We start from the raw sequence: 57,671 nt of genomic DNA on the forward strand, positions 1-57,671 counted from the left end.
GTCCAACAACACCAATTGTCTCACCTTTTCTAATCACTAGATTAATATCTTCTAATGTATAACGTTCATCTAATGGATATTTAAAAGCCACATTCTTGAATTCAATCTTTTTAAAGTCAATAATTGGTTCAGGAATATCTTCATTTTTAACTTTTGGGTCCACCTTCATAATTTCATCAAAACGGTCAATGGCAACAGTGGCATTGTTGATATGTTGAAATACACCTGATATAGATATAATCGGACCATATAAAATACCAATATATGAAATAAAGATGATTAACTCACCAAGAGTCATCTTTTGATAAATAATGAAAAGTGCACCAAATACAAAGGCTAAGATATAGGCAATTGCATATACAGATTCAAATAAAGGTGCTAGTCTATTTTCATAATTAATTATATAGCGCCATGATTTAATATCTTCATCAATCGTTTTATGTTGTTGTTTTAAATCGTTTGCTTCTTGGACATAAGCACGAATAGTTTTTTGACCTTCTACAGACTCTAAAATCTTTTCAGTCATATTTGCATAGATTTCTCTATGTATTTTAATATACCCTCTTTTTCTCACGCGGATCATATTTAGTATAGTAATACCAATTGGCATGACAGTGACTGAAATAAGGGTTAATTCCCAGGAGATTGTAAAGGTCATAACACCAATAGCAAACATAATGATACCGATATTAAAAATAATACCTTCAAGCACTGATGTTGCAGCCATGGTAATCATATCTAAATCAGCTGTTGCTCTAGATATTAAGTCACCTTTTTGAAATCTTTCATAAAACTCTGCATCCATCTCAAAGAGTTTTTTTAGATATATTTTTCTAAATTCAAAAGCTAACTTTTGAGCTGTTTTAGCAGATGTATAGTTATAGATAAATGATATTAAATATCTAAAAATAGGTATTAATATGAGTGCACCAACAATAAAAGATAGACTCATCCAAGTCAACCCTTTTGATACAATCACATCAATTGCAATACCCAATACATATGCTGGAGTTAATGCTAGAACCGCGATGATGATGAGGTAAATAAACATCATCGTATAACTTTTCCACTCTTTTTTTAAGAACCAACCGGTTTTTCTAATTATGTTTATCATACAAGCCCACCTAAAACTTTTCTCTATATCTATTATAAAATAATAAAACAAAAAGTGGTGATAGTTTCACCACTTTGTTCAATATAATTCTATTTTGTGTAAATTATTCTATTTTGTTAATTTAAAATGCGTTCTAACCTTTTTTTCTAACTCGTTTAGAAGTTCTGGTTTATCTTCTAAATATTGTTTTGCATTGTCACGACCTTGGCCAAGTTTTTCTTCACCAATGTTATACCATGCACCACTTTTATTAACTAAATTAAGTTCTACTGAAAGGTCAAGTACTTCACCACTTCTAGAAATACCAGTACCATACATAATATCAATAGATGCTGTTTTTAGTGGTGGTGCCACTTTAGATTTAACAACTTTCACATTTGATTTAATACCTATCATCTCACTACCTTGTTTAATCGCTTCAGCACGTCTAATTTCTAATCTCACTGATGAGAAGAATTTAAGTGCACGACCACCCGGGGTTGTTTCTGGGTTACCAAACATCACGCCAACTTTTTCTCTAATTTGATTGATGAAAATTGCTACAACATTTGATTTTGAGATAACGCCTGACATTTTGCGCATAGCCTGTGACATCATTCTTGCTTGTAAGCCTACATGGTTTGCAGACATATCACCAGCAATTTCAGCTTCTGGTACTAAAGCCGCTACAGAGTCTATGACGATCATATCAATAGATCCACTCTTAATTAGAGCCTCAGCTATATCAAGTGCTTGTTCACCTGTATCTGGTTGAGATAACACTAAATTATCTATATCCACACCTAGTGCTTTTGCATAATTTGGATCAAGTGCGTGCTCAGCATCGATAAACGCTACTGTACCACCTTGCTTTTGTGCACTTGCCATAGCATGTAAAGTAAGTGTTGTCTTACCACTTGACTCAGGTCCATAAACTTCAATAATTCTTCCTCTAGGATAACCACCAATACCTAATGCTATATCTAATGCTATAGAACCAGATGGAATTGCTTCTATTGAATGGTCAGCACCATCACCTAATTTCATAATCGACCCTTTACCAAATTGTTTTTCAATTTGTTTAAGGGCTAATTCTAGTGCTTGTTGTTTTTTATTATCGCTCATAAACTAATCATTCCTCCTATAGTATAGTAGTGTAAAAATGTCTGTTTGACTTTTATTTTATACACTTTCTAATATGATCTCTCTATTTTTATATAAATAATCAAATCCAGACCAAACCGTGAAGAATATTGCTATATAATAAACAATATTGGTCACCCACACTAAATTAGGATGGATAAGTGTTAAACCAAAATCATTAAATAAAAACATAATGATTGCTAACATTGTGGTTAAAGTCTTATATTTGCCTAAGTGACTTGCTGCAATCACTTTGCCATGTTCTACCGCAATGAGTCGAACACCTGTAACTAAAAATTCTCTTACGATGATAACCATTACACCCCATATAGCTACTCTATCAGGCATTTGAACCATTAAATAAAGCAGTGCTGTAAAGACTAAAACTTTATCTGCAATCGGGTCTAAAAACTTGCCGAACGTCGTAATTTGGTTATACTTTCGCGCTATATAGCCATCAAGGAAGTCTGTTAGACTCGCTAGAATGAATAGCCCAGCAAAAATAATTTGCTGTACTGTCATGTTTAAAAATGCAGTATCGATCACAAGTGCATCAATGTATAATACTGTAATCATGACTGGTATTAATAATATTCTTAAGATTGTTAATTTATTTGCTGTTGTCATATTTTCCCTCATCTCATTTATTTTATCATAAATATGATTTCTTATTGCATTTATTAGATTGTTTTGGTAAAATGATATGTGCTTATTTAGGAGGTGAATTTGTGGCTAATATTAAATCCCAAATCAAACGTAACTTAACGAACGAAAAACGTCATCAAGCAAACGTTTCATTTAAATCATCATACAAAACTGCTGTTAAAGCTGTTGAAAAAGCTGTAGAAGCTAAAGATAAAGATCTTGCACTAGCTAAATTGTCATTTGCACATAAAAAGTTAGATAAAGGGCAAGCTAAAGGAATTTTCCACAAGAACTTTGTTGCGCGTAATAAATCTGCGTTAGCAAGACTCGTAAACTCCTTATAATAGACACCTAAATGGTGTTTTTTATTACCCTTTTTTCGATTTCGCGGTAACCATTAAAGCCTTGTGCTACTAATTCAATATGTTTTTTAAAATACGTTCTATCTGGTAGACCGTATTTTTTATTATAGCCTAACACATTCACATATAGTTTTAAATTGTTTTCTTCACTTGCTAAGCAATCTAAAACTTTAAATGTAGCTTTAGCATCCTCACTCGCTCTATGCGCTTGGTTATTTGATAATTCAAATCTTGCTACTGCATTTTCAAGTTTATGTGGGTATGGATATCTATCTTTATACACTGCCATACAGTCTAAGATATCATTTTGTATTTTATAGTTATGTGCCACATACGTTTGATAGAGTGCACTTAAAAAACCAATGTCAAATGCTAGGTTATATGCTACTAATAGTGTATCTTCATCGATTAGATTATCCAGTTGTCTGAATGCATACTCTTCTTCAACACCATCACGCGCTAACATCTCATTAGTTATGCCTGTAAGATTAGAAATAAAATCTGTAATTGGTGTTTGTTGTTTAATGAGATAATCAATTTCTTGAACAATCTCATAGGTATCACCTATTTTTTCGAGTAATACCGCACCAACTTCTATGACTTTATCTCTTTTTGGTGTAAGTCCTGTTGTTTCAAAGTCAAACACGAGTATTTTTTTATATTCTAGTTTCATGCCAACCTCCTTAGTAATAGTAATTCAAAACCTAATTTTTCATCTTTTATACCACTTTTAATTTCTACATCTAGTTTAGCTAATCCATGAATAAGAGTCTCTAAATCTTTTTTACTTTGTAACTTTGCTTCTTTCATGAGGTGATATGCTCTACCACTAGATACACCTAATTGTTCAGCTAGTGTTTTTTGATTTAAGCCTTGTTCCATTAAATCTTTAGTTTGCATTATTAAGTGCATCGTATTAAATAAATGATTAAAGATTGTGATTGTAGGCATTTTATTTGTGACTAAATCATCATAAATTTGCATATAAGACTTAATATTACCTTTTAAGTATGCAGTAGAAAAAGAAAAAATATTGTCTTCTAGGTTTCTAGTCACTAAAAGATCTACATCTTCTACAAAAACAATTTTTTCATCATATGCATACATTTTAATTTTACTAATTTCTTGGTGAATACTAAAAAGATCATTTTGTGTACGTTCAATAATAAGTTGTATACTCTTATCTTCTATTTGATATCCTTCCTTATGAAATGACTCTCTAATATAAGAAATTAGGGTTTCACCTTCTAAGGATTGTATTGTTTCAATAAATGTATACTTTTCAAGATAACTACCTAAATTATGATCCTTTGGTAGTTCTGTAATTGTTAAGATTAAAACAATATCACTACTTGGTGATTCTAAATATTTGTAGAAAGTAGATAGCACCTTGTCATCATATCTTGTTAAACCATCTAAGTGTTCAATGACAACCATTTTTAAATCACTAAAAAAAGAAACGGTTTGAAGTTCTTGATTAATGACTTCAATTTCAGTTTCTAATGCATCTAATTTAACAATGTTAAACTGGTCAAGTTTAAATTTATCTTGATATGTTTTTATCTGTTCATTTATTAAAAAAGCTGATTGACCAACTAATAAATATGTGGATTCCATAGATTACCTCACTTACATCATATTATACAATTTTTTGGTAGTTTTTGAAACTCTAAACGGAAAATTAAGGTGGAAAGTTTATTAAATTTTTCTTTTTAATTATTAAACTTCCAGAATCTTTAGTTTGATGTAAGTAAAGCCCATAATCTCTATAGATTTGAATAATTTCATTGTTCGGTAAATTATATACGTTTCGCTTACTTACACTTACTACTGCAATCGAAGGATCGACATGATACAAGAAATCCATTGAACTTGAGGTATTAGAACCGTGATGAGGTACTTTTAAAACATCACTTTTTAAGAATCTACCATACATATGTACTAAATCTTTTTCTGTTTGAATACCAATATCACCTGCAAACAAATAATTTAAGCCATCAACATGTATCTTAAAGACCACCGAATTATCATTTATATTTAGATAGTCTTTTGTAGGACCTAATAACTTGATACCTAATGAATTAGGAAGTTTAAGCTTACCTTCACGAACACGGTATATATTGGGGTGTTTCACCGGATAATCCATATAACCACTTACTACGATAGTTTTTATATTAAAGTTTAATAGTAAGTCATCGACTTCCTTCATATGATCAAAATCAGCATGCGTAATAATTAAGTAATCTATCGTATATACATAATGATATTTCAAATAGCTTGTAACATTAGCAAATGCATCGACGACTATCACTTGATTATCTTTAAATATAACAGCACTATCACCTTGACCTACATCCAGAAAAATAACACTATCTTCAAGCGGTTTAAACGTGAGTAGAAAAGAGATAACCACTATACCCAAAAGAACTGAAAAACGTCTATAAAAGGCTCTTTTGTGTGGTGCAGCACATAAAAATAAGATGAACCCAAAATAAATAATCCACATAATGCCAGAAAGTTGCATAAGATAGAAACGCACATCGTAGATAGCAATAAACGCCTCCAATTTTTGAATAAATAAGGCTATGCTATCTATGAGTGAAATAAAGGGTAATATTGACCCAATAATTAAACTAGGTACCCATACATATTTAATGAGTAAACTCATAATCGGAATAAAAAATAAACTGATGATACTAATTTCTTTTTGCCATAAAAGTAGAAAAGGTGCTATCAAAAAAGGTATGATGTAGCCCATACGTTTTTTTGCAACACTTGAACTAAGTGCGATATAAAAAACGAATACATACACTACAATAAAGGTATGATTATAGATGATATAAGGGTTAAATATGAGTATCATCAAACAGGTTATTACTTCTATATTAAAATTATCCATATCTAAATTATGTTGATTATTTAAGTACTTAATGGTGTACTTAATACACATCCTTAAGATAATCACACTAAAACCGATGAGATAAGATATACCCATAAGTAATGCTGTTATAAGGTATTTTGACGTATCCTTGATATCCAGATAATAAAATAGTTTAAAGATCAAGGTGATTAGAAAAGCAAGATGGATGGATGATAGTTTAAACAGGTGTGACATATACTGTGTTTCAATGAGTGCATCATCATAAAATAAATCAAGAATGGGGATTGGTTTTAACATGAAACTTCTAAAAGGGGAAGGTGATTTTAGGCTTATCGTATCCATTCTTATGATACCCTTAATCCCCTTACCCAGTTGATACCTAAAACTGTTAAAACCGCCAGGTACTGTTTGTTTTCTATAGTTTTCAGTCTTTCCTTTAATGAATATGATATCACCAAATTCATACTTCACCTGGCTACTAAAGTGATATGAGTTTAATCCAGATGTAACTGTATACTGATAATAGTTTTCCTTATTTTCAACGTGACTTATAATAAAGTCTTGACTCACATCTTTTTCTTTTGGTTGAAGTGTAAAAAAACCTAGTAAATAGATTAAAGCTATAGATATCAAAATCACCCAAGATATATGTTTTCTAATCTGATATATATAAAATAAAAGTACAATAACTAAATAAGGATAATGTATCGTAAGTATTAAAATAACGAGTAAAATCAGATATACATATGCATACTTAAATAAAGAAGTAAACTTTAATTTTATCAAACGTCTGTACTCCAATACCCTTTACATTAAGTAGTTCTTCTACAGTTTTAAAATTACCATTTTCTTTTTTATAAAGTAGTATTTCAAGTGCCCTATTTTCGGTAATAGAAGGTATTAAAATGAGATCACTATAAGTAGCCGTATTTAAATTAATCCTTTTAATGATTTCTTCTTCAATGAGCTGATAGTGCGGAATATGATATGAAGCATTTGTTATAATACTACCTAATTGGATATTAGATATATCTGCATGTTCTTTAAGACCGCCAGATAGATCAATTAAATAAGCTAAGGTCATACCTCTAATAATCTGATATGTACCAGGCTTTTTAACAGCACCGGTAATGTCTACTTGAATCATATCTGGTTCATGTTTAAAATAAGGTAAATCTTTACTATCAGGCTTAAACACCATCCACATGAATATAAGTAAAAAGGCTATTGCCCATATGACATTTTTCTTCATAAAAAAACCTCCTTCAACTATATAGTATAGCTAATGGAGGTTTTTGACTTTTATTTATATAGATTATATTTTCTTTTTTAATTCCATGAAGCGTTTGTCAAATCCGTAAAATTCTCTATCTTTTTCACCAAACAAGTGAACTACGATATCTCCAAGGTCAATTAATAACCAACCTGTTTGTCCTTTACCTTCTACTTGTTTAATACTTGATTTTAAAGTTTCGTTAAAATAACCGACTGCACTTTGGGATGCACGTTCATTGACTGTAGCGACTACAAAATAGTCATAAAATGGACTCTTTTCTAAGAATTCATATACTGTAATGTCTTGTGCGTTAATTTTTTCTAATATTTCTATGGTTTGTTGTAATAGTTGCAAAATCTATTCTCCTATACTTTTTATTATTTCTAATATGTCTTTTTTATTTGTAACGTATCCTAATTCAGGATTTGTTACTAAATCATTTAAATATACTTTAATGGTTTCATCTAAACTTTCAAGTGATAACTTCCTTAAAACGTGAACCAGTGGATAATCTCTTGTTGGTTCAATTTTATCAGCAATCAGTATAATTTTATCCAATATTGTCATACCTACTCTACCATATACATGATATTTTATGGCATTTAAGATCATTTCATCTTGTACGTTGTAGGTATTTTTTAAAATTGCTGCTGCACTTAGTGCATGATACATCACAGGTACATCTTTATAAGTTTTAATTTCATTTATGTCTAATACAGATGTTTGAGTACTTATGTCATCATACTTCGTGTAATCATGAAAGATTGCTGCGATATAGGCTTGATTAGAATCAACCCCATACCTTAACGAAAGACTTACAGCAGTTTTTACAACACCTAGGATATGTTCATATCGTTTGGGATTGTCTTTATACTTTAGCCTGACATCTTCTGTTATTTTATCGATCATTTGAAGAAACTTTCTGCAAGTGTAATATGTAATTTTGGATGTGTTGATATTTGGATAGTAACAGGTCCTAGGATATGAACAATTCCAAAATCTGCAAGTGTGAATTGATATTTTTTGTCTTCAACTAGTTTGTAATCTTTTGTCACATAATTATCAAATTTAAGTTTAAAGATATTTTCAGTTTTTAAAATATTTTCTACATTATCTGAACTTGTTATATGGTGTTTCACATAATCAGATACATATAAGGTAGATTTTGTTTCACCTTTAAGAACACTAATATTTACTAAACCACCAATCATGAGTGATTGTCCGCTTTTAAGCGTACCATTTCTCGGATTAAACTGCTTTTGTGGAAGTAAATCTTTATAATCTTTATATTCAAAGAATTCATGTAGGTATCCACCTTGGTATAAACCAGGTGTATCATAGATATTTAAATTATCAAATTTAGCATGTAACATGGTTTGAGTTAAAGCAGCCTTTGGTAAACTTAGTGCTTCTTTATTACCCGTTAATGCCTTAAATATAGTTGTTTTACCACTGTTTTGTAGGCCAATTAAATAGATATTCGGTACGTTAAATGATTTAAGGTATCCTTTTAAATGATCGATATCATATGGGTTTAGCGCACTCATTAAAACGATATCTTCATAACTCACTCTATTTAATCTAAAACTTTTTTGAATTTTTCCTAATAAAAAATTCTTAGAAGTTGCATCGGGTAATAGGTCAATCTGGTTAATTAAGTAGACAACCTTGTAGTTATCTCCTAGACGTTTAACCTCAGAGTTTAACATACTGTCTAAATAAAGTAGAGATGTGACTACAACAATTAAAGATTTCTTTTCAAAATTAGGCAAATTATCTGGATGACTATGACCTTCTGCTTTTCCATAATGCATCAGTTGGTAACAACTTTTACAAAAGATGTGGTCATGATTTGGAATATAACCTAATTTTGTTGGATCTTCAGTTTGTAGTACAACTCCACAACCTATACATTTAGTAGTGTTTGATGGCATAAACGTTCAATCCTTTCCCAAATTCATCTGGATATTTTCTCTCAATTTTCTTTAGAAAATACTTTTCTAGTTGTCTATTAATTCTTGTGGGTAATCTATCTGTTTTTTTAGCAATCGGATCCACTAGGATATTATACATACCTAGACGATTAGCACCGTGAATATCCGTTAGGAGTTGATCACCTATCATGGCTGTTTCACTCACTTTTGAACCTAACATTTTTAAGGCTTTTTTGAAACCCATTTTAAGTGGTTTTTTAGCAAAAGAAACATATTTAAATTGATGTCCTACTGCAAAACTTACGCGTTTATTATGAGAGTTAGAGATAATTAGTACTTTAAATTCTTTTTCTAAACGTGCTAGGAATTCTATCGATTCGCTTGTTAGTTTGGTTTGATTGTAATCAATAATTGTATTATCTAAGTCAAAAAACAGAGTCGTTATCCCCTGCTTTTTAAGCATGTCATAATCAATTGTTGCTATAGATTCCTGATATAGGCTAGGAATTAAATTTCTTGCTTTAATCATTAACTAATTGCTTTAATCTCTACGTTTGATTGTTTATTTGTTGCAGATTTGATTTGTACTAAATCTCCAACTTCTTTACCCTTGATAGCACGTCCTAATGGAGATTCGATAGAAATCTTGAAATTCTTAGGGTCTGCTTCAATGGTTCCAACAACATGGTACTCAACATCTTTGTTCTTTTCTACAAAGTGAAGTAATACTTTTTTACCAATATTTACAGTTGTTGAATCATCATTAGTTCTAATTATTTTTACATTTTTTAAGATGCTTTCAATTTCAAGAATTCGTGCTTCAATTCTAGCTTGTTCATTACGAGCTGCATCATAGTCAGCATTTTCTGATAAGTCACCTTGTTCACGAGCTTCTTTTAAAGCCTCTAAGTTTTCAACACGTTTAACATCTTTTAAATGTGTTAATTCATCTTTTAGTTGATCTAAACCCGATTGGGTAAGTTCATATACTTTTTTACTTGCCATTTAATGTATATCTCCTTAATTTCTTGTTATATTATATCATAAATTGACTATCTAAAATGTAATAACATATTTTCTTAAATCCTTTTGAACAACTTTATGGGTTTCCATTAGTACATCAAGCAATTTATAAAACGCACTTGAGTGATTAGCTTCTATTAAATGACAGTACTCATGTAAGAGTACATAATATAAATAGATAGGATCTAGTTTCGCTAAAAATGCATTAATTGTTATTTCTTTTCTTACAATTTGGCATGAACCAAATTTTGATTTTAATAACTTAACCTTGGTAGATTTAAGTGTTAAATTCAGTTTAGATAGGTCGTTTATTAGTTGTGATTCAAATATTTCTATTTGACTAACTGTTTTGTCAATCAGTATTTTTTCATAGTTTTTTTGGGTGTTTTCTAACCCATCAAAGAATTCAGCTTCACTGAGTTTAGTACCCCATAACTGAAACTTTTCAGTTGTCTGGCGTCTTTTCTTCGTTTGAAAACTCACTAATTTATGAAAATGACTGTCTAATATACTTAGTACTTGTTTTTTATTCATCCTGCGATTGGCTGATATCAAAAAATAATCATCTTTTTTTCTAAAATATACATGCTTAATCGTTTTAAAAACAATCTTATATTGAATTGTTTGATTATTTTTAGTATATTGTTCAATCATTATTTCAATTTGGACACTGTAAGCCCATCTCCGATATCTAAAAATGTTGTTTCAAAAGTATCATTTTCTCTTAAAAATGTTTTAAATTTTTCTAACTTTTTAAGTAACCCTTTTGTACTTCGATTTTTAACTGTTTCAATTTTTAAATTATGAAAGTTAATATTATCACAGATAATACTACCGCCTGGATTTAATAATGCACTATACTTTTTAAATAGTGTTTCATATTGAGATTTAGCTGCATCTATAAAGATGAGATCATATGTTGAATCTAATCCATCAAATGTTAATGCATCTTCTGCATAGAGTGTGACATTGGCATCCAGTAGACTAATCCATTCAAGTGCTTCTTCATAACGAACTGCATCTCTTTCGATGGTATCTACATGTGTAGTCTCACTTGAGAAAGAAACTGCACTATATCCATAGGCAGTTCCAATTTCTAATATAGATGTGATGTTGTTATTTTGAATATAGTTTTTGATAAAGTTTAATGCATCATCTTGAATAATTGGAATATTTTTTGACAGTGCATAGGACTTTAAATCACTAATCTTCCAGTTCTTCATCTTCTAAATCTTTTTCATATTGGTTAAACACGTTTTCAACTAAATCCCATTCAGCTTCGGTTTCAATATCCATTAATTGACCAATGCCTTCACCTTGTGTTGGTTCAAAACGAGCAGCTGAAACTTCTTCAGTTTCATCAAACTCAAATACTACGTAGTTTTTACCTTCTTCTTCGAAAGTAAATAAAATCGTTGCTTTTTCTTCTTTGTCACCAGTAATGATGATTAATTCGTTATCTTTTTTCATAATGTATTCCCCCTGGAATTTAAGTAGTTTTGTAAGATCACTTGTGCTGCGACCTCGTCTTTTAAGTTACGTTGCTTATCATACTTCTTATTACTATCTGATAAGATTCTTAATGCTGTTTTTGTGGATAGACGTTCATCCCATAAGATGACTTGAACGTTACTTTTTGATGCTAATAATGTTTTAAAATCAATCGCCATTTGACCTTTTAAACCAATATCATTGTTCATGTGTTTAGGTAAACCTAATACAACACAGTCAATTTTATATTGATTAAGAAGTTTAAGAAGTTGTTCGACAGCATCTTCATAATCTTCGCTTTTAAATCGAATAGTGGTTAAATTACTTGCGATAATACCTGATTCAGATATCGCTACGCCAAGTGATTTTTCACCTAAGTCGAGTCCGAAATATTTCAAATTAATTTTTACCTTTCAAAAACATTTGTACCTTGTCTAGTGCCTGTGTACCACCTTGAGCAAAATCAGGTTTACCACCACCACGACCATCAAGTACTTTGTTTAACTCATTAATGACGTTTCTTGCTTCATTTACTGATGATTTTACTAAGTAACTTGCCTTGTCTTCAGAGATGTTTAATAAGACAACAGTATCTGCCTTTATTTTATCATATAAGACATCAATGAGTGGTTTTAATGATGACTGTGGTAAGTTATCACTATAAATATAGGTAGTTGGTTCAATTGTTTTAGGTATAAATGTATCTGCTTGTAAAATAATTTGATCAATTAATTTAGCTTCAAGTTGTTTTTCAACAACTTTAGATTCATTTGAAATATATTGATTATAAAGTCTTAGATTGATGATATCTTGATAAGATCCAGTTAATTCTGGTAATGGTTTTAAATTATGATTTTCATCAAGCGATTTAATTTTTTCAATATGTTGATGAATCATATCAAGTAAATTTTGAACTATTTTTTTAACTTGTGATAATACTTGACCAGTAATAGCTTCAAATCTATAAGTACCTGAACCAATAGATTCTACAGAAGTAATCATAAAGTTTTTGATGTCTGATGTGTTTTTAACATGTGTACCACCACAAAACTCCATACTCCAAGATCCTACATCAACTACTCTAACAATATCACCATATTTTTCACCAAATTGCATCGCTGCACCTAATTTTTTAGCTTCATCAATTGGTAAGACGTGTGTTACTACATCAATTTGTTCTTTTATTTTTTGTTGAACGATTTTCTCTACTGTTAAAATTTCTTCATCTTTGATAGTTTCATAATGGTTAATATCAAACGTTAGTTTTAAATCACCATTATAAGAACCTTGTTGTTTCACGTGACTTCCTAACGTATCTTTTAAGGCTTGATTAAGTAAGTGTGTCGCTGTATGATTTTTCATTGTGTGATGGCGTTTGTCCTGATTGACAATACATAATACTTCATCACCTTCAGTAAATGCATCTGTTTCAATTAAGTGTAGATGTTGACCATGTGGTAATTTAATGACATCTCTAACAACTAGACCATTAATTGATCCTGTGTCTGATATTTGACCACCACTATTTGCATAAAATGGTGTTTTATCTAATACGATACCTTGATCAAATACTTTGATGACTTTACTTTCTGTTTGAAGGTAGTCATAACCTACAAATTCACTAGGTACATCAAAGTTTAATAAAGCCTCATCTTGACCCTTCATAGAGTGTGTTACTTTTCTAGCATCTCTACTTCTTGATTTTTGAACTTCAAGTGCTTCATTAAATCCTTTAATATCTACAGTGATACCATGTTCTTCTGCATATTCAATTGTTAATTCTATTGGGAAGCCATAAGTATCATAAAGTTTAAATGCATCCTCACCACTTAACTTACCATCTTTAATGGATTGAAGTAAGTGTTTTTCACCATCTAGGATGGTTGAAAAGAATTTTTCTTCTTCTTTTAAAATAATTTTCTTAACAATGACTGCAGTTTCTATTAAGTTTGTGTAGAAGTTTGACATCATATCAACGACTGTATCTACAAGTAAATGTAAGAATGGTGCATCAAAACCAATAGATTTACCATACTTCACCGCACGGCGTAGGATACGACGTAATACATAACCTCTACCTTCGTTTGAAAGGTTCGCACCATCAGAGATTGCAAATACTAACGTTTTAATGTGGTCAGAGATCACTTTGAATGCCATTTGTCCATCGTATTTTACACCACTTAAAGACTCTACTTTAAGAATCACTGGATAGTGTAGGTCTGTTTCAAAGTTTGTCTTAGTACCTTGTAGTACACAAGCAAATCTTTCTAAACCAGCACCGGTATCAATATTCTTATTTGGTAGTTCTTTATATTCAGATCTCTTGAGTTTAGGATCTGCATTATATTGTGAGAAAACAATATTCCAAATTTCAATAAACCGCTCATTTTCAATATCATCACGAATAAGTTCAGGACCTCTTAAATCATAAGATGTGCCTCTATCAAAAAAGATTTCAGTATCCGGACCCGATGGACCAGCTCCAATTTCCCAGAAGTTACCTTCAACAGGGATTAAATGATCTTCTTTGACACCTAACTTTAACCAAGTATTTTTAGCTTCCACATCGGTTGGATAATATGTCATATAAAGTTTATCTAATGGTATATCAAAGTATTTTGGACTTGTTAAAAGTTCGAATCCAAATTCAATTGCTTCTTTTTTAAAGTAATCACCAATACTAAAATTCCCCATCATCTCAAAAAATGTATGGTGTCTTGCAGTTTTTCCAACATTATCAATATCATTTGTTCTAATACTTTTTTGGATGTTTGTAATACGTTTTGATTTCGGTGTTTCTGTACCATCAAAATATTTCTTTAATGGAGCTACACCCGCATTAATCCATAAAAGTGTAGGGTCATCTACAGGAATTAATGATGCAGAGGGTTCAATAATATGCCCCTTATCTTTAAAAAAGTTTAACCAAGTTTGTCTGATTTGTTCACTTGTCATATATTTCATAGTTCTATTTTTCCTTTCAAAAAATAATAAAGTCCTTAAAAGATATAAAATCTTCTAAGGACGAAAAATTCGCGGTACCACCTTAGTTCACATTATCATGTGCACTCATGTTTAAATCCGTTATAGCCGGAAATACTTTTGCTCCTAAGACAGCTTTCATCAAACCTAATTATCACCTTTCACCATCCAGTGATTCTCTTCTACAATTAGTACTTAATTACTCATCTTAATCATTGCATATTCATTGTATCAAATAATGATTCATTTGACTATACTATAATTCATTATTTTCTGAATCATGTGAAATTTGTTCTTCTTTTTCAATCGTAATTTGAACTAAATCGATACGTTTACCGTCCATTTTAACAATTTCAAAGGTATATGGCTTAACTTCATAGGTTTTACCCTCAACAGGTAGTGTGCCTAATTTTTCTACAACCCAACCATTGACTGTAAGCACATTTGGTTCTTCTTTAGAACCTATAATTTCTAAGAAATCTTCAATACTACTATTACCTAAAACGAGGTATTGATTATCATTCATCTTCTTAACTGCTTCAATGATATCATCATGTTCATCCCAAATATCACCAACAAGTTCTTCTAGTATATCTTCTAGTGTTAGAATTCCTGCTGTTCCGCCGTAGTCATCAATGACTACAGCCATATGAGATTTAGACTGTTGAAGTTCTAATAATAGATCTTTTACTTTTTTAGTTTTGGGTATAAATAAAACATCTTTAATAATTTCTTTAATATCAAAACCTTCTGTTAAAACCATAAAGAAATCTTTATAGTTCATAACACCTATGATATGGTCAATATTTTCTTCATATACAGGTATTCTTGAATATCCTGATTCTTTAAAGACTTTAAAAATATCTTCATGCCTTGCAGCTGTTGAAACAGCTACAACATCAATTCTCGGTGTATAAATATCCACTGCTTCTAAGTCAGCAAACTCAATTGCACTACGTATTAATGTACCACTTGATTCATCAATAGCGCCTGATTCTTGTACCTCATCAACAATCATGATGAGTTCATCTTCACTTAAGTGAGCTTTACTGTTTGGTTTAACAATATAAGATAGTACTTTCTTCCATACCTTGAAGAAAAAATTAACTGGAAGTAATACAAACTCAAGTGCATTTACAATTGGTGCAGCAAACATTGCAAATTTATTTGGATATTCTTTAGCAATACTCTTTGGAGTAACTTCACCAAATATTAAGATGATTATTGTAAATACAAGTGTTGATAGTGTTGCACCTAAATCATTACCAAATGACTTAACAAATAATAGGGTTGCAAGTGATGCCCCTAAAATATTGGCAATATTATTACCAATCAAAATCGTTGATAAAAATACATCATAATTACTGTTTAGTTTGATTACTAGTTTTGCTCTTTTATTTCCATTTTCCGCTAAATTCTTCATACGAAGGTGATGATAGGTAGCAAAAGCTACTTCAGTTGCTGAGAAAAATGCAGATATAATGATTGTTACTATGATTAATATGTACATCGTGCCATCATTCATTTTTTATAAATACGCTCCTATTAAGTACTAATTTTATATGTTTAAACATGGATTTGTAATATCCATGTTATTTTCCTATTGTATTAAATATATGTAATGCTTTTTTATATAATTCATCTTCATCATCAATTATGGCTCTTAGTTTAGACAACTGCGTTTCATTTTGCTCTGTCTTAAGCCAAAGTTTTAGGTAACCACCATGACCATACTTATCTATAAGATGTGCTTTTACACCCTCATAAATTGTATCAAAATCTTCATTTCTTGAACCATTTAGTCTAAATTGAATGGTTCTTAATATGATTTGGTCTGGATCAATTAATCTATCTGCTTCACTAATTATTTTACCATAAATGGTTCTTGGTGCGTGATCATTAGATGCTCTATGATCTTCTATGGCTTGTTTCATAACTAAAATTTCATCCTTGGTAAAGTAGTTTTGGATGAACGCATCGTCTTCTAATGTTTTGCCACCATCTATATGATGAGTTTTTCTATTCACAAGTAATCCGATATCATGATATACTGCAACAACATAAACCATCTCAATATTCACATCGTAATCTTTTGCTATCATAAGTGATTTTTCTATAACATCAAAGACATGATTTGGATGATGTGCCAAATCAAGCTGCTGATATTTAGGTATAATATTCGTCTCACAATATTTAATTAGTAACGGGTCTATATTTTGAAGCATCATTTTAATATCTTGTCCCTTGATTAGATTAAAGATATTGTATCATTTTTATTGCTAAATAGAAATAAAAAAGGCTATATTATGTATATAACCTCTAAATTTCACACATAAAGTGTGACATTACCTTTACCTTTTTGTTTGGATTCGTACATGCACTTATCCCCAAGGTTTAGTAACCTATGATAATCTCTATTTTCATCTGTAATTTTTACAATACCTACGGATAAACTTACACCAAGTTCCTTGGTCATATTATTTAGGTTTTCGATGTCTTCTACTAAATTATTTGCGCGTTTAACGATAGAGTCATCATCATGTTCGTAACAGTACATAGCAAACTCATCGCCACCCAATCTATAGTATAAAACATTATGTTCCCACTTACTTATAAAGAAGTTTGCTATATCAATCAAGAATTGATCACCTGCTTGGTGGCCATATTTATCATTAATGGATTTAAAATCATCAATATCTAGATAAAGTAAGTATGATCCTCTTGTATTCTGTAAGTAATCAATATGCATCTTTAAAGTCTCACGGCTAAACAGTCTAGTTAAACTATCTTGGTATGTTTTTTGATAATGAATAATGTTTACTGGTGTTTCATGATATATTCTAACAACCTGACCAAGTACGAGCGCTTGACCTTCAATACGTTTTAAGCTCACATATAACCAGATAGGTTTAAGGTCATTTTTAATGGGAATATATAAGAATATCTCATCTTTCAAATTCGTAAATTTTTCTCTTATCTTTTGAAGAAAAGTGTGTTTGCCCTCAACTTCTGCTAATAGATTGTCGGGTTCAACGAAATCTAGAAGTTTACTTGCCTCAATTTCATCAAAATTAGGTAATCCAATTTTACTTAAGTCCCCACTAATCAAATGACACATATTTGGTTTAACATGAGTTTCTACAACAAAATATATTTGTCTATCATCGACAAATATTAGATCATTTAACACATTCAAATTAAACTTTGATTCGACTCTCTCCAAAAGACGTTTCTTCATTTAATAACCTTTATTACTTTCATTTAATTAATTAGCATCGCACGATATAAAGATAACATTAATCTAATAAAACAACAAGTAAATCTATAATGAAAGCGCTTTTATACTTTCAAAATGTAAAATAGGAAGACTTTTGAATGTAGTCTTCCTAATATATTAGGTTATAAAAATGGTTCATGCATTATAAAACCGATTTGGTTAATAACTTTTTATGCGTATTATCCATAAGTATTGCACCTAATGGTGCAGTAATCAATATCGCAAGAACAGCCATAGTAAGTACTAAATTACCAACAGCCAAGCCTTCAGTTAATGCGATTGCACCGATCGATGCTTGAACTGTAGCTTTTGGTATGTAACTTATCATTGAAAATACTTTTTCTTTAGTGTTTAGATTTGTAAATAATAAGGATACATACACGCCAATCATTCTAAATACTAGAGCTATCATTAAAACAATCATCGGCATAAATCCAGCACTAATTGCGTAATTTACGTCTACAGAAATACCCACTAAAACAAATAGTAAAATCTCAAAGAATAACCATAACTTATGATATCCTTCTTCTAATTCATGTGCAATCGTTCTATTTTTAAATAATATGACCATACCGGTAGTTACAATACTAATTAAAGCAGAGAATGAAATCACATCTTGAATAAGGATTTCTAACCCTATAAGCATAAAAGATACAGAGAGTAAAATCAGTATATTTGAAAGCATTGTTTTAGTGTGCTTTTTAAAAATCTTAACCATGAAGAGTCCAACACCAATACCGATAATTGCACCTAATATAATAGATATCGGTATTTGAAGTATAGACCAAGTATTTAGTGTATTTCCTTTAAGTACGCCTAAAAATGCATAAAACAATACAATAACAAAGATATCATCTGCTGATGATCCTGCCATAATAAGTTCTGGTATATTTTTATTTGTACCATAGTTTGTTTTACTATATTTAATCATTCTTGGAATGATGACAGCAGGAGATACTGCTGCAATCACTGAGCCAATGAGTAACGCTTCAGGATAAGTCACACCCAAAAGCATTGGTGCAAAGATAGTAATCGCCACAATTTCAAATACAGCCGGTACAAAACACATGAGGATTGCAGGTCGCCCTATTTTCTTCAAATTATCTATATTAAGTGATAAGCCTGAACGGGTAAGGATAATCACTAAAGCTATCTGACGTAAATATCCTGAAATTTGTAAAACCGTTCCATCAATAATATTTAATATGGACGGACCCATGAGCATACCTACTATGATCATACCTACAATTTTAGGTAACCTTATTTTTTCAAATAATATACCCGCTAAGAATCCCGTGATTAAAATGATACCTAAACTTAATAATGCCATGTAAATCTCCTAATAAAAACTTTAAATTCCTATACAATAAAACCTAAAAACATTGAAAGTAAAATAATGATTGGTGCAGGTATCTTTTTCGTTAATAAGAGTAATGTAGAAACCACTACAACAACATATACCTTAAAGTCTACTTCTAGTTTAAGTGATTGGTTGATTGCAGTCATTACTATCAAACTGGCTGCAGTAATACTTACTCCAGTTAAGAAGCGTTTCATTAAAGGCATTTTTCTTGAAGCTTTCCATAAAGGGAATATGAAAAATACTAATAATATACCCGGCAAGAAAATACTAAAACCACCAATTATACCTGCTAGAAAACTCAGACTACTACCATCAAATGATCTTGCTGATACAAATGAAGCAAAACTAAATAACGGACCAGGTATTGCCTGATCGATTGCATAACCTGCTAAAAAGTCATTTAAAGAGATAATCGATTGATTATTCACCAAATCAGTAATCATAAGTGGCACAACAATTTGCCCACCACCAATTACAGAATAACCATATTTATAAAATGAGGTGTAGATATTTAAAATAGAAATATCGAATGTTTGACTTAAAACCTCATTAACGAGTGCTAGCACTACAACAATGATTAGTATAAACCATTTTGGTTTATATTCAAGTTTATCGTTGCGTTTTTCACTTATTTTAGGAACTACATAACTTAAGCCCCCGAGTATAAGTAATAACGGTACTATCCACATAGATAGATTTGCAAATAATAACCCTAATATAAGCATTATAATGTATAAAATAATATCCGTTTTAACCTTTAGTACTTTTCTAGATAAGGTAATCGCAGCATATACAATAAATGAAATTGCTGCTGCAGGTAGATACATGAGTACTGGTTCCCATGCATGATTAGCATCTATAAACGTAAAAAACATACCGAGTAAAGTCATGACTATCATTGCAGGTAATGCCCAAACTAGAAAGGTAAAGATTGCCAGTAATTTACCACCAACATAATAACCAATAGCTGTAATTGTTTGAGTACTACTGGGACCCGGGACTAATGCATATAACCCTATCATTTCTGTAAGTTCTTCTTCAGTGATGTATTTCTTCTTTTTAACTAATATGGAAGAAAATACACCATAGTGAGCTTCAGGTCCACCATATGATCCTAAAGAACATAGAAAAACATCCCATAAAAACATATACCACTTAACTTTATGTAAATTATCCATATACTATCCTCAAAAAATATCTATCTTGTCATAAACATATAATCATTATACATAAGGGTCCCTTTATTTGGCCACCAATCACATTATATTTTATGTGTTTTTTACACAAGATAGCTATTTATTGACATAATGAAGCAATCTTATTGTTAAAGTATTGAAAACGTGGTAATCTAGTTATCATAACTAGATGGAGGTATTGGATGGATTCAGAAATACAAAAATGGATAAATAAAATAGAACATATAAAGCTACCACGTTGGGAAGAACTACCTGACATTGAACTTTATTCAGAACAAGTCATACACTATGTAAACCAACATTTAGGCTATATATTTATTGATCACGAAGATATCAAAGATAGTTTTGTTACACCTTCAATGATTAATAACTATGTAAAACATAAAATTATGACACCACCAATCAAGAAAAAATATAAAAGGTCACACATTGCTTTCATTATTACAATCACCATACTTAAACAAGTAGGTAGCCTAAATGATGTTCAAAAAGGTATAATCCACTTAACTTCTGTATATGGTAAAGTCGATGCATACAATACATTTATTGACTTTCTAGAGCAGTCATTACTATCTGCTGTGAGTGAACTCAAAGGAAAACCAAATATAACTTATTATTCTAAACCTGTATCAATTGATCTATTACCGCTTAAAACAGCTACCATAGCATTTTCTTCTATCATGCTATCTAGCTATCTGTTTTCAAAATTAGACATCAAAAACACATAAAGGAGTTTCAAATATGAAACAAAATATCGCAATACTTGCAGATTCAGGATCTGACATCAACATAGACTCAACAAATATGCCTCTATATATACTTCCATTAAGAATTATTATTGATGGTAAAGAATATATTGATAAAAAAGAAATTTCATTAAAAGAGGTTTTAAGTCATATTGATCATAAAAAAGTAACTACTTCTCTACCAAGTCCAAAAGACATTGAAGGTACTTTTGACCAAATTAAAAAAGACGGGTTCACGCATGTTATTTGTATCCCGATTTCAAAAGGTTTAAGTGGTACAATGAATATCATTAGACAAATTGCCGAAGATTATCAAGGTTTAACAATCGAGCTTATCGATACCAAAAACATTAGTATGGCTAGCGGATATAGTTCATTAGAAGCACTTCATATGATTAAAGAAGGTAAATCGTTCGAAGAAATTGTAAACATGATTAACCAAAACCTAACACATAAAAAAGTATTTTTCACAGTTGATAAACTTGTTTACCTAAAAAAAGGTGGACGTATTGGTTTAGTATCAGCAACAGTGGCTGATTTATTAAAAATTAAACCCGTAATTACATGTAATCATGAAGGTATCTACTATACAGTCAAAAAACAAAGAGGCTATCAAAAAGCTGTTAATGAACTGATTCATCAAGTTGTAGAATTTGTTAAAGACAGTAAGAGTTATGATGTTGCTTTAATGAACAGTGACACTAAACTAAATTTAGAAGATTTCTCATCAAAAATCAAAGAAGCTCTACCTCATATTAGAAACTTTAGTATATCAAACATTACACCAGCCTTAGCAATTCACACCGGTCCAGAAGCGCTTGGTATAGCTGTTTCAATTAATCTATAAAAATATAACGGTCACTCTATCTATCTGATATAGTGACCGTTTTTTATTAACCTTTAATAGCAATCCTTAGTTTTGCAGATCTTGCTCTTGGATTATTAAATACTTCTTCTTTACTTGGTAATATCGGACCTTCTGTCATACTAAATACACCATCATTTAAATATTGTTTAAATGCCTTTTTAACTAGCCTATCCTCACCGGAGTGAAATGATAAAATAGCCACTTTACCACCAGGATTTAATTTACCCGGTAATTTGTCAAGCATCTCAAATAACACTTCATACTCACTGTTAACATCAATTCTTAATGCTTGAAAAGTTCTACTCGATGCTTTTTTTAGTTCTTCTTCATATACTTTTTTTGACACCTTTTGTAGTGCTGATGCAATGACCTGGTGTAAATCTAATGTCGTTCGGATGTACCTTCCTTGTATTTTCGCTTTTGTAATTTCTTTAGCTATTTCTTTTGCATAAATTTCATCAGCGTTTTCAATTAACATATGCTCAATTTCTATTTCACTCATCTCAAGTAATCTTACATATGCCGGAATACCAACATTTGGATTCATTCTTAGATCTAAAGGACCTTCTTCTCTAAATGTAAAGCCTCTATCCGGATTATCAATTTGCATAGAAGAAACACCTAAATCCGCCAAAATAAAATCAAAGCCTTCAGTATCAATTGCATCAAAATCCTTGAAATTTAATTGATGAAGCGTAAAGTTATCTTTATTAAATCCGTAACTTTCTAGTCTAGCCCTTGTTTTTGGTAGTTCAATAGGATCTTGATCAATTCCATGTAAGTGTCCTGTGTGATTTAATTTTTTTAAAATTTCCTTACTATGTCCACCAAATCCAGTGGTTAAGTCAATCCCTACTTGTCCTAATTTTATATCAAAAAAATGTAGTATTTCATCAACCATAATTGAACGATGCATACCTGCAGGTGTATTACCCTTCTTCATAACTTTTTGAATAGTTTCTTTATACTTTTCAGGGTTTTTTTCTTTGTATTTTTCATTATATTTTTTTGGATACAGACCACTATATCTTTTTCTTCTTACTCGTTTATTTTCTTCCATATTAGGGCACCTCTAAATACTATAACAAATAAGACCAAATTAAACAAACTAAAATGTCTTTATTTACTTTCTTATCTTCCACTTCTTCAATATTTTAAAGAAAATACACCCAGTAAGTCAGATGTATTTTGTCAAGATATATTATATCTAAACTTATCTTTTAAGTGATAGATCTGTAAACCAAATCAAACTCAGTAATACCTTCTACATCTAATTTATCCAAAGTGACTAGATACGTATAAGAACTAAACGCTGTTGCACCACTTAGAATACTATGAACATTCAGTGTTAACGTATCATCTTTAGTAGTTACAGAGTACACATAATTTTCACTCATTCTTGTTTCCAATTTATAGTAGAAAATAACTATATGTTCTTCAAAATAAGCTTCATCGTAAATAGAAAGGAGTTCATCAAAATAGGTTGATTTAATATCATATTTTAAAGTTATACTTGTTGTTTTAGCTAAATTTATGTTATTAATAAATTCATCATGATTTTTAGCATAAAAGAATATATAATTTGATAATTCTTCATTTAATGCTTCATAACGCACATCAAACGTAGGTACTTTTTCATCAATTAATAGGTAGTTTTCCCCAAAATTTGTGGAAAACCATAACTTTTCCTGATGCATTGTATTATATTTAGGGTTTGTGAAGTCATAAAATTCATAAGCTATTGGATAATATACTTGGTTAGATTTAGTATTCCCCATCAAATAATTAAATCCAGTGCCAATCAAAATCAACTGACTTTCTTCATCATATATTGACATCATAAATGTACCGTTAGGTTGTACATCATAGAATGCTTGTGTGATATTATTTTTATGTAGTTCGTTTAAAGTATTTGATTCATCTTTTATACCAAGTTTAATACTGAAATCCCTGAAAAGAGCTACATTTTGAATGTTTGATAAGTGTCCCAAAATAAGTTCTACACTATAAGGTAATATGTAGTCTGAGAGTATAAAGAGGCTCAGTGGATTTACAGATGATTTAATGCGCATATTTGGATAATAATATAATAGTTTATAGACACCATTTTGTTTAACAATGTCCAAATGTATATACAAGTTACTATCTAACTTTTCTACTTGTGTTAGTAGATAATCTAACCCCTGAACATGACTAAACTTAAAAGAAAGTTCATTACTTATCTCAATGCCTTCGTTTATATATTCCAGTTCACCAAATTTATCTAATACTATTGATTTCTTATCTATAGTAACAAAAGTTACTTGATGTTTTTCATCTTCATTTATTTGATCATCATCTGACTTTGTTAGATCATTGGGTGTACAAGATATAAGAGAAAATAAACTTACTAAAGTCATGAAAATAATTAATATTTTCTTCATTTATCCCACGCTCCATTATTTTTTTTACTTAGAAAACAAACCTCATAGAACCTTCCCTATTTAATCTTCATGTTAGCGTTATTATAATCGTATTATATCATTATAATTTAGATATTATATTTTATTGTTTTTGCTTTCTAGACAATGCATATTTTAAGTTCATGACTAGAACACCAATAATGATGATTGTTTGGATATAGTAGATATATGCTGCAATATTAGAAAATAAACTAAACAATTCAACCGTCAAATCTTTTATAAAATGGTTTAGAATCATTGAGCCTATAAAATTTATCAGGCCAATCGCTATATAAGTCATAGTTAATACTCTTCCACCTATATTCAACCTATTATAAAGACTTAATAAAAATACAACAGTGATAACTGGTGCAAAGTTAATAGATTGCGCCATGAGCACTATGGAACTTCCTGTTTCTACACTAAAGCCTAACCTAATCCAAGTAGTGATAATACTGGAAATTGGTGATGCAATAAGCAATAGACAGGAAATTATGAGGAAAATATTATCTTTATTATCTAAAATAATCAAGATTAGGCCAATAATGATCACGATAGTCATCAAAATATTTGATGCAAGTACATAATTTATATATATATCAAACGGTATCGATATAAATGATAATACAACCTTATTTATCATACCAGCCATATAAGATGTTATCATAAGTATAAATCCAAAGATTCTTTTCTCATTTATTATCATCCTTTTTAAAACGTTTTTTAAGTGTAATTATTATATCACAGATAAAAAAATAATTGATTACACACTATAATCAATTATTTTTTTCGAACTAACTATTCACTTAAAATAACTTCTTCTTTACTATTTAATATGTCAAAATTTAATTCATTTTCTGATTTGGCAACAATAGTTGCCGCAACACCAGCACCAGTAACATTAATTAGTGTACGTCCCATATCAATTAATGGATCAACTGCAATAATTAAAGCTATACCATCAATCGGTAACCCAAGTGCTGATAATACTACCGCTGCAGCAATGGTTGCAATACCTGGAACACCAGCAATTCCTATTGCTGAAATGGTTGTAATCACTAAAAGTAATACGAACTCTACTGGTCCTATAGGAATACCATAAGCATTTGCAGTTAGTACTGCTACCATCGCTGGGAAAATCCCTCCACAAGCATTCATACCTACATTAGCACTTAATGGTCCAACAAAGTTTGCAATACGATCAGATACCCCAACGCGTTTTGTTAAGGACTCCATAGTAACTGGTAAGGTACCATAGCTACTTTGAGAGGTAAACGCTAAAAACATTGCCGGAGAGAATTTTTGAACAAACTTGATTGGTGATACTTTCATAATCTTTAGTAAAAGCATTTGAACAAATACAAAATGGAAGATTAAAGCGCCATATATTAAGGCAATATATAAACCTAGTTGTTTCAATGTTTCTATATTACTTCTACCCACAGCATAAGCCATAAATGAAAATACCGCATAAGGTGTTAATTTAATAACAAATTTTGTTACTCTTGTCATAATAGTATTTAATGAATTATTAAAGTCAACAAAAGGCTTAGTGCGTTCTGGATGTCTTACATTTTCAATAATGATTGCCACTGAAACAAATAGTGCAAGTACAATTACGGGTAATACGACATTACCAGATAAAGCTGCACCAATATTATTAGGGAAGAAATTTAAGATAACTGTTTCAATTGGCGTAATTTCTCTTACATATTCACCGATCGGTTCAAAATTACTGCCCAATCCTGGTATATATGCAAATAAGAATCCAATAACCGCACCAATAGTTGTTGTTATAAGTAACCAGAAGAAAGACTTAATACCAATGCTCTTTAGTTTTTGCATTGTCTCAAGTGATGTAAAACTCTTTATTACAGCTGTTAAAACAAGAGGTACAACAACCATTTGGATTAATCTTAAATATAATTGTCCAATCGGTCTTATTGTTGCAACAATTGTTGTTTCTTGACCATTAATGGTAGTTGTAGTTGGACCAAATAAAAATCCTATTAATATACCTAGAGTCATACCAATGATCACTCTTAAACTAAATTTTAACTTTTTCTTACCTGTGAAGAAAATAAGTGCTATGACTACTAATGTAGTTAAGTACAGTACGCCTTTTTGCCATGAATCTATTAAATAATTATCAAACATGTGTTTTCCTCTTTTACTAATTATTTCGATATAGAAATATATTACTATACAGTTTCCTTAAGCTCAAATAAAAGGCATTTTAAAAGCAGTTAAATATTAACTGCTTTATGTATTCGTGTAAAATATTGTGATTCTTTTACTTATTAAGTGTTTTTATATAAGTAAATAATTTCTGGTAGATATATATCATACGTTCTTCAGTTACGTGATTTAAAACATCATCTAAATCAAACCACTTAACTCCACTATTCTCATCAGCCTTTATAACTAGGTTCTCATCTTCATCAGCTATAAGTAAATAGGTTAAATTCATATGAATGTGGTCACCCACATATACACCCCGTTTTATATGGTTATAAACTAGGATATTATCTAATGACACAGGTTCATGAAGCAGTGGCCTAACTTTCTTAACTCCTGTTTCTTCGGTTACCTCTTCTAATAATACATCTAAAAAATCAGGATTACCGTCACTATGTCCACCAATCCAGCCCCAAGATTTATATATAAGGTGGTTAGCAAATAATACTTTATCTAATGTTTTATTTAGAATAATTGCTGAATTGGAAAAATGAGCAATAAGGTTTGTTCTAAATAGTGCATCATCATTATTTCTAGCAAAGTCTAACATTGCCTTTTTATCAATTGCTTCTTGTTCATTTTTGGGTTGATAGTTTTCTATTGTCTTAATATGCATCTGTATTTTCTCAATTCTTTACTTGGTATCTAGTATAAATATAGCATAATTTCATCAAGTTATCAACGAAGCAATGGTGCACACTTGTTTTATTTAGGCATCTCAATAATAATCTTTCCCATCACTTTCGTGAATCACCTCTAAAAATACAGGATATTTAAAATATTGTATAATTTATGAAAATAACTTATATTTTTTATAATACCTTAAAATTGGAAGTCCCATTAATAATCCTCCAATAATAATTGGAATAATCATTAGTATAGGAACAATATCCTGAATATAGACGATCTGGTTAACCCATGAATATCCTAGAAGAAACAGAATAAGTATTCCCAACCAAATCAAACCAGATGAAAAAACATATAAGAATAGTGTTTGAAAGCTAAATTTTTCAATTTTGCTTCTATTAAAGAATATATATACATAGTTTATAACTACTCCAAATACAGGAATACACATCAAATATAACATTTTTTTATCTATCATGACCAAAACCTTCCATTAAATAAGTCTTCAAAAAATTCTACCCAGTCTATTTCTAGATAGACCTCACCACAAGCACCAATAGCGGCACCAACCCTTATTCCTTGAGAAAAATCAATAGTAATTCCCCAACCAACATAAGTTTCAACTCCAATCGATACTGAATCTCCTAATCTAATTCCTGCTTCACCTCAAATAATCTTAATTATTCCAGAAAATCCGGCTCCAAGTTTTGCATTTGCAACAATCGTTTCTTCAATTGTTTTTGTTGTAAATAACATAATAAAACAACCCACTATAATAAATAGTGAAAATGGAATCATAAATATACTTAATATTTTGATAGCTACAGTTGGACCTTTTGGCTTTGTAACAACCATTATGAATACCTCTTATATCTTTCATCTAATCTTTTTATTTACTATTTCTTTTAATTTAATCATATTAGATATCTCATAATCTGGAATAATATTAGAATCGTTTATATTTTGATTAGGGTTATACCATACAGATTTTATATTTGCATTTTTTGCTACTAATATATCATTAGTTAATGAATCACCCACAACTAATGCTTCAGTAGCATTTAAATTTGTATATCTTAATATACTTTTAAATATTTTAGGATTTGGTTTATTAACACTCACTTCTTCAGATGCAACTATACGCGTTATATATTTACCAAATGATGTATTTATTATTCTTGGATACTGTAAGTCAACTAAACCATTTGTTGCAACACAAACTATTATTTCATTATCATATAGATACTTAACAATTTTATGAGATGATTCTAATGGAAATACTGCTTGTTTAAATCCTTCCATGTAAAGTTTGTTTGCAAGTGCAGAATCAATCGAATCAATCTCGCATATTTCAAAAAGAAGTTTAAATCTAAAAATAGGGATATCTTTATTTGCGACTTGTATATCATTATAACTGCCCGTCTCCCATAAACTATGATCTATTTTAGAAAACGTAGAAAAAAGATCAAAACTCGGTATTATATTTAGTTTATTACACATATACTCTAATCCAAATTGTTCACATTTTAAAAAAGTCTATCAATGTATTATCAGCATCAAAAATCACTAATTTATACGACATAGTTTTCTCCTTTCAACATTCACTTACATTTACTCATTTAACCCTATATTAAGCCTATTTATTGAAAAAATACATACTACCTTTGCATAATCTTATTATGTTTCGAGTATAATTCAGAAAACATTTTATAATTATCCTGTAAATGGGAAATACCAAATATTCGTTTCTTACCTAAATATACACGATATGCTGTTTTATAATCGATAACACGTAAGTCTTGATATAAATATTTTTTCTTTCTACCAAACAAGTTAGTGTGTATACAATATGTATCAAATACTTCTATTTTCCAGTTTATATTGTTGATAAGTAAAAATAGTGAACCTAAAAAAATAATACCCAGAAATGCAAGGGCAGCTATTGCACCTTCAATATCGCTACTTAAAGCTTCCTTTTCAAATACAATTAAGTATAGTGCTACAAATAATAGTCCAACTAATACTATCGGAAGTATTTTATTATATATTAAGGGTTGCTTGATGATAAATTTATTCGTATCATCCATAACTTTTGGGTTGTTGTTTATTTTCAAATATAACTCCTCCATTTTTTATTATCTATGCCTTACTTTAAATTAATTAAATTGTATTTATGTTGTTTTATCAATATATAATTTCTTTGATACCTTGAACTTTGATTTAATTACCTAATTTCTTATATACCTAAAATTGTAAAACAACCGGATTCATAAATACTTTCTTCTGCCCAGAGTCGTAATTCATCTATTATTACTTTAACCATCTCATTTTCGTAGATCACCTGATTTAGTATAGTATTCCAAGTTGTCTCATTAACTAAACTTTTTCCAAAATAATCATAATTTGGAATAACTCTCGAAAAAAACTCACCCATCTTATGTTTTTCCATGATATCTTCATGCAACAATATCGATGTTTTATCCCAATACACATCTTTTTTGTCTCCCGTTTGAAATTCATGATATGCTGTACCAATCTTTTGTCTCGGTAAAACAAAATATTGAAGTGGTTTTCCATTAAGTGTATACTCTTCATTTATTGAATTTAATCTTCTTACTGCAAATATTTCAGCTTCATGATAGTTATCAAAATTGAAATAAGCTTGATTATACTCTTTATACCAATGTGGTAACATCTCTTTATATACATCAAGAATCTTAAGTGCAAAGTTAATTGAATAGGTATATTCAGTAACTCTAAATGAATTGTCATCTTTATGAATGAATAATATACTTTTTTCATCATTTGATGTATATTTTTTTATATAATTAACACCTTCTAATTGTTTTATACCGATTTTTTCAATCAATACATCAGTATTTAACAATCTATCCGTTTCATCAAAATATAATCCTGTATGCGTAAAACCTGTATTTTTAATGGTAATTAGTTGGAAATTATTTTTAAGTTCATACACTATAAAATGCAAATCTAGTGTTTTATTGTAAACTAAGCTATATGTTGACTTAGTAACCTTATCTTTTAGAAATTTTTTATATCTAATAATCTTCTTTTCTTTAATGGTTATAGAGTCTTCAAATATATTTATGTCATTCAAAAATACTTTTGATTATAAGCTATATAATAACTATCATAATAGTTACCTTTTATGGTTAGAACCATAAAAAAGATACTTGATATACCTGTTATGATTGTTTGAAATAAATCATAATTTGATTTACCAAAAATATATAAAATCAAAGACCCTATACTAAGTACACCAAATAAAATTGTAAATGAAAATGAAATTAAGAACTTTTTTACCTTCATGTCGTGCTCCCCATTTATTTAATTAACCCATCAAAGACTCTCTACTTTTGCGCATAATTTATCCTTATATCTTTGTTACACTACTTTATCTCTGGTTTCTTCAAAATACTCTTCAAGTAAATAATTAGCCCATCTATTCGCTTCAATTTCTAGACTTCTATCCTTTCTTTTGTCTATTTCCATAAAAAACCATTGATAATAATGTGTTAATTCATGAGTTATTGTAAACAAAATATTCTTCATTTCAGTATCTTTTTTATTGATTGGAACATAGTGATATTTACCAGTTGCAATCCAAATAAATGGATTTTTTTTAATATGATCTTCGTAATAATAAAAATCTCCAATAGTTTTTTTTGTTGAGTTTTCCTTCTCAAAAAATTCATTGTTAGACTTGATGAAAATGGTACATCTAATAGGAAAGTAGTATCTCCTTCTCAAAAACTTAATAAAGTCGATAATTTTTTCTCTTAATTCCTGGACGATATATTCTGAAAACTTCATTCGCAGTCCATTTTCACTTCCATTGAAGTATATTTTCTTAAATTCCTTATCTATCCACACTTTGTTGATCACCTTTTCTTTTACCAACATTTTACTAATCATCATGGTCAATAATCTTAAAAACTATCCCTATAATGATATCTAGTAAAAAAGGTATAACACTTAATCGAATTATACCATTATTAGTTGCTTTATCTCAACAATATATCAAATATACTTTAAATACATTTTAAATGTATGTTGTCTCTACTTTGAGATGTCCATACACACGTATTATTGGCTAACTAATTTAAACATAGAAAATCATCACTACAGTCAAGCACTTCAAAAGATAAATTACTTATAGATAATATTAATCAGCAAATTATTTTGAGAAGTTTAAGAAGGATTTTCTTGGACTCTATTGATCACATTATAAACAATAAAGAGCCCCTAGAAAATAAATTCTAAGGACTCTAATTTTACTTATCAACGAATATTATGTATTTAGGTGAACCATACCCAATCTCTTCTTTAATAAATATTGCATGATTAAATAGTAGTATGTATGTTCCACCGCCAAATAAAGTATGATTAAGTGCCTTTTCGGGATGCACAAACTGTCCATCTATTTTCTCGTCATCAGAAATTACATAAATCGGACTCATAACTTTGCCTATAAGAAGATATTTGTAGATATCTTCATCACTTTTAAAAGATGCTTCTTTAAAATTATGTGACAAAATTGATGGTATTTTACGGATAGAATCACCTCTCTTTTCACTATTAAATAACTCATAAATGACTCTATTCCTTTTGTTTTTATCGATGAATTTTTTCACAAACATTTCTTCTGTATTTTTATCCATAATTTCTTGTATATGAGATCTATGATACTAATATGTTTAACAAGTTCATACCTGAAAATATTTGAATTGATACCATTTTCTTGTACTTTATGTTCTTTGTAGTTATTATATCATCTATCGTCCACTCTTCCTTACTTGCTTTAATCTTTTCTTCTAGAATTTTTAGTTCATATGCCTTGTCACTATATTCTCTACCGAAGTGTTTAGTTAATAAATACACAGCTGAGTATTTATCAGCTGGTATATGTCTCGTAGTTCTTACAATCTTTCTTCTTGGTGCTCTAGTTTTACCAGCATCATCTATATGCTGTGTTTCTTCTGTAACATCATAGCCTATCGCTCTTTTATAAAGTGCACCCGTTAGATCCATCTTTAAATTAATCTTTGCTTCAAATTGTGCTTTTTCAATTTCCGGATACTTTCTTTTTAGTCTTGTAAAAGTATCTTGAGTAATTCCTAAGTGCTTACACATTTCTTTTTGTGTGACTAACTTTCTTGAACACTCTTTTATAAATTCAAAGACTTCATCTAGTTTTCTTGTTTCAACCCAAAGTTGATATGTGTCTTTATTTGCCATAAATAAATCAATCCTCTCATTAGTACAAGTTTTGAGATTCTACGAATTTTCGCAAGAAAAAAAGGAACAATAATTGCTCCTTTTAATCCTAGACTTTTAAAGCCAGATATCCTAGGGTAACTGTAGTATACGCTAAAACGTATCATTTGTAGTGTAGCCAATAGCGTACAAATAAACTTTATTTAACTCTTTTTATTCATTTTTTTATATGTGTTCAAATATATATCAACAGTATTTCAAGCGTATATTATTAATATATCAATACTACTTGAAGTTTGGCGTCAACACTAATTACTGGAAATGAGAATTACTAACAAAAAGAGGATCATCACCTCAGTGAATCACCTCTTTTATCATTTATGGCTTTAACAGTTTACTCACATATAACAGTTCTGTTTCTGAATAGTTTTCTGAATAATAATAGAGATAAACATAACTTTCAAAATACTTTGATTTTAACATTTCAGTAGTTTTATGATATTTATGTTTTTCTGTCATCCGAATAAATTCAACATCGTCATTTAATGTAACAAAAATTTTAATGTTTCTCATTGCACCATTATCTATATCTGAAAGGACTTTTTCAAGATCACTTTCTTCAACAACTCTCAGTAAAATTTGACGACTATTAAGGACCGTTTTTTTGCTAATATTTTCTAAATTTTGATGATTATAATCATCAACTATAATCAAAATCTTACTATTTTTGATACTCAAAAACAACTTTTCTTTTAACACCTTTAAACAAGTGTCATTTACATCATTTTTGATTATACTATAATTTAATGTCTTATATCTCATAACAATTCTCCTAATATTTTGTATCAGTTCATAAATAAAAAATTAGAAAGAAACATCTAAGATTGTAATCATCAAGGCATCAAATTTAGATTTTCCATTCGTGTCAACTATTTTACTAATGAGGATACTCATGTATTTATCATCATAATCATTTGGAGTCAAATATGTATAATACTTAATTATTTCTGAGTGCACCTTTTCATAACCATCTGATGTTATAATGACAAATGCAATTTCTATTTCTAGATAATGAATAGTTTCTAAAGAACCATTATAAACCTGATAACCCCATCGTCCATAACTACCAACAGGTGTATAACCAATGTCAAGAGAAACATCAATATTATCCATCACTTCCATTTCATATGTCTTATAATATTTATTTGGAAGTAATAATAACTCATCCCAGTTCTCGTTAAAATCACTTATTTTAAATGTTTTGCCATAGGTTTCAGATAAAGTAATTAATATTCCCTCCTCAATTCCTTTTGTAAGACTATCGAATAATTCTTCAATAAATAAATAATCTTTTTTTGAAACATTACCAGAATTACTTTTATATAGAAAATCTCTTTCATAATAGTAATTATATTTATCAACATAGGAGAATTGAGAATTTACTAAATCCATGACAATCATAAACTCATATCCGTTTAGATTATAATAAAATCCATATGCACCTTCTTTGTTATAGATAGCTTGACTATTAGAATCATTGGATAAAAATTGAATGTATCCCTCACTATCATTTACAATAAAACTGTTGCTATTTGAAATATTAGTATAAAAGTCCCATATTAGTTCATATGGTTTTAGTTCTTTATAGTTTGCTACTATTTGGATGTTTTTTAATAAGGTGTATGGAAATATCAAAGGTTCATTTTCTAAAGACCAACCTGTAAAAATAAATCCATTTTTTCTAGGTTCTTCTAAGTTATAAACAGTATCCGCATAATCAAAAATAATTTCGGTGTTTTCTAAAACTCCACCCTTTGTATCAATTGCTATTGTATATTTTGTTTTCTCTTCATGAATAATAGTTTTATACGTTTGATTACCAGATACTGCCTGAACTCCAGGAGACCAACCTCCAAACACATAAGTGATGGCGACAGTAGGTTCATTGACAGGTACTACTCCATCAAAACTAGGTATAATTCCATATTCCACGTTTTCATCAATTTGTAAAACATTATCATCACTGTCTACCCAAGTTATAGTGTATGTTTTTAAGGTTTCTTTGAAAACTGCAATGTACTCTGTATTATCATTTGCTGGTACAACATTTGGGGACCAACCAATAAACTCAAAGGAATATTGAGAAGTTTCGTTTTTTACAGGCGTTATTCCATTATATTCTGGTGTAGCCCCATTCATAACGTCATTATCAGTTTCTAAAATTGATCCATTATCATTTTTCCAACTTATCGTAAAAGTATTAGCAACTTCACTAAATATTGCAGTATATGTTTGTTCGCCATTTACCACAGTCATTACTGGTGACCAGCCGTTAAACTCATATCTTAATTCATTTGTTGATTTTTTTGAAGGAATAGTTCCAGTATAATTTGGTGTTACTCCCCATAATACATCTTCAATTTTAATAATTGTTCCATCATCATATTGCCATGTTATTTTATATTTTTGTTTTGTTGGATCATCAGAAGCTTTCATTGAATATGTTACAACGATAGAAACATCCTTCTTATAAATATCCCCACTTTTAAAAGTCTCTGAACCACCAATTTTAACACTTTTAGTCGTTCCTTCTTTTGTTATCCCCCAAAAGATATCATAAACTGCTTCAGTTTTAATATTTGTAAAACCCCATACTTCAAGCTGCTCTACGACATCCTCATAATTTTTTCCAGCAAGTGATGTTGCTGACTCTCTTACTTTTACTTCATCTTCTGCAAGTTCAATGCTATCTTCACAACCTACTAAGACAAAAGCTGATAATATCAACAGTAATACAGTTACTATCCTTAGTTTTTTCATTATTTTATTCGTATACTCTTTTTTAATTTTAATTATTTTGAGTACACTGTCCCCTTTTTATTTTTTATTTTTCCTTATAATTTTGGAGGAAATAATCCTGCAAGTTCAATTTGAGAACTTGCTTTTTGCCATTCTGACATTCCCTCTTTCCAAACTAAACTATCAGAAGTTAGAGCTCCTGTAGCCACCATTGTTCTTAAATTATTAATATCAAACGGTCCTGTTGGTTTACCATCTTTGGCTACATGAAATTGAGTTACCGGAACTGACGGTGGTGTGCTTTGTCCATTATTTTTGTGATCTAGTGATTGGTCCATCACACCAGCAATATTTTTACCGACAGCAGATCCAACAGCTATACCAGCCATCATTGAGACTGGATTAAATGCTGTACCATGACCGCCTAAGTCAACATTGCCTGCTCCATTTTCGCCCATTTTACCTAATGCTTCTGCACCAGCAACACCAACTTCACCACTGATTTGTGTTTGATAAGCTCCAATATTAGTTTGTCTAGTTGTCATTCGTTGAGCATATTGTTCCTCTTCTCTCTTGATTCTTAGCTCTTCTTGATAGTTAAGAAGGTCTGTTTCTGCTTTACCTGTTGAAATATCTTTAGTAACCCTCTTGAGTTCAATATATGCTTCGTTATCTTTATCAACCTCAACTGCACTTAAATCAATACCAGTTACAGATATAGCAAAAAGATCATCTAGTCTATCACCAACATACAATTCAACATCTTGATTAATTAAATCTATCTTTGATTCAATTGCAATAACTGGAATATCGTGTTTAGAAGGAGCATTAGTGACAACCTCTTTTACATACCGTGAAACTGATGCGTTAATTTTACTTTTTAGTTCTTCTATACTGAAATTTGCGAGTTGATGAAATAAAACGAACCTTTTATAATCTTTTATTTTGAAAGTTAATGATCCTCTAACTGCAACTGGAACTTGAAAATCAGGAAATCTAGAATCCACCACATCAAAATATGGAATACCAAATCTAACTTGTATAGCTTCAGCTAAGTTTAGAAAGAATACTTCAGCTTGGAAAGGTGTATCACCCTCATACCATAATCCAATAATAGATGATAAAATAGGAAAGTTTTTCGTTTTTAAAGTTCCATCATATGGACCTACAATATAATCTACCTTGGTGCCGTCTTCTTGTTTATAAAAAAAGGCTGCTACCTCACCAGTTTTAACTCTAAGTACTGAATTTGTTCTTATGGCTGTTTCCCTTTTTACTTCACCTTGACTAGTTCCACTGGGATGCCACTTCCATACTAAATAATTTGATTGATCACAACGGATAACATCACTAAACCCACTTTTTTTCTTTCTATTGAATATCCCCACATTTAATACCTCCTTGTATTTTCTTATTTTTGTTAAAATTATTCTTCATCTTCTTCTTCGTCTTCTTCATTTTCAGTATTTTTGACTTTAGATTTTGATTTATCTTTTTTTTGTGTTGCCCAATATAAAATACTTATTCCTAACATAAATATAGTCATTGAAATTGTACTCAACATGTAATAAGGTGAATCACCATCACCAGACTCGGAACCTTTAAAGCCTCCCCATATCATTAACACTAATGATACAACAGTAACAACTGAGCCAATCAAATACCGCCATGCATTATTCATAAAACGTTTAAAAGTTTTACTTCTATATTGGTTCATTGTTTTTTTATATAATTTATCAATATATTCAAATTCAAATGTATTACCAAAAGATATTTTAGCTTTGTGATACGTTTGATCTACTTTTGCCTTCCAAGCTTCTTCACATTTTGAGTCTGTTGTTAGATTTGAAACTGCTAAGATAAAGAATTCATATATATCTTCCTTTGTGTTTGGAATATAAAAATTACTTATCAATTCATTTTTCTTTTCTATAGACTTGGTTGACCCGATTTTATCAGCGAAATCTTTGACTACATTATCTAAATTAGAACCACGAAGCTCATATCCACAATCTTTACATTTGTGTTCAAATGCATTTAAATGAGCACCACAATTCGGACATTTGTATATTTTCCCTTCAAATAATTTAATTCTTTTATTTTCTGAGGATTGCTGATTAATAATTACCACTTGTTTACCACACCCAGAGCAAAATTTCGAACCCTCTGATATTTGATTACCACAATTATTACAAAACATATTCTTATCCCTCTTTTTGTTGATATTTAATAATTTTTACTGCATCACAAATATCACCGATATTACAATCTAGATATTCGCAAATTCTAAGTAGTACAGAAAGGGCAACTTCTTCATTTCTTCTAAGTTTAGTCATTGTTCCGGTTGCAATATTAACCTCAGTCCTAAAATCAATTTGCGAAATATCTTTTTCTATGAGTAAAATCCATAGTTTTTTATAACTGATTTCCATACGACAGTATCCCCTTTCTTTCTTTATACTCTAATAATATCATATTAATAAACTGATAACAATACGAAATTAATGTTTATTCGCAAGAACTTGCGATATTATCTCCTTAAAAACATAAATAAAGCTTTCTAATTCTATTTGAATTGGAAAGCTGCTTAATTATGTTATTTAATTTATGAGTTTTATCAAAAATTAATTGGTGAATTGTTATTCATTTAATTTACCTCAAAACTTACTTGTATAAAGAAAAAGTCACCAAAGTGACTTTATAATTTATACTGTTGTTTTATATCAAACTCTTTTAAAGAGCTGTTATCAATAGATACATATAGTGGATGTTTAGGATGACCACTTTTATTTTGATCTAAACACATCCATGTACAATTATACTTAACTGATAATAAATAAATTTCCTTTAAGGCTTCACTTAAATAATTTCTTTTTTCTATCAGATTTCCCCAACCAGCTATTAAAACACTACTTTGATTTGATTTTAATATGTTTTCGATTTCTCTAATGTTTCTTTGATAATATTGATCATTTGAATTGAAGTGCATTCCATTTGGATTGGTATCTCGTTGTGGATATATATTCAACATAATCCAACTATCATTATTTTGCTTTCTGGCTAATTTAACAACATTTTTAACAGTATTATCAAGTTTATTCGGCTCTGCTGTACTTGGGTTAACTCCAAAAAATATAAGAGGTGATTTACCCTGAACTCCTAAAACATAACGTGCTGCATTGTCATTTTCTTTTATATAAATCCATTTACTCAAACTATTCATATTTATCATTTACCTATATTCTAAATTTTCAAAATTTTTGCCTCACGTTTTTTAAAGCCCCTCCCGTGCGGTACCCATGGGACCATCAACAAGTGATGATAGGGGGATTAATCTAAAAATTATTGTTCTTTACCTTCTTTTTTAATATCTCAATCAGTTCTTTTGTATTAACAACAAAGCCAAACTTATACTTTTTATCTTTGGTGTGTATTTCTAATCTCATATAGCGATTATAATATTCTGCTCTAGCAATATCTTTATAACTTATTACAAGATTTCTTTTAAAATATCTTTTGATTATAATTTCTTTGCTATCATAGGTGAGTGGAATAGGTTTTATGATATCTTTCCCAATCCAATAAACAGACCATATCAATACAATTGTGAATATGTAAGTCGCAATTTGCTGTGCCAAGTTTAGATAGTTTTCGGTAATAATGCTTCGTTTACCAAAGTTTATTGCTCCTACAACAGCAATAATAAATACTAAATATATGGCCGGATTAATATATATTTTCTTTTTCATTTAAACACCTCAAAAATATTATACCAATCAACCCATAAAATTACCATCATCATCAAATAATACTTCTTTTTTCTTAAACCTTCCATGTTCCTGGTTATGACAATCTCTACATAACAATTCTAGATTCTTTTGATCTAAACTAATACTTGTATCACCAAGATTAGAAAGAGTTAATCTTATTTGATGGTGTACCTCTTCACCTACGCCACCACATCGCTCACACTTGCCTTGTGTGGCGTTTATTTTTATTGTTCGAGCAAGTTGCCAAGCCTTCGATTTATAAAACCTGTGCAGTTCTTTTGGCTTTGCCATATGCTTCACTTAGTTCATTTGCTTTTGATTCAGTCTTTTCCCATTTAACATTTAAGTCATCTCTTCCGACATGACCAAATGCAGAGAGTGATGAAAACTTAACCTTATCAAGTTCAAGTTCTTTTCTAATGTTTGAAGATGTAAAATCAAAATATACTTTTAATAAGTATAATAAATCCTCATCACTAAGCTTTCCTGTTCCAAAGGTATCAATGTATAAAGAAACTGGCTCTGCTAAGCCAATTGAATTGATACCATTTTCTTGTCTAATGTCCCACTGGGTATATTATAGGTATTAAAATCATTTCCCCATTTGGTTAATGTTTCTTTCGATTCATTTATCCTGTTCTTAACTGAGTAAGCTTGATAAGCATGTCTAGTCTCATGAAAACAAGTAACCATTACTTCGATCCACGGAACTTCCGCTAACCAATCTTCATTAAAAATCACTTCATAATTCTTATGTCTAAAGACCGCAGTTACTTCTTTATTAGGTAGTTCATCTGAACTAACAAAATAGATACTTGGTTCAGTTATATTTAATAAATTAGATGCAATTTTAATCCCCTTAAGTGCTATTTCTATGTTGTTCGTTTTATCTTATCCTTGTTAGTTTTATAGATAAAGTATACCTTATTTTCACTAATAAAAAAGAGGATCAAATCCTCTTTTTGATAGAGATATAAATTCCAATGAGAACAGTAATAGTCACCACAAGAACAATTGATATAGTCAATACTGGAATAGTGTATGTATTAATAATAAGAAGTGAAGCAACTAATAAAACTAATGATGGTAGATATGAAAGAACTGCATAATTTTTTTTCCAAAAGCTTATTTTCTCTTTACTAAATGATATAAACAATAAGAATATGCTTATCAAAAATGTAATGGCAGTAAAATAGGTTCCTAACACTAAAACATTTCGGTGGAGTAGCGGTGTATCTACATTATATATAGAAGCAATCAACACTAATAGATGAAATACATGTTGGAACATAATAGTATATATGAATCGGTTAAAATACTTGTTATCTTTTTTCATTTTGATCACCTTTTTGAATTGATACCATTTTCTTGTACTTTATGTTCTTTGTAGTTATTATATCATTTATTGATTCATGAGTCTATATTGGATAGGTGAATACCCGCCTAGCGTAAGTTTAATTCTTTCGTGATTATACCAATAGATATATCCATTAATAGTTCGAATTAAGTCAGCCAATGATTTAACCTTTTGTAAATAGATTGTTTCACACTTAAGTGTCCCAAAGAAACTTTCTATGACTGACATTTAATAAGCGTTACCTTTAGCACTCATGGATTGCACAAATGATGATTTTTTAAGGTAATTACGATATTTAGGGGATTGATATAAGATACCCTGATCAGAGTGTATGAGAAGCTTTGATAAGTCTTCATTTGGGTTGATTGCTTTCTTAAGAGTTTTTAGAATCAAGTCTTGATTTTGACTCCTAGAAATTTGGTATGCTTTGACTTCACCATTGTAAAGATCTTGAATGACCGATATATATAAATTTTTGCGATTGAATCTAAACTCTGATACATCTGTGACCCACGCTATATTAGGTTCATCCTTTTTAAAGTCTCTTTTAAGTAGATTGGGTATAATTTTGTTTGATATGTGAGAGATATAGCGATATCTCTTTTTTCTTACCTTGCAGACGATATGTAGTTCTTCCATGATCTTTACAACGGTCTTATAGGCTATTTTGACCTGATAGAGGTTTTGAAGGGCGAGTTTAATACGTCTATAGCCATATGTGCGATTACTCGCTTCAAAAATCTCTGAAATAAGTATCTTTATATCGTGATATTTATCTGTCTTCTTATGATGTTCATAGTAATAATAAACAGACTTGGGAAGTCCAGATATTAGAAGTTAGATCTTTCAATGCATATTTTCGCCTTAATTCCTTGACTACTTGGTATTTTTGTTCGTTCGTTCCTGTTTCTTAAACTTTGGCAATAAGTAATTTTCTAGTATTCAAGTTCCATTTCTAAGTGTTTAACTTTGAGTTCTAAACTTTCTTCAACCTCTTTAGATGGTGTATGGAAATTTCTAACTGGATTCTTACGATAATCTTTGGGCGTTTGAAAGAAACGCTCTTTACCATAAAGTCTATACTGATATACCCATCTAGCAGGTAATGTATTATTTAAACTTCTTGATGATAAATACATATCATATTTTCGTGCTGCTTGACTGTATGAGAGTTCATTTTCAATGATGTCTAAAACGACTTTTAACTTGAATTCCCCGCTCCATAGTCTATTCTTTTTCTTTTTATCCTTCATATGATGCCTCCTGCATATATATTAGTTTACACTAAGTACAGGTTTTTGGTATCAGTTCACCTTAAAAATGCTTAAAATCTCGAATAGCCTTTATTCAACCCTCGATTAAAGCTAGTAAATAAAATAAAATTTAATCTAAAATTTACAAATATGGGGATTTTTTATAAAAGTTCCCTTTCCTTCTCAATGCTACTTCAAACATATATCAACAATACTTCAAAAGCATAAAAAAATGCCACACCGAAGTGTAGCATTATTTAATTCCATGATGGCGTCCGAAGAGGGATTCGAACCCCCGACCGATAGCTTAGAAGGCTATTGCTCTATCCAGCTGAGCTATTCGGACACACTTATTCAGCAATGACTATTATAACCTATTCACTGCTGAATGTAAAGCCTTTTATGACTCAAATTGTGAATTATATAATTGAGCGTAAAAACCATCTTTTTTTATAAGTTCTTCGTGATTTCCCTGTTCAATTATGTTACCATTTTTTACCACAAAAATAATGTCCGCGTTACGAATCGTCGATAATCTGTGTGCAATAACAAACGCAGTTCTCCCCTTCATAAGATGATCCATTGCCTTTTGAATTAGAACTTCCGTTCGAGTATCTACAGATGAGGTTGCCTCATCTAAGATAAGCATTGGTTTATCTGCTAACATTGCTCTTGAAATGGTTATGAGTTGACGTTGTCCTTGACTGATATTTAATCCATCTTCCGATAATCTAAAATTATAATTATCTGCTAAAGAATGAATAAAATGATCTGTTTGTGCAGCTTTTGCAGCTTGTTCAACAGCTTCAAATGCTGCATCTTCATTACCATACTTAATGTTATCTAGTACAGTACCTTCAAATATCCATGAATCTTGTAAAACCATTCCAAAATAGCTTCTAACTTCTTCTCGTTTCATGTCTTTAATATCTACACCATCAATTAGGATAGAACCACTATCTATCTCATAAAAACGCATCAAAAGATTAACAAGTGTAGTTTTACCAGCACCAGTAGGACCTACAATAGCAACCATTTGACCTGGCTTTATTTCTGCAGATAAACCTTGTATGACAGGCGTATCTTCTACATACCTAAAATGAACATTTTTAAATTCGACGTGCCCATTTACTTTAGTTAAAATATTAGGTTTATCAGATTCATCTGGTTCTGAAGTTGCATCCATCATAAAGAAAATACGTTCTGCTGATGCAGCTGTTTGTTGTAATACGGATGCAGTTTGACCGATTGATTGAATTGGCATCGATACCTGTCTAGAATACATGATAAATGTCATAATAAAGCCAACTTCGAAAGAAGGGTCTGTGATAAGTAAATAACCTCCAATAATTGCTATAGCAATAAATGAAAGATTTGTAAAGAAAAATTGAATAGGAATCATAATAGATGATACAAATTGTGATTTCCAAGATGTTTCAAAAATTCGATCATTAATTTCATCAAACTCATGCTTAGCTTGAGTTTGGTGATTAAATACTTTAACAACTAAATGACCATGGTAGATTTCTTCAATATGTCCATTCATATCTCCTGTATTTTTAGCTGCTTGTCTAAAATATTTTTGAGATAACTTAACAAATTTAGATGCTACAAATAAAGATAATATAACAGCAATAGTTGTAATAACTGCTAGATCCCATCGCATAATATACATAATAATTAAAATACTTACGACAAGTGTAAAGGATCTAAATATTTCTGAAATACTTTGAGTAAGAGTTTGGTTAATAATATCCACATCATTTGTTACTCGTGATAACACATCACCAACTTTGTGCTTATCAAAGAAATTGAGTGGTAATGTATTAATTTTATCAGCTAGATCTGAGCGCATCTTATAAGTTAGACGCTGTGTTACACCAATTAACATGTAACCTTGCATTAAGCCAAAAACAAAAGATAAAGATGCGGTAACAATAAGACCTATTAAAACCTCATTAAAATTAAGTGAGATACCAAATAAATCGATGACACCTTGGGCATCTGCACCAGACCAAATAAGTTCAATTGAAGTTAATAGTTTACCGGACAAGATTGGCGTAAATACTGTAATTAATGCTGTAATAACTGAAAATAAAGCAGCTGATAAGACAATCCACTTATCTTTACTTAAATAATTTAACAACCTGCCTAGAGTACCCCAAAAGTCATTAGCTTTAACGGGTTCATGTGCACTATGTCTTCTATTCATCGTGAAAGCTCCTCCTGACTTAATTGAGATTCTGCTATTTCAAGATATACTTTGGAGGTCTTAATTAGCTCCTCATGACTTCCCATGCCAACTATTTTACCTTTATCAAGTACTACAATCTTGTCTGCATTTTTAATACTATTAATACGTTGAGCAACAATAATAATTGTTGCATCTACATGTTGTTTAAGTGCATTTCTTAAATTAATGTCTGTTTTATAATCAAGTGCAGAAAAAGAATCATCAAATATATAAATTTTGGGCTCTTTTGCTAGTGCTCTAGCAATCGACAACCTTTGGCGTTGCCCACCACTAACATTGGTTCCACCTTGAGTAATTGGTGCATCATATTTACCATCCATTTGATCAATAAAATTGGATGCTTGAGCAATTTCAGCAGATTTTTCAACAACATCCATATTGATTTCTTCTTGACCAAAAGCAATATTTGATGCTATGGTACCTTTAAATAAATTACCCTTTTGAGGTACATAACCAATATACTTTAAGAATTCATTTTGATTGAAGGTCTTTATATCTTTACCATCTAATAAAATACGTCCTTCAGTTGGATCATAAAATCTAGGAATTAAGTTGATTAAGGTTGATTTACCACTACCTGTTGAACCAATAAACGCAGTGACTTCACCTGGATTTGCAGTAAGTGAGATGTGACTTAATACTGGTTCATCAGCTCCAGGATATTGGAAACTCACGTTTTCAAATTCAACTTTACCCATGACATCGTGAATGGATTCTGGGTGAACTGGATCTTTGATTAATACATCAGCATCAATCACATCCATGATACGTCTTGCTGATATTGCAGCACGTGGAATCATTGTTAAAATCATTGTAATAAACATAAAGTTCATTAAAGCTTGTGATGCGTATTGTACAATAGCGGATATATCACCCGGTTCAAATGCTGAACCTTGGCCAATCACTCCATTAGATACTGCAACATAGTATAACATTGCAGTCGTCAATTGCATTAAAAGACCTAAAACTGGCCAAATCGTATTAAAAATACGTTGTACAAATATGTTTCTCTTCATGGAATCTTTAGCTACATCTTTTGATTTTTGAGCTTGTATTTTTTGTGTGTTATAAGCACGTACAACACGTAATCCACTTAAGTTTTCGCGTGTCACTAAGTTCATCTTATCAATTAGTCTTTGAATAATTTTAAATTAAGGCATTACAACTAATAAAAGTATTGTTAAGAATAATATAATAACTGCAACCGATATAAATAAGAATACGGTTAAATTAGGGCTTAATACAAACGCCATGACAATCCCACCCACTGCCATAATAGGCGCCATAATCACACTACGCATGAGCTGTGCTAGCATCATTTGTAGTGATTGAATATCATTAGTTGTAAGAGTAATTAGTGATGAGGTTGTAAACTTATCCATCTCATTTAAAGAAAATGTTTGAACCTTACTATATAAAGCATTTCTTAAATCTCTACCATATGCACTAGATACTCTGGATTCTAGATAGCCAGAAAATAAAATAGCTACGATCCCAATGATAGTTGATCCTAACATTAAAAGACCATTGGTCATTAGACTTTGGTATTTTTCTGTTTCAGTTAAGCTAGAACTTGTAATATCATTAATGAGTTCACCCAAAAGTGCAGGTAGTGCTAAAGTCATAACTGCTCTTAAAGCTACTAATATAAAGATTAATATGACCCATCCAAAATAGGGTTTTAAAAATCGAAAAGATTTAATCATAAATTATGCATCTACTTTCTATATGTCTTGATGAACATTATACCAAAAATCTATAAGGTTATACCTTATAAGACTTTTATTTTATAACGTTAGAAAAAAGTTGTAGCGTTTTTTCAATCTCAACTAACTTTTCACCCTTAGCTTTTTTCGATAAATCTAAGTAATGGTTGTATTTATGCTTAAAATAAGCCTGTGCTTCCTTTTTTGTTTTAAGTTTAGGTCCTAGGTATATGTCTTCTTCAGTTAACGTCATACTACCTTTAACTACCTTTAAGAAGACGTAGTAAAAACCATCAAATATCACATACTCATCAACGATATTAAAGCCGTTATTGCTTAACCAAGTTCTAAGCACCTCAATTTTTTCATTGGCGCCTAGAATATAGGTTTTGTCCTCTAAGTGCATAACTTCTTTTAGTATATCGATAATTAAATGTGGACCCATACCAGTAATCACTGCAAGATTATAGTCTTTATCTACACTTTTAAATCCATCAGATAAATAAAACCTAACAGGATAACCTGCTAGATTTTTTTTTGCGTGATTAAGTGGACCCTTATTAATATCAGAGGCTACTGCATGTTTTATATATTTATGGTCTAGAGCATACTTTAAGACAAGACCATGGTCACTACCTATATCTATAACAGTTTCATAACCTTTTGTAAGTTCACCTATAAATGCTATGCGATTCATTTTCTTGTAATATAAAATTCTTTTAATTTATTTTGACGTTGAGGACTACGTAATTTTCTTAATGCTTTAGCTTCAATTTGACGGATACGTTCACGTGTAACACCAAACTCACGCCCCACTTCTTCAAGTGTGTGTGTTTTACCATCTAATAGGCCATAACGTAATCTTAGGACCTTTTCTTCTCTGTCAGTTAATGTTTCTAAAACTTCATCTAAGGTTTTCTTAACCATTTCTTGCATCATATAATCATGTGGATTTAAAGCATTTGGATCGCTAATAAAATCCCCTAATGAAGAATCTTCTTCTTCACCAACTGGTGCTTCAAGTGAGATTGGTTCTTTTGCAATTCTTTGGATGTTTTGAACTTTTTCAGGAGTAATATCCATCTTTTCAGCGATTTCTTCAATCGTTGCATCTCGTCCTAATTCTTGAACTAATTGACGTTGAATACGAATCATTTTATTAATTGTTTCAACCATATGAACAGGAATACGGATTGTTCTTGCCTGATCGGCTACCGCTCTAGTAATCGCTTGGCGAATCCACCATGTTGCATATGTTGAAAATTTAAATCCTTTTTCATAATCAAATTTATCCACAGCACGCATAAGACCCATATTACCTTCTTGAATAAGGTCTAGAAATAATAAACCACGTTGTGTATATTTTTTAGCAATACTTACAACTAAACGGTAGTTAGCTTCAACTAATTTTTCTTTAGCATAATGACCTTTTCTAATTGTATCTTCTAATGATTGCACATCTTCATCTGATAAATCTACTTCGCCATTTCTTACTGCCTCAAGTTGTTCTAAAGCTACACGACCTTGGTAAACCATGATTGCATATTTTCTTTCATCATCAATATTTAGTAATGGAATTTGACCAATTTCTTTTAAGTACATACGTACAGGATCATCTACTTTAATACTTGAAGGAATCGCGTCAATATTTAGAAGTTCTTCTTCTTCAACTTCTTCAACTTCTAAACTAGATAGTGAAAACTCATCTGGTTCATCTTCAACTTCTAACTCTACTTCAATGTCTTCATCATCAAAAAGGGGATTTTCTTGAACATCAACCTCTTCTTCTTCATCATCCAGTAATACATCAATTTCTAGATCTGATAATTCTTTTTCTATTTCATAATATTCAGGGGAATTTAAATCAGCAAACTCAATTAAATCGGATTGAACTAATGACTTTTTCTTACCTGCTTTTTTAACTAACTTCTTTATGATATCTTTTTGACTCATTTTATTTTTACCTGCTTTCTGAGTTCATCAATCGCCTTTAAGGTGCGATTCATTTCAAGATGGTCCGTTATGGACTCTGTTTTCTTTATTAAGGATTGTATTTCTAATTGTTTCTTATAATTTTGAAAATGTACTAATATATCATTGAGTGTTTTATCATTTTGAATTAATAAGTTTTTACAATAGTCTGTTGATTTACAATATGTTTCAACTAATTCTATTTCTTTAGTATATCCCATTTTAAATGCTTCAAGGTTTAATGCATCATCCGAATTAATCTCATAATAATTCATTAAATCTTTATAAAGTTCACGTTTTTTAGGGTCTGTAATATCTGTTAATAAAATACTATGTCTAATCTTATCTAGATATTTACGCTGTTTAAGTAAATCCATAATGATGATATCAATAGAACGTTCAGCACGACTTATGACTTTCCTATCAATAGGTTTTTGTTTGACTGGAAGTGATGAACTATGTTCATTAATAAGTAGTTGTATGCCTAACTCATCAAATGATCTTCTCTCGTATAAATCAATGATGGTCGGATCACTTCCAACTAATAACTGCTTCATTTCTTGCTTAAACTTTGTAATATCATCTGACTTTTTAAAGTCTTTATCTTTTTGATAGTATATATATCCAAATTGGACTGGGTCAAGAAGTTTGTTAAAGAGTGCTTGATATTTATCTACACCATGTTTTAAAACAAAATCATCCGGATCCATTTTATTTGGTAAATTTAATATGGAAATACTTAGTCCCTGACGTTTTAAAATAGGTATTGCATGAAGGGTAGCTTGTATACCAGGGTTATCTCCGTCATATGCAATCACTACATGATCTGTAATACGTCTAATCAATTTTGCTTGATCACTTGTAATTGCAGTTCCCATAGTTGCAACACTTGCTTCAAAACCTGCCTTATAGGATGCAAAAACGTCGAAGAAACCTTCATGTAGAATCACATGTTTTTGCTTAACTACTGGTCTAATACTTTCAAAATAGTGATAGAGTGTTAACCCTTTTTTAAAGATTGGTGTTTCAGTTGAGTTAATGTATTTAGCTTTCTCATTTTTATTTAAAGTTCTTCCTGAAAAGGCAATAATCTGACCATGTTCATCTTTAATCGGAAAAGTGATACGATTTCTAAATACATCGTAATAGTGACCTTCTTCATTTTGTTTAACTAAACCTAAACTCATCATGTCACTAACACTATGATTTTTAGATCTTAGCATTTTATATAAACTATCTATTTGATCTGGTGCATAACCCACTTCAAAGTGATGAATTAACTCATCACTTAACTGTCTATTTGTTAAATAGTCATAGGCTAATTTACCGGATTCAGAGTTCTTAAGCGCAAACTGATAAAAACTAGCTGCATCATTCATGACATCATGTAGATGTTTAAAAGGATTATTTTGAACTTTAGTTTGACCAAATTCAATACCCAGTTCTTGGGCTAATTCCTTTGCTGCATCTGCATTACTAATGTTTTTAATTTGAGCTAAGAAAGTTATCGGTGCACCACCTTTTTTACAGCCAAAACAAAATGCTATATTCTTTTCTGGTGTTACAGAAAATGATGGTGTTTTTTCATCATGAAAAGGACATAGTCCCATGTAGTTTTTACCACGTTTGGTTAAGTCTACATATTTGGAGACTAATGCAACGATATCTGTTTGTTCATTAATTTTTTGATAGATATTATCTTGCATATGGATGTCCTTTCAGATGAATAGATTAAAATTTAGTTGCTTGTTGAATAAATTGTTCGATGTCTTTAATTGCAATACGAGATTGCTCCATAGAATCACGGTGTCTAATAGTTACTGTATCATCATCCATTGTTTGATGATCAACTGTAATACAAAATGGCGTTCCAATCGCGTCTTGACGACGATATCTTTTACCAATATTTTGTGTTTCATCGTAAACAACATCTAGGTTTTCACTTAACATTTCATGAATTTCTCTAGCTTTTTGACTATGTTCTTTACGTACAAGTGGTAAGATAGCAGCTTTATATGGTGCAAGTTTTGGATGTAGTTTTAAGACTTGTCTTACATCACCATTTTCTAAAGTTTCTTCTTCTAAACCATTTAATAAGAATACTAATAATAGTCTTTCAACACCAACGGATGGTTCTACGACATAAGGAATGTATCTTTCATTGGTTTCAGGATCTAGATAAGACATATCTTCCTTACTTAAGTCTTGATGACTCTTAAGGTCAAAGTTTGTACGACTTGCAATACCCCAAAGTTCATCAAAACCCCACGGATATTTAAATTCGATATCTGTTGTAGCATTTGAATAGTGACTTAGTGCTTCCTTAGCATGTGGTTCAGCACGCAAACTTTCTTCTTTTACACCAAGGGATGTTAAGAATTTAAGCATTCTGTCTAACCAGTAATCAAACCACTGGATTTCAGTACCTGGTTTACAGAAAAACTCTAATTCCATTTGTTCAAATTCTCTCGTTCTAAATGTGAAGTTACCTGGTGTAATTTCATTTCTAAAACTCTTACCAATTTGAGCAACACCAAATGGCACTTTAAGACGTTGTGCACGTTGGATATTTTTAAAGTTAATAAAGATACCTTGAGCTGTTTCTGGACGAAGATACACTTCATTTGCAGTTTCTTCTACAACCCCTTGGAAAGTTTTAAACATCATATTAAACTTTCTAATTGGTAACCAATCACTTGTTTTAGACACTGGGTCTTTGATTTTATGATCCATAATATATTGATACATCTTCTCATCACTCCAGCCATCTGGATTTTGAGTCGGATCGTGCTCTAAAATTAATTTGTCAGCACGGTATCTTTGATTAGATGTTTTATTTTCAATTAATGGGTCTGAAAAACCACTTAAGTGACCACTAGCTTGCCATACTAATGGGTTTAATAGAATTGAAGAATCTAGTTGAACCACATTAGGCGCTTGACGAATAAACTTTTGCGTCCAAGCTTCTTTAATATTTTTCTTTAATAATGAACCTAGAGGACCGTAATCCCAAGTATTTGCAAGCCCACCATAGATTTCAGAGCCTTGAAAGATGTAACCTGTTTGTTTTGCGTATTGTACTAAATACTCTAATGTAACCATATGACATACTCCTTATTTGCGCGTTAATTTGTGATCTGTATGGTATTCATAATACGCATACATAAATTCTTTTAATTCTCTATAATTTATTTCATCAATTGTATCTATTTTATCATAATCCAGATAAGTCAATCGAACTAATAATGTTGTTTGATGTACATCAATATTTGCAACATACGGTTCTTTTTCATAAACAATTGAAGCTGTTTTAATGTTGACACCTTTGACTCTTCTACCATCAGGTTTTAACGATATTTGATACCCTAAATACCTAAGTAGTTTAAATCCAAAAGAAAGTATTGATTCTTTTGAATAATGTAACAAAGCACCTTCTAGTAATGTATAAATTGATTCATGATCATCATTGTCCGACACAAACCCTAATAAATCAAATAAGATGCTTGCTTGAGTCATGAGATCAAAATCTGATTTGATGTTTTGAAAATCATTTAAGGTTTTACCTTCAACGAGTGCATACATGTTTTTATTGGGTACTTCTTTAAAATAAATAAGATTTAAATACTGTGCAACATTACGTATGTTTGAAGTCATTTTTTGACTTCCTTTTGCTACTAATGTTATACGTCCAAGTTTCGTATATACAAATAATAACCTGTCATTTTCTAAATAACTTTGTTGTTTGTATACGATGCCTTCCATACTTATTTACCATAACCATAACGTGATACAGTAGTTGGGTCATTACGCCAATCTTTTTTTACCTTAACCCATAAAGAAAGATGTATCTTCATGTCGAAGATCTTATTGATTTCTTTTCTAGCTTCTGTACCAATACGTTTTAATTTTTCACCATTTTTACCGATTAATATCCCTTTTTGACTATCACGTTCTACAATGATTAAAGCATCAATATCCATCGTGTTAAGTTCTTCATTAAACTTAAATGATTCAAGCATAACAGCAACACTATGCGGTACTTCTTGTTCCGTATAGTATAAGATACGTTCTCTTATGATTTCTGTCATACGAGATTCATCAGTTTGGTCTGTGACATAATCATCTGGATAGTAATGCGGACCTTCAACTAAATACTCAACTAATGTTTCTTTAAGTTGTGTTAAATGTGTTTGGTCTTTAGCTGAAATAGGTACGATATGTTTAAATTCATGCACTTTTAAGAATGAAATGATAATTTTATCAATCTCTGCCTTATTTTCTAATGTATCAATCTTATTGATGACTAAGATAACAGGTAAATGACTATGTTTAATACGCTCTAGAATAATTTCATCAGTTCTTCTATACGTTTGATCTACAACCCACATAATGGCATCTGCATCCATTAATGCATCTGTTGCAGACTTATCCATAGATTTACCTAAACCGTGATAAGGTTTATGCATACCTGGTGTATCAATAAAAACAAATTGATTTTCACCCTCATTTAAAATACCTGTGATTCTAAAACGTGTCGTTTGAACCTTAGGTGATGTAATAGCTATTTTTTCACCGATAAGTGCGTTGATTAATGTTGATTTACCTACATTAGGTTTGCCTATAATGGCAATAAATCCTGATTTTGATGCCATTAGACGCGGTCTTTATCTAAATCAAACCCGAAAGGTAATAATTCATTTACTGATGTTTCATAAATTTCGTCTTCTAAGTTTGCTAAATAGATTTTTGTATTTTTAGGAATAAGTTCACTCATGACTTGTCTGCATGCGCCACAAGGTGAGATTGGTCCTTTAGATCCACCAATAATTGTAATTTCTTTAATTTCTTTTGGGTCATAACCTTGTGAGATTAATGAAAATAATGCATTTCTTTCAGCACAGGAAGTTAATCCGAAACTACTGTTTTCAATATTTGCTCCGTGGATGATTGTGCCATCGTTTAATACGATTGCTGCACCAACTTTAAATCTTGAGTATGGTACATAGGCTTTAAGTCTAGCTTGTTTTGCGGCTTCTAAATTCATAAATGGGCCTTCTTTCTATTATTTATCTTTTTAAATTTGCTTTGTTTAGTATTTCTTCTTGAAGTGTGAACATTTCTTTTTCTTCTGCTTCGGTATGATGATCATACCCAAGTAGATGTAGATAACCATGAACTGCTAAAAATCCAATTTCACGTTCTAATGTGTGACCATAGTCAAGCGCTTGAATTTTAGCTTGATCAATACTTATGAAGATATCTCCTAATGAGTCATCTTTTTCATCATCATTTGGAAATGAAATAACATCGGTTGGTTTATCGATGTTTCTATACATTTTATTGATATCTCTAATTTGATCGTTATCAACAAAAATTACTTGCATAGATTTTTCTTCTTTGATGTCTTTAAAAACAGTTTCTAATATAACTTCAAATTGTGTTGTTTCTTCTTTATATTGGTTAAAATAATTAACTTCCATTTTGTTCATATCTTTCTAGTATTTTTTGTACTAATGGGTGACGTATGACGTCAACCTTTTCAAATTGAATGATTTTTGCATCATCAATATCACTTAGTATTTCTAATGCTTGTTTAAGCCCTGATTTATTTCTATACCCCAAATCGACTTGCGATGGATCTCCTGTTACTACCATATAACTTGAAAACCCTAATCTTGTTAGAAACATTTTCATTTGAGTTTCTGTAGTGTTTTGCGCCTCATCTAGTATCACAAATGCATTTTCAAGTGTACGCCCTCGCATATATGCAAGTGGTGCAACTTCAATGATACCTCGCTCCATTAAGCTGTTCGTCGTTGCAATCCCTAAAAAATCGTATAAAGCATCATATAATGGTATTAAATAAGGATCTACCTTTTCTTTTAAATCACCTGGTAAAAACCCAAGAGATTCACCTGCTTCAACTGCTGGTCTTGTTAATACTAACTTTTTAACTAAACCTTTTTTGAGTGCAGCAACCGCATGAGCAACTGCTAAATACGTTTTACCAGTACCAGCAGGTCCTACTCCAAATACCAAAGGATATTTCATAAGTGCATCACTATAAGCTCTTTGGTTAAATGTTTTAGGAACTATGGACTTACCTTGATCAGAAATCAATATTTTCTTTTGAGATTTATAAAGATCTAAGATGTTTTCTAATCTGTCTTGCTCAGCCATCTTAATAATATATAAGACATCTCTTTCAGTTAAGATGATTTTATGCTCAGCAAGTAAAATAAGCGTTCTAAATATATTTTCTAATAATACACGGTCAGACTCTTTTGCGTCTACGACAATTTGACCATCATGTATCGATACATCGAAACCATAATGAGATTTGAAAACTTTTAAGTTTTTATCTTCAATTCCAACTAAAAGTTGTAGTGTTTCAACGTGATGGACATTCAGGTTTAATTTCATGCATAATCCTCCATTTTTGTCTATATATATTTTACCTTAAATGCGCATAAATTGCACTTACAAGTAGCCAAATACTACAAAAAACATCTCTTTTAAGTTAAATATACATAAATTTATAGTGAATTACCCTTAATTGGGTCCAGGGGTCAAAAAAACACCTTGATTTAAGGTGTTTTTAAAGGAATTTTAGCTTATCTTTTTTTCTTCTTTGTTTTAGCTGCTTTAGCTTTCATACGACGATCAACGCCTGGTTTAATATAATATTCGCGTTTACGAGCCTCTACGAGAGTTCCATCTTTACTTACGGTGCGCTTAAAACGACGTAGTGTATCTTCTATCGTCTCACCTTTACGTACTTCTGTTTTAGACATAATCTGCCCTCCTCCCGTTATGTTTGATTCATCAAACCTTTATTATTATAATGCATTTTTCTATAGATGTCAAAAGGTTTTTAAATTTTTGTTAATAAACATGCATTTAGTATTGGAATGTGTGCTAATTCAGTAGGTAAAATGGATTGTCCTAAACTTACAGTGATTGCTCCACGCTCAACTAATGCGTTTCTTTCTGTTTCATCAATTCCACCTTCAGGACCAACAATGACAATTAAGTCTTTATTACCATGATCTTTGATGAAATCCTTTATATTATAAACTCTTTCTAATTCATCTAGTAAAACAAGTTGTTTACCATCAGTGTTTATATCTTTTAAATTTTCAAGTAATTGAATATGAGGTAAGGTACTTCTTTTGGATAGTTCTGCTGCCTCTTTTGCAATCTTATTTAATCTTGATAATTTGTGATCAACGTTAGATAGTTTGGCAATACTTCTTTTCATAGCAACAAATATAATCGACTTTGCTTGAAAGAGTGTCGCATACTTTGTAACAGTATCCATCTTATCACCTTTAGGTAGACCTTGAACAATAGTTACGTTAAGTGGTGGGTTATCATCTAATTTTTCTGTTGTTAAAAAACCCACTTCTTTATGTTGAATTTCTAGGGTAGCTAAGTAACATCCTGATATCCCACAAACCTCAACTACCGTACCAGACTTAAAACGCATCACGTTTAATATATGATGCACATCGTCTTTATCTATTTTATTTTTATGATCTAAAAAATATCTTTGCATAATCTACCTTCTTAAATAAAAATAGGTATTCCATTTGGAATACCTAATTTATAATTACATAAAGAATCTATCGATATTGTTACTCCAAAGAATCATAGCAAAAAATAATATACTTATAATTAACATTGCTCTATTGAAGAACACATCAGGACCTTGTACTTTTTTATTTCTGAATAATTCAGAATTATTACCTGTAAAAGCACTCATTACATCGTCTTTTGAACTTTGTAGTGCAGATATACCAATCATTAGTATACTTGCTATAAATATTACCCAGTCTGGAAATTGCATATTACATACTCCTTTTAATAAACCCTAACTATTATAACAAACTTAGAGCGCATATGTCAATAAGCTTTTGTCCTATAATTATAACACATTTCATACAAAAACAAACTTATTTATTAAATATTTGTTCAATATCTTCTATCATCTTTAGCGTAGATTCTACACCACCCGGTAAGATATACCAACTGATTGGATCTAATACATAAATATCACTGTTTTTACCTGCAGTTGTATTTTTTATGAGTGCATTATTCATGATTTGATCAAGTGCACCAGTTGAACCAATTGCAGCAGATCTATCCATTAAGAATATAATTTGAGGATTTACTTCTGAAACATATTCAAAACTTACTACATTACCATGTGTTTCAAGTGTTTGTAAGCCTGGATCACTTGGCATAAATTTAAATTCATTATATATAACACCATATCTTGAACCAGCACCAAATACAGATATTTGGTCTCCATTCACTTGTAAAAATAATGCATTTTGTCCATTGACTTTAGATTGTAGAGCACTTAACTTAGCATCAATTAAGTTTTGTTTGTTTGTAAGTTCTTCACTAATATTTGGAAAAACTAGTTTAAGTGTATCCATCACTTCATTTAGTTTTCCAAAACTAAATGTTGAATTGGATACATCGATGATATCTGTATTAGGATACTTTTGTTTAAGTGATGTATAAAGATTAGCACTTCTTCCACCAAGTATAATCAAGTCAGGCATCATAAGATCTAAAGTATCATAATTAGGTTCAAATAATGTACCAGTATTTGGATATTTATTAGATTCAAATGCGCTAATCGATGCTGGTAAGTTAGATTTCGGTAAACCAAAGAATGTAATACCGGTCTTATCAAATCCTACAGATTGAAAAATATCTACAACTTCTAATGCAAATGTTACAACCACTTTGGGATTGACATTCACTTTAGATAAAGTGACTTGTTTTTCATAAACCGGTTCATTTGAACTATTAAAACCTACTTGAATAGAGACTGTTTGTGTGATTGTAGTTAACCACTTAGCATAAAGTTTTGTGTCTTTTTTTACTGTATGTGTGTCAAAGTTCCACGGTTTGGTATATCTTGAATCTTCATACCATCCATCAAACTCATAATCTAAGTAGGTAGGCGCATCAGGTGCTTCTAGTTTACTACCGTATGCTACTTCATAGGTTTCAATAGGTGTATCTCCACTATCGATAAACTCAATTGTTTTGATACCACTGCCCCCAGATAAGGGGTTACAAGCTGTAAGTATCGTAATCATTACAATAAGTAATGTGTTAATTATTAGTTTTTTCATATTTTTTCACTTTCGCCTTCATTAAAAATGACTTCATTTTTGTGGTAAATACATATACGTTTACCATCTACTTCTCTTATACAGAAATTAGAATCATAAATACTATTTAAAGTTTTTTCTACCATCAGGTTTTCTGATGGACCTTCAAAATAGATTTCACCATCTTTAATTGCAACTACATGTTCACAAAATGTAGATGCAATATTAATGTCATGCATGACTACTACAATTGTTTTACCTAATTCATCAACAAACTTTTGTAGTAACAACATCATCTCAACACCATGTTTCATATCTAGGTTATTAAGTGGTTCATCTAACATAATATATTTAGTATCTTGTACCAAGACCATGGCGAGTAATACACGTTGTAGTTGACCACCACTTAAGGTATCAATATGTTGATCTTTTATTTCTTCTAAACTTAAATAAGAAATCATTTGATCAATCATCTTTTTATCTTCTTTAGTGATTTTACCTTTAGAATGCGGATATCTACCAAAGGAGATCAGTTCATAACTTGTAAGTTTTAAATTAAAGTGATTTGCTTGTTTAAGTACAGCTATTTGTTTTGATAAATTC

The 57,671-nt window shown here is 30.5% G+C and carries 67 protein-coding genes, 1 tRNA gene, 2 pseudogenes and 1 other annotated feature (2 of these 71 running past the window's edge); of the genes and pseudogenes, 4 read left to right on the forward strand and 66 right to left on the reverse strand.

From position 1 onward, the window contains the following. The 3 genes from ACL_RS04395 to pgsA form a co-directional block, all read right to left on the reverse strand. Positions 1-1,114, reverse strand: the 5' portion of a protein-coding gene (locus ACL_RS04395; protein ID WP_012242833.1) for an ABC transporter ATP-binding protein. The gene continues 620 nt to the left of window position 1, outside the view; only the first 1,114 of its 1,734 coding nucleotides appear in the window; the start codon lies at positions 1,112-1,114; its stop codon lies off the left edge, out of view. A gap of 108 nt (positions 1,115-1,222) precedes the next feature. Then, positions 1,223-2,218 (reverse strand): recombinase RecA, encoded by a 996-nt coding sequence (gene recA / locus ACL_RS04400; protein ID WP_012242834.1) that lies wholly within the window; start codon positions 2,216-2,218, stop codon positions 1,223-1,225. Positions 2,219-2,275: 57 nt separating this feature from the next. After that, positions 2,276-2,863: a CDP-diacylglycerol--glycerol-3-phosphate 3-phosphatidyltransferase gene (gene pgsA / locus ACL_RS04405; RefSeq protein ID WP_012242835.1), complete on the reverse strand. Its 588-nt coding sequence runs from the start codon at positions 2,861-2,863 to the stop codon at positions 2,276-2,278. Positions 2,864-2,964: 101 nt separating this feature from the next. Between pgsA and rpsT the strand changes: the two genes are divergently transcribed. Continuing rightward, positions 2,965-3,225, forward strand: a complete 261-nt coding sequence (rpsT, locus tag ACL_RS04410; protein ID WP_012242836.1) for a 30S ribosomal protein S20 — start codon at positions 2,965-2,967, stop codon at positions 3,223-3,225. 7 nt (positions 3,226-3,232) lie between these two features. On the opposite strand, the gene ACL_RS04415 is transcribed toward rpsT, so the two are convergent. The 19 genes from ACL_RS04415 to chrA form a co-directional block, all read right to left on the reverse strand. Then, the gene (locus ACL_RS04415) at positions 3,233-3,916 is read right to left on the reverse strand and encodes a 3'-5' exonuclease (protein ID WP_012242837.1); all 684 of its coding nucleotides are present in this window, start codon (positions 3,914-3,916) and stop codon (positions 3,233-3,235) included. After that, positions 3,913-4,860, reverse strand: a complete 948-nt coding sequence (gene holA, locus ACL_RS04420) for a DNA polymerase III subunit delta (protein ID WP_012242838.1) — start codon at positions 4,858-4,860, stop codon at positions 3,913-3,915. Before holA ends, ACL_RS04415 begins: the two co-directional genes overlap by 4 nt. Before the next feature lie 64 nt (positions 4,861-4,924). Then, positions 4,925-6,910 (reverse strand): ComEC/Rec2 family competence protein, encoded by a 1,986-nt coding sequence (locus ACL_RS04425; protein ID WP_041634098.1) that lies wholly within the window; start codon positions 6,908-6,910, stop codon positions 4,925-4,927. Then, positions 6,879-7,376, reverse strand: coding sequence for a ComEA family DNA-binding protein (locus tag ACL_RS04430; RefSeq protein WP_012242840.1), 498 nt, complete (start codon positions 7,374-7,376; stop codon positions 6,879-6,881). Before ACL_RS04430 ends, ACL_RS04425 begins: the two co-directional genes overlap by 32 nt. A 63-nt stretch (positions 7,377-7,439) precedes the next feature. Beyond that, positions 7,440-7,754 carry a ribosome silencing factor gene (gene rsfS, locus ACL_RS04435; RefSeq protein WP_012242841.1) on the reverse strand — a complete coding sequence of 105 codons (315 nt, stop codon included), beginning with the start codon at positions 7,752-7,754 and terminating at the stop codon, positions 7,440-7,442. A 3-nt stretch (positions 7,755-7,757) separates the two neighbouring features. Beyond that, positions 7,758-8,309: a bis(5'-nucleosyl)-tetraphosphatase (symmetrical) YqeK gene (gene yqeK, locus ACL_RS04440; RefSeq protein ID WP_012242842.1), complete on the reverse strand. Its 552-nt coding sequence runs from the start codon at positions 8,307-8,309 to the stop codon at positions 7,758-7,760. After that, positions 8,306-9,334 (reverse strand): GTPase, encoded by a 1,029-nt coding sequence (locus tag ACL_RS04445; RefSeq protein ID WP_012242843.1) that lies wholly within the window; start codon positions 9,332-9,334, stop codon positions 8,306-8,308. Before ACL_RS04445 ends, yqeK begins: the two co-directional genes overlap by 4 nt. Beyond that, a complete protein-coding gene (locus tag ACL_RS04450; protein ID WP_012242844.1) occupies positions 9,315-9,863 on the reverse strand; it encodes a YqeG family HAD IIIA-type phosphatase in 549 nt (182 codons plus the stop codon). Before ACL_RS04450 ends, ACL_RS04445 begins: the two co-directional genes overlap by 20 nt. Next, positions 9,863-10,339 (reverse strand): transcription elongation factor GreA, encoded by a 477-nt coding sequence (gene greA, locus ACL_RS04455; protein ID WP_012242845.1) that lies wholly within the window; start codon positions 10,337-10,339, stop codon positions 9,863-9,865. The genes ACL_RS04450 and greA overlap by 1 nt, the downstream gene beginning before the upstream one ends. A gap of 51 nt (positions 10,340-10,390) precedes the next feature. Then, complete coding sequence (locus tag ACL_RS07275; RefSeq protein ID WP_012242846.1) at positions 10,391-11,011, reverse strand: M48 family metallopeptidase; 621 nt, start codon at positions 11,009-11,011, stop codon at positions 10,391-10,393. Further along, complete coding sequence (locus ACL_RS04465) at positions 11,011-11,580, reverse strand: O-methyltransferase (protein WP_012242847.1); 570 nt, start codon at positions 11,578-11,580, stop codon at positions 11,011-11,013. Before ACL_RS04465 ends, ACL_RS07275 begins: the two co-directional genes overlap by 1 nt. Next, complete coding sequence (locus ACL_RS04470) at positions 11,561-11,827, reverse strand: DUF1292 domain-containing protein (RefSeq protein WP_012242848.1); 267 nt, start codon at positions 11,825-11,827, stop codon at positions 11,561-11,563. Before ACL_RS04470 ends, ACL_RS04465 begins: the two co-directional genes overlap by 20 nt. After that, a complete protein-coding gene (gene ruvX, locus ACL_RS04475; protein ID WP_012242849.1) occupies positions 11,824-12,246 on the reverse strand; it encodes a Holliday junction resolvase RuvX in 423 nt (140 codons plus the stop codon). Before ruvX ends, ACL_RS04470 begins: the two co-directional genes overlap by 4 nt. A 1-nt stretch (position 12,247) precedes the next feature. Next, positions 12,248-14,812, reverse strand: a complete 2,565-nt coding sequence (alaS, locus tag ACL_RS04480) for an alanine--tRNA ligase (protein WP_041634100.1) — start codon at positions 14,810-14,812, stop codon at positions 12,248-12,250. Between the two features lie 53 nt (positions 14,813-14,865). Continuing rightward, positions 14,866-15,055 (reverse strand) — a binding site (T-box leader). A gap of 31 nt (positions 15,056-15,086) precedes the next feature. Continuing rightward, on the reverse strand, positions 15,087-16,355 hold the full coding sequence (locus tag ACL_RS04485; RefSeq protein WP_012242852.1) for a hemolysin family protein: 1,269 nt from the start codon (positions 16,353-16,355) through the stop codon (positions 15,087-15,089). A 67-nt stretch (positions 16,356-16,422) separates the two neighbouring features. Beyond that, complete coding sequence (locus ACL_RS04490; protein ID WP_197711669.1) at positions 16,423-17,058, reverse strand: HD domain-containing protein; 636 nt, start codon at positions 17,056-17,058, stop codon at positions 16,423-16,425. A 98-nt stretch (positions 17,059-17,156) separates the two neighbouring features. Beyond that, positions 17,157-18,068 (reverse strand): GGDEF domain-containing protein, encoded by a 912-nt coding sequence (locus ACL_RS04495; RefSeq protein ID WP_012242854.1) that lies wholly within the window; start codon positions 18,066-18,068, stop codon positions 17,157-17,159. 181 nt (positions 18,069-18,249) lie between these two features. After that, complete coding sequence (locus tag ACL_RS04500; protein ID WP_012242855.1) at positions 18,250-19,437, reverse strand: cation:proton antiporter; 1,188 nt, start codon at positions 19,435-19,437, stop codon at positions 18,250-18,252. A gap of 29 nt (positions 19,438-19,466) precedes the next feature. Further along, positions 19,467-20,648 (reverse strand): chromate efflux transporter, encoded by a 1,182-nt coding sequence (gene chrA / locus ACL_RS04505; RefSeq protein ID WP_012242856.1) that lies wholly within the window; start codon positions 20,646-20,648, stop codon positions 19,467-19,469. Between the two features lie 200 nt (positions 20,649-20,848). Between chrA and ACL_RS04510 the strand changes: the two genes are divergently transcribed. Both ACL_RS04510 and ACL_RS04515 read left to right on the forward strand, forming a co-directional pair. Beyond that, positions 20,849-21,394, forward strand: coding sequence for a DUF1836 domain-containing protein (locus tag ACL_RS04510; protein WP_012242857.1), 546 nt, complete (start codon positions 20,849-20,851; stop codon positions 21,392-21,394). 13 nt (positions 21,395-21,407) lie between these two features. Further along, positions 21,408-22,259 (forward strand): DegV family protein, encoded by an 852-nt coding sequence (locus tag ACL_RS04515; protein WP_012242858.1) that lies wholly within the window; start codon positions 21,408-21,410, stop codon positions 22,257-22,259. Between the two features lie 46 nt (positions 22,260-22,305). Here the strand turns inward: ACL_RS04515 and rsmH are convergent, their stop codons facing one another. From rsmH to ACL_RS07590, 23 genes are all read right to left on the reverse strand, one after another. Continuing rightward, entirely contained in the window at positions 22,306-23,340 is a 1,035-nt protein-coding gene (gene rsmH, locus ACL_RS04520) for a 16S rRNA (cytosine(1402)-N(4))-methyltransferase RsmH (protein WP_012242859.1), read from the reverse strand. Positions 23,341-23,500: 160 nt separating this feature from the next. Beyond that, on the reverse strand, positions 23,501-24,703 hold the full coding sequence (locus ACL_RS04525; RefSeq protein WP_012242860.1) for a hypothetical protein: 1,203 nt from the start codon (positions 24,701-24,703) through the stop codon (positions 23,501-23,503). 121 nt (positions 24,704-24,824) lie between these two features. Further along, positions 24,825-25,388, reverse strand: a complete 564-nt coding sequence (locus ACL_RS04530; RefSeq protein WP_041634102.1) for a hypothetical protein — start codon at positions 25,386-25,388, stop codon at positions 24,825-24,827. Positions 25,389-25,519: 131 nt separating this feature from the next. Beyond that, positions 25,520-26,878 (reverse strand): dicarboxylate/amino acid:cation symporter, encoded by a 1,359-nt coding sequence (locus ACL_RS04535; RefSeq protein WP_012242862.1) that lies wholly within the window; start codon positions 26,876-26,878, stop codon positions 25,520-25,522. Positions 26,879-27,014: 136 nt separating this feature from the next. Then, the gene (locus ACL_RS04540; protein ID WP_012242863.1) at positions 27,015-27,575 is read right to left on the reverse strand and encodes an NUDIX hydrolase; all 561 of its coding nucleotides are present in this window, start codon (positions 27,573-27,575) and stop codon (positions 27,015-27,017) included. A gap of 174 nt (positions 27,576-27,749) precedes the next feature. Beyond that, a complete protein-coding gene (locus tag ACL_RS04545; RefSeq protein WP_012242864.1) occupies positions 27,750-28,064 on the reverse strand; it encodes a hypothetical protein in 315 nt (104 codons plus the stop codon). 188 nt (positions 28,065-28,252) lie between these two features. Next, positions 28,253-28,441, reverse strand: a complete 189-nt coding sequence (locus tag ACL_RS04550) for a hypothetical protein (RefSeq protein ID WP_012242865.1) — start codon at positions 28,439-28,441, stop codon at positions 28,253-28,255. 21 nt (positions 28,442-28,462) lie between these two features. Beyond that, entirely contained in the window at positions 28,463-29,086 is a 624-nt protein-coding gene (locus ACL_RS04555; RefSeq protein ID WP_012242866.1) for an HAD-IA family hydrolase, read from the reverse strand. Positions 29,087-29,244: 158 nt separating this feature from the next. Beyond that, positions 29,245-29,700, reverse strand: coding sequence for a DUF6560 family protein (locus tag ACL_RS04560; protein WP_041634104.1), 456 nt, complete (start codon positions 29,698-29,700; stop codon positions 29,245-29,247). 122 nt (positions 29,701-29,822) lie between these two features. Further along, positions 29,823-30,704, reverse strand: coding sequence for a hypothetical protein (locus ACL_RS04565; protein ID WP_041634106.1), 882 nt, complete (start codon positions 30,702-30,704; stop codon positions 29,823-29,825). Beyond that, positions 30,701-30,916: a hypothetical protein gene (locus ACL_RS04570; protein WP_012242869.1), complete on the reverse strand. Its 216-nt coding sequence runs from the start codon at positions 30,914-30,916 to the stop codon at positions 30,701-30,703. The genes ACL_RS04565 and ACL_RS04570 overlap by 4 nt, the downstream gene beginning before the upstream one ends. A 75-nt stretch (positions 30,917-30,991) precedes the next feature. Beyond that, a complete protein-coding gene (locus tag ACL_RS04575) occupies positions 30,992-31,510 on the reverse strand; it encodes a hypothetical protein (protein WP_041634110.1) in 519 nt (172 codons plus the stop codon). Between the two features lie 371 nt (positions 31,511-31,881). Beyond that, positions 31,882-32,268, reverse strand: a complete 387-nt coding sequence (locus tag ACL_RS04580; RefSeq protein ID WP_012242871.1) for a hypothetical protein — start codon at positions 32,266-32,268, stop codon at positions 31,882-31,884. Between the two features lie 19 nt (positions 32,269-32,287). Continuing rightward, entirely contained in the window at positions 32,288-32,845 is a 558-nt protein-coding gene (locus tag ACL_RS04585; RefSeq protein WP_012242872.1) for a hypothetical protein, read from the reverse strand. 357 nt (positions 32,846-33,202) lie between these two features. Continuing rightward, positions 33,203-33,646, reverse strand: coding sequence for a hypothetical protein (locus ACL_RS04590; protein WP_012242873.1), 444 nt, complete (start codon positions 33,644-33,646; stop codon positions 33,203-33,205). A 42-nt stretch (positions 33,647-33,688) separates the two neighbouring features. Next, a complete protein-coding gene (locus tag ACL_RS04595; protein ID WP_012242874.1) occupies positions 33,689-35,644 on the reverse strand; it encodes an InlB B-repeat-containing protein in 1,956 nt (651 codons plus the stop codon). Positions 35,645-35,718: 74 nt separating this feature from the next. Beyond that, on the reverse strand, positions 35,719-37,011 hold the full coding sequence (locus tag ACL_RS04600; RefSeq protein ID WP_012242875.1) for an SPFH domain-containing protein: 1,293 nt from the start codon (positions 37,009-37,011) through the stop codon (positions 35,719-35,721). Positions 37,012-37,049: 38 nt separating this feature from the next. Next, positions 37,050-37,823, reverse strand: a complete 774-nt coding sequence (locus ACL_RS04605) for a zinc-ribbon domain-containing protein (RefSeq protein WP_012242876.1) — start codon at positions 37,821-37,823, stop codon at positions 37,050-37,052. Positions 37,824-37,827: 4 nt separating this feature from the next. Further along, positions 37,828-38,055 carry a helix-turn-helix domain-containing protein gene (locus ACL_RS04610; RefSeq protein ID WP_012242877.1) on the reverse strand — a complete coding sequence of 76 codons (228 nt, stop codon included), beginning with the start codon at positions 38,053-38,055 and terminating at the stop codon, positions 37,828-37,830. 266 nt (positions 38,056-38,321) lie between these two features. Further along, a complete protein-coding gene (locus ACL_RS04615) occupies positions 38,322-38,846 on the reverse strand; it encodes a DUF1643 domain-containing protein (RefSeq protein ID WP_049751954.1) in 525 nt (174 codons plus the stop codon). A gap of 112 nt (positions 38,847-38,958) precedes the next feature. Continuing rightward, a complete protein-coding gene (locus ACL_RS04620; RefSeq protein ID WP_012242879.1) occupies positions 38,959-39,372 on the reverse strand; it encodes a hypothetical protein in 414 nt (137 codons plus the stop codon). A 27-nt stretch (positions 39,373-39,399) separates the two neighbouring features. Then, positions 39,400-39,684, reverse strand: a complete 285-nt coding sequence (locus ACL_RS04625; protein ID WP_012242880.1) for an HNH endonuclease — start codon at positions 39,682-39,684, stop codon at positions 39,400-39,402. After that, positions 39,650-39,955, reverse strand: coding sequence for a methionine adenosyltransferase domain-containing protein (locus ACL_RS07590; RefSeq protein WP_081423662.1), 306 nt, complete (start codon positions 39,953-39,955; stop codon positions 39,650-39,652). Before ACL_RS07590 ends, ACL_RS04625 begins: the two co-directional genes overlap by 35 nt. 421 nt (positions 39,956-40,376) lie before the next feature. On the opposite strand from ACL_RS07590, the gene ACL_RS07570 reads away from it, so the two are divergent. Then, positions 40,377-40,502: a hypothetical protein gene (locus ACL_RS07570; RefSeq protein ID WP_269460506.1), complete on the forward strand. Its 126-nt coding sequence runs from the start codon at positions 40,377-40,379 to the stop codon at positions 40,500-40,502. A gap of 293 nt (positions 40,503-40,795) precedes the next feature. Here the strand turns inward: ACL_RS07570 and ACL_RS07595 are convergent, their stop codons facing one another. The 21 genes and pseudogenes from ACL_RS07595 to ACL_RS04730 form a co-directional block, all read right to left on the reverse strand. Continuing rightward, positions 40,796-40,978 (reverse strand): IS3 family transposase, encoded by a 183-nt coding sequence (locus ACL_RS07595; protein ID WP_049751955.1) that lies wholly within the window; start codon positions 40,976-40,978, stop codon positions 40,796-40,798. Beyond that, a complete protein-coding gene (locus ACL_RS07285) occupies positions 40,979-41,581 on the reverse strand; it encodes an IS3 family transposase (protein WP_111724347.1) in 603 nt (200 codons plus the stop codon). Between the two features lie 104 nt (positions 41,582-41,685). Next, positions 41,686-42,003, reverse strand: coding sequence for a transposase (locus tag ACL_RS04645; protein ID WP_041634117.1), 318 nt, complete (start codon positions 42,001-42,003; stop codon positions 41,686-41,688). 269 nt (positions 42,004-42,272) lie between these two features. Then, a tRNA-Arg gene (locus ACL_RS04650) sits at positions 42,273-42,349 on the reverse strand. A gap of 54 nt (positions 42,350-42,403) precedes the next feature. Beyond that, positions 42,404-44,215 carry an ABC transporter ATP-binding protein gene (locus tag ACL_RS04655; RefSeq protein ID WP_012242883.1) on the reverse strand — a complete coding sequence of 604 codons (1,812 nt, stop codon included), beginning with the start codon at positions 44,213-44,215 and terminating at the stop codon, positions 42,404-42,406. Beyond that, positions 44,212-44,952, reverse strand: a pseudogene (locus ACL_RS07525) (ABC transporter ATP-binding protein); the annotation flags it as partial. The gene ACL_RS04655 and the pseudogene ACL_RS07525, both read right to left, overlap by 4 nt. A gap of 150 nt (positions 44,953-45,102) precedes the next feature. Next, positions 45,103-45,963 (reverse strand): annotated as a pseudogene (locus ACL_RS07530) (ABC transporter permease); the annotation flags it as partial. Between the two features lie 76 nt (positions 45,964-46,039). Beyond that, on the reverse strand, positions 46,040-46,660 hold the full coding sequence (locus ACL_RS04665) for a tRNA (adenine(22)-N(1))-methyltransferase (RefSeq protein WP_012242884.1): 621 nt from the start codon (positions 46,658-46,660) through the stop codon (positions 46,040-46,042). Beyond that, the gene (gene rpoD, locus ACL_RS04670; protein ID WP_012242885.1) at positions 46,657-47,916 is read right to left on the reverse strand and encodes an RNA polymerase sigma factor RpoD; all 1,260 of its coding nucleotides are present in this window, start codon (positions 47,914-47,916) and stop codon (positions 46,657-46,659) included. The genes ACL_RS04665 and rpoD overlap by 4 nt, the downstream gene beginning before the upstream one ends. Continuing rightward, positions 47,913-49,640 (reverse strand): DNA primase, encoded by a 1,728-nt coding sequence (gene dnaG / locus ACL_RS07295; protein WP_012242886.1) that lies wholly within the window; start codon positions 49,638-49,640, stop codon positions 47,913-47,915. Before dnaG ends, rpoD begins: the two co-directional genes overlap by 4 nt. Before the next feature lie 25 nt (positions 49,641-49,665). Continuing rightward, positions 49,666-51,036 carry a glycine--tRNA ligase gene (locus ACL_RS04680; protein ID WP_012242887.1) on the reverse strand — a complete coding sequence of 457 codons (1,371 nt, stop codon included), beginning with the start codon at positions 51,034-51,036 and terminating at the stop codon, positions 49,666-49,668. 12 nt (positions 51,037-51,048) lie between these two features. After that, positions 51,049-51,696, reverse strand: coding sequence for a DNA repair protein RecO (gene recO / locus ACL_RS04685; protein WP_012242888.1), 648 nt, complete (start codon positions 51,694-51,696; stop codon positions 51,049-51,051). A 2-nt stretch (positions 51,697-51,698) separates the two neighbouring features. Next, positions 51,699-52,586 (reverse strand): GTPase Era, encoded by an 888-nt coding sequence (era, locus tag ACL_RS04690; protein WP_012242889.1) that lies wholly within the window; start codon positions 52,584-52,586, stop codon positions 51,699-51,701. Further along, entirely contained in the window at positions 52,586-52,978 is a 393-nt protein-coding gene (cdd, locus tag ACL_RS04695) for a cytidine deaminase (RefSeq protein WP_012242890.1), read from the reverse strand. The genes era and cdd overlap by 1 nt, the downstream gene beginning before the upstream one ends. A gap of 22 nt (positions 52,979-53,000) precedes the next feature. Beyond that, positions 53,001-53,414 (reverse strand): rRNA maturation RNase YbeY, encoded by a 414-nt coding sequence (gene ybeY, locus ACL_RS04700; protein ID WP_012242891.1) that lies wholly within the window; start codon positions 53,412-53,414, stop codon positions 53,001-53,003. Then, on the reverse strand, positions 53,404-54,357 hold the full coding sequence (locus tag ACL_RS04705; RefSeq protein WP_012242892.1) for a PhoH family protein: 954 nt from the start codon (positions 54,355-54,357) through the stop codon (positions 53,404-53,406). The genes ybeY and ACL_RS04705 overlap by 11 nt, the downstream gene beginning before the upstream one ends. A gap of 191 nt (positions 54,358-54,548) precedes the next feature. Next, positions 54,549-54,728: a 30S ribosomal protein S21 gene (gene rpsU / locus ACL_RS04710; RefSeq protein ID WP_012242893.1), complete on the reverse strand. Its 180-nt coding sequence runs from the start codon at positions 54,726-54,728 to the stop codon at positions 54,549-54,551. An 80-nt stretch (positions 54,729-54,808) separates the two neighbouring features. Continuing rightward, the gene (locus ACL_RS04715; RefSeq protein WP_012242894.1) at positions 54,809-55,492 is read right to left on the reverse strand and encodes an RsmE family RNA methyltransferase; all 684 of its coding nucleotides are present in this window, start codon (positions 55,490-55,492) and stop codon (positions 54,809-54,811) included. Between the two features lie 54 nt (positions 55,493-55,546). Continuing rightward, entirely contained in the window at positions 55,547-55,783 is a 237-nt protein-coding gene (gene secG, locus ACL_RS04720; protein ID WP_012242895.1) for a preprotein translocase subunit SecG, read from the reverse strand. 106 nt (positions 55,784-55,889) lie between these two features. Then, a complete protein-coding gene (locus ACL_RS04725) occupies positions 55,890-57,089 on the reverse strand; it encodes an ABC transporter substrate-binding protein (protein WP_012242896.1) in 1,200 nt (399 codons plus the stop codon). Next, a protein-coding gene (locus ACL_RS04730) for an iron ABC transporter ATP-binding protein (protein WP_012242897.1) crosses the window boundary here: on the reverse strand, positions 57,086-57,671 show its 3' portion. The gene runs 209 nt beyond the window's last position; 586 of the gene's 795 nt are visible here — the last part of the coding sequence; its start codon lies off the right edge, out of view — the gene reads right to left on this strand; its stop codon occupies positions 57,086-57,088. The genes ACL_RS04725 and ACL_RS04730 overlap by 4 nt, the downstream gene beginning before the upstream one ends.

The sequence above is a fragment of the Acholeplasma laidlawii PG-8A genome (assembly GCF_000018785.1).
Lineage (GTDB): Bacteria > Bacillota_I > Bacilli_A > Acholeplasmatales > Acholeplasmataceae > Acholeplasma > Acholeplasma laidlawii.

What these genes read in the sequence shown, in the direction of transcription:
- recA (WP_012242834.1), bottom strand. Translation starts at nt 2,218, where the DNA reads ATGAGCGATAATAAAAAACAACAAGCACTAGAATTAGCCCTTAAACAA.
- pgsA (WP_012242835.1), bottom strand. Translation starts at nt 2,863, where the DNA reads ATGACAACAGCAAATAAATTAACAATCTTAAGAATATTATTAATACCA.
- ACL_RS04415 (WP_012242837.1), bottom strand. Translation starts at nt 3,916, where the DNA reads ATGAAACTAGAATATAAAAAAATACTCGTGTTTGACTTTGAAACAACA.
- holA (WP_012242838.1), bottom strand. Translation starts at nt 4,860, where the DNA reads ATGGAATCCACATATTTATTAGTTGGTCAATCAGCTTTTTTAATAAAT.
- ACL_RS04430 (WP_012242840.1), bottom strand. Translation starts at nt 7,376, where the DNA reads ATGAAGAAAAATGTCATATGGGCAATAGCCTTTTTACTTATATTCATG.
- yqeK (WP_012242842.1), bottom strand. Translation starts at nt 8,309, where the DNA reads ATGATCGATAAAATAACAGAAGATGTCAGGCTAAAGTATAAAGACAAT.
- ACL_RS04445 (WP_012242843.1), bottom strand. Translation starts at nt 9,334, where the DNA reads ATGCCATCAAACACTACTAAATGTATAGGTTGTGGAGTTGTACTACAA.
- ACL_RS04450 (WP_012242844.1), bottom strand. Translation starts at nt 9,863, where the DNA reads ATGATTAAAGCAAGAAATTTAATTCCTAGCCTATATCAGGAATCTATA.
- greA (WP_012242845.1), bottom strand. Translation starts at nt 10,339, where the DNA reads ATGGCAAGTAAAAAAGTATATGAACTTACCCAATCGGGTTTAGATCAA.
- ACL_RS07275 (WP_012242846.1), bottom strand. Translation starts at nt 11,011, where the DNA reads ATGATTGAACAATATACTAAAAATAATCAAACAATTCAATATAAGATT.
- ACL_RS04465 (WP_012242847.1), bottom strand. Translation starts at nt 11,580, where the DNA reads ATGAAGAACTGGAAGATTAGTGATTTAAAGTCCTATGCACTGTCAAAA.
- ACL_RS04470 (WP_012242848.1), bottom strand. Translation starts at nt 11,827, where the DNA reads ATGAAAAAAGATAACGAATTAATCATCATTACTGGTGACAAAGAAGAA.
- alaS (WP_041634100.1), bottom strand. Translation starts at nt 14,812, where the DNA reads ATGAAATATATGACAAGTGAACAAATCAGACAAACTTGGTTAAACTTT.
- ACL_RS04485 (WP_012242852.1), bottom strand. Translation starts at nt 16,355, where the DNA reads ATGAATGATGGCACGATGTACATATTAATCATAGTAACAATCATTATA.
- ACL_RS04490 (WP_197711669.1), bottom strand. Translation starts at nt 17,058, where the DNA reads ATGATGCTTCAAAATATAGACCCGTTACTAATTAAATATTGTGAGACG.
- ACL_RS04495 (WP_012242854.1), bottom strand. Translation starts at nt 18,068, where the DNA reads ATGAAGAAACGTCTTTTGGAGAGAGTCGAATCAAAGTTTAATTTGAAT.
- ACL_RS04500 (WP_012242855.1), bottom strand. Translation starts at nt 19,437, where the DNA reads ATGGCATTATTAAGTTTAGGTATCATTTTAATCACGGGATTCTTAGCG.
- chrA (WP_012242856.1), bottom strand. Translation starts at nt 20,648, where the DNA reads ATGGATAATTTACATAAAGTTAAGTGGTATATGTTTTTATGGGATGTT.
- ACL_RS04510 (WP_012242857.1), top strand. Translation starts at nt 20,849, where the DNA reads ATGGATTCAGAAATACAAAAATGGATAAATAAAATAGAACATATAAAG.
- ACL_RS04515 (WP_012242858.1), top strand. Translation starts at nt 21,408, where the DNA reads ATGAAACAAAATATCGCAATACTTGCAGATTCAGGATCTGACATCAAC.
- rsmH (WP_012242859.1), bottom strand. Translation starts at nt 23,340, where the DNA reads ATGGAAGAAAATAAACGAGTAAGAAGAAAAAGATATAGTGGTCTGTAT.
- ACL_RS04525 (WP_012242860.1), bottom strand. Translation starts at nt 24,703, where the DNA reads ATGAAGAAAATATTAATTATTTTCATGACTTTAGTAAGTTTATTTTCT.
- ACL_RS04530 (WP_041634102.1), bottom strand. Translation starts at nt 25,388, where the DNA reads ATGATAACATCTTATATGGCTGGTATGATAAATAAGGTTGTATTATCA.
- ACL_RS04535 (WP_012242862.1), bottom strand. Translation starts at nt 26,878, where the DNA reads ATGTTTGATAATTATTTAATAGATTCATGGCAAAAAGGCGTACTGTAC.
- ACL_RS04540 (WP_012242863.1), bottom strand. Translation starts at nt 27,575, where the DNA reads ATGCATATTAAGACAATAGAAAACTATCAACCCAAAAATGAACAAGAA.
- ACL_RS04545 (WP_012242864.1), bottom strand. Translation starts at nt 28,064, where the DNA reads ATGATAGATAAAAAAATGTTATATTTGATGTGTATTCCTGTATTTGGA.
- ACL_RS04550 (WP_012242865.1), bottom strand. Translation starts at nt 28,441, where the DNA reads ATGGTTGTTACAAAGCCAAAAGGTCCAACTGTAGCTATCAAAATATTA.
- ACL_RS04555 (WP_012242866.1), bottom strand. Translation starts at nt 29,086, where the DNA reads ATGTGTAATAAACTAAATATAATACCGAGTTTTGATCTTTTTTCTACG.
- ACL_RS04570 (WP_012242869.1), bottom strand. Translation starts at nt 30,916, where the DNA reads ATGAAGGTAAAAAAGTTCTTAATTTCATTTTCATTTACAATTTTATTT.
- ACL_RS04575 (WP_041634110.1), bottom strand. Translation starts at nt 31,510, where the DNA reads ATGTTGGTAAAAGAAAAGGTGATCAACAAAGTGTGGATAGATAAGGAA.
- ACL_RS04580 (WP_012242871.1), bottom strand. Translation starts at nt 32,268, where the DNA reads ATGGATAAAAATACAGAAGAAATGTTTGTGAAAAAATTCATCGATAAA.
- ACL_RS04585 (WP_012242872.1), bottom strand. Translation starts at nt 32,845, where the DNA reads ATGGCAAATAAAGACACATATCAACTTTGGGTTGAAACAAGAAAACTA.
- ACL_RS04590 (WP_012242873.1), bottom strand. Translation starts at nt 33,646, where the DNA reads ATGAGATATAAGACATTAAATTATAGTATAATCAAAAATGATGTAAAT.
- ACL_RS04595 (WP_012242874.1), bottom strand. Translation starts at nt 35,644, where the DNA reads ATGAAAAAACTAAGGATAGTAACTGTATTACTGTTGATATTATCAGCT.
- ACL_RS04605 (WP_012242876.1), bottom strand. Translation starts at nt 37,823, where the DNA reads ATGTTTTGTAATAATTGTGGTAATCAAATATCAGAGGGTTCGAAATTT.
- ACL_RS04610 (WP_012242877.1), bottom strand. Translation starts at nt 38,055, where the DNA reads ATGGAAATCAGTTATAAAAAACTATGGATTTTACTCATAGAAAAAGAT.
- ACL_RS04615 (WP_049751954.1), bottom strand. Translation starts at nt 38,846, where the DNA reads ATGAATAGTTTGAGTAAATGGATTTATATAAAAGAAAATGACAATGCA.
- ACL_RS04620 (WP_012242879.1), bottom strand. Translation starts at nt 39,372, where the DNA reads ATGAAAAAGAAAATATATATTAATCCGGCCATATATTTAGTATTTATT.
- ACL_RS04625 (WP_012242880.1), bottom strand. Translation starts at nt 39,684, where the DNA reads ATGGCAAAGCCAAAAGAACTGCACAGGTTTTATAAATCGAAGGCTTGG.
- ACL_RS07570 (WP_269460506.1), top strand. Translation starts at nt 40,377, where the DNA reads ATGAGAACAGTAATAGTCACCACAAGAACAATTGATATAGTCAATACT.
- ACL_RS07595 (WP_049751955.1), bottom strand. Translation starts at nt 40,978, where the DNA reads ATGTCAGTCATAGAAAGTTTCTTTGGGACACTTAAGTGTGAAACAATC.
- ACL_RS04645 (WP_041634117.1), bottom strand. Translation starts at nt 42,003, where the DNA reads ATGAAGGATAAAAAGAAAAAGAATAGACTATGGAGCGGGGAATTCAAG.
- ACL_RS04655 (WP_012242883.1), bottom strand. Translation starts at nt 44,215, where the DNA reads ATGAATAGAAGACATAGTGCACATGAACCCGTTAAAGCTAATGACTTT.
- ACL_RS04665 (WP_012242884.1), bottom strand. Translation starts at nt 46,660, where the DNA reads ATGAATCGCATAGCATTTATAGGTGAACTTACAAAAGGTTATGAAACT.
- rpoD (WP_012242885.1), bottom strand. Translation starts at nt 47,916, where the DNA reads ATGAGTCAAAAAGATATCATAAAGAAGTTAGTTAAAAAAGCAGGTAAG.
- dnaG (WP_012242886.1), bottom strand. Translation starts at nt 49,640, where the DNA reads ATGCAAGATAATATCTATCAAAAAATTAATGAACAAACAGATATCGTT.
- ACL_RS04680 (WP_012242887.1), bottom strand. Translation starts at nt 51,036, where the DNA reads ATGGTTACATTAGAGTATTTAGTACAATACGCAAAACAAACAGGTTAC.
- recO (WP_012242888.1), bottom strand. Translation starts at nt 51,696, where the DNA reads ATGGAAGGCATCGTATACAAACAACAAAGTTATTTAGAAAATGACAGG.
- era (WP_012242889.1), bottom strand. Translation starts at nt 52,586, where the DNA reads ATGGCATCAAAATCAGGATTTATTGCCATTATAGGCAAACCTAATGTA.
- cdd (WP_012242890.1), bottom strand. Translation starts at nt 52,978, where the DNA reads ATGAATTTAGAAGCCGCAAAACAAGCTAGACTTAAAGCCTATGTACCA.
- ybeY (WP_012242891.1), bottom strand. Translation starts at nt 53,414, where the DNA reads ATGGAAGTTAATTATTTTAACCAATATAAAGAAGAAACAACACAATTT.
- ACL_RS04705 (WP_012242892.1), bottom strand. Translation starts at nt 54,357, where the DNA reads ATGAAATTAAACCTGAATGTCCATCACGTTGAAACACTACAACTTTTA.
- rpsU (WP_012242893.1), bottom strand. Translation starts at nt 54,728, where the DNA reads ATGTCTAAAACAGAAGTACGTAAAGGTGAGACGATAGAAGATACACTA.
- ACL_RS04715 (WP_012242894.1), bottom strand. Translation starts at nt 55,492, where the DNA reads ATGCAAAGATATTTTTTAGATCATAAAAATAAAATAGATAAAGACGAT.
- secG (WP_012242895.1), bottom strand. Translation starts at nt 55,783, where the DNA reads ATGCAATTTCCAGACTGGGTAATATTTATAGCAAGTATACTAATGATT.
- ACL_RS04725 (WP_012242896.1), bottom strand. Translation starts at nt 57,089, where the DNA reads ATGAAAAAACTAATAATTAACACATTACTTATTGTAATGATTACGATA.